We start from the raw sequence: 57,671 nt of genomic DNA on the forward strand, positions 1-57,671 counted from the left end.
CATCCGAAGATGACACGGAATCCACGCCCTTGGCGACCTGATCATCTTGATGCGCGTTGATGCGCGTTGCTAGCCACTTGGATGACGATGTTCGACACACTTGCTTTCGTTTCGCCCCCGGATGGCCCCATAATGACCGGGTGCCGACCGGCAAGGTCCCAGCCTCCGGAAACGAAGATCCCCTGAGCCGACGACAGTCGACTCTTCGATCAAGACTGGACAACAAGGATCATCGTGCCGGCCGCATCGCAGGCACCGCGCCATTCAGGATGAGAACCAAGAGCCTACACCATCCAATTGCCGAAACTCCGTTCGTTACCACACATACGAGCAGACATGGCAGTGCAAACATGACCTGAATGGCACCGTAACTTCTTCATCGGCGCCTAGAAGTCATAGGCCCCGTTTGACACGCACGGAGGTGCGACATGCAGATCCGAATCGGATACGAGTTAATCTTCGAGTGTCCTAAGCCGACACCCATGATCCTGACGCTAAACGTTCATTTCAGCCGCGTCTCAGACCTGATAATGACCGACCCCATCGTCACCAATCCCTCGGTTCCGATCACCGCATATCGTGACGGCTACGGAAACTGGTGCAGCCGTATCGTCGCACCGGCGGGCGAGATCCGGATCTTTACCGATGCCCTCGTCCGTGACAGCGGGCTCCCGGACTCCGTCGAACCAACCGCCATGCAGCACGCGGTCGAGGACCTACCGGCCGAGACACTGGTCTATTTGCTCGGAAGCCGCTATTGCGAGACCGATCGTCTCTCCGAGATCGCCTGGCAGCGCTTTGCGAATACGCCTACCGGATGGCCGCGGGTCCAGGCGATCTGTGACTTCGTCCACAACCATGTCTATTTCGGCTATCCCTATGCGCGCTCGACCAAGACGGCGCTCGAGACCTACAACGAAAGAAACGGTGTCTGTCGCGATTATGCCCACCTCGCGATTGCCCTTTGCCGTTGCATGAATATCCCGGCGCGCTATTGCACGGGCTATCTCGGCGATATCGGCGTTCCGGCCTCTCCGGATCCGATGGACTTCTCCGCCTGGATCGAGGTCTATCTCAGCGGGCGCTGGCACACCTTCGATCCGCGCAACGCGATCCCACGTGTCGGGCGGGTGCTGATCGCACAGGGTCGAGATGCGGCAGATGTGGCGATCAGCAACACCTTCGGCCCGGCCATTCTCAAGAGCTTCAAGGTCTGGACCGATGAGGTTAGAGATCCCTATTCCTAGCAGCGTCCTAGCAGGGTTTGGAATAGGCTTCACCGATGCTTGAATGCCCCGAAACAAGATTCGCGCTGCTCGATCCCCGCGAGCCGCCGGCGTTCGAGATCGTCAACGAGCGGGCAGGCGGATGTGCTGTCATCGTTTGCGATCACGCCTCCCACCGGGTACCCCGGCGATTGGGCACACTGGGTCTCACGCCGGAGCAGATCGCTGATCATATCGGTTGGGATCCGGGCGCGGCGGAGGTTGCGCGCCGACTCTCGGTCCAGCTCGATGCCCCATTGGTCCTCAGCGGCTACTCACGCCTGGTTATCGATTGCAACCGGCCACTCGGCAGCGCCAGTTCAATCGCGGAGCAGAGCGACGGAATACCGATCCCAGGCAATCTTGGGTTGACCCCGGGCGAGCGCGCGCAGCGCGTCGAGGGGCTGTTTCACCCTTACCACAAGGCGATCGACCGGCTACTCAGCGAACGTTCACACGAGCGCCGCCTGCTGCTCAGCCTCCATAGCTTTACGCCAGTCCTAAACGGTCGGGAACGACCCTGGCCCATCGGCGTGTCACACTGGCGCGACCGCCGCTTCGCGACGCTGTTGCGCGAGGCGCTGTCCGGCGGTCTGGATGGCCCCATCGGTGATAATGCGCCCTACCCTATCGAAGACGACATCGACTACACGGTCCCGATTCACGCCGATCGACACCGGCTACCCGCCGTCATGATCGAAATTCGCAATGATGGACTTCGGACGGCGGAGGATATCGCCGCTTGGGCGGGGCTTTTGGCCGAGGCCTGTCGGCGGATCGAAACCGAGGCGACCAAGCTAGGCCGGTCGACAGGAGAGACCCGGCCAACTCGCACACCTTCGACCAAGTTCATTAGCCCTGGAAACCTTGATCGGGACCAATAACGCGCCGATGTTATAATTTGAGAGCGCCGAGGAATAGAAGCCGATTCCTCGGTCCGCGACGGCCTCGTCCTCGCTCCTGCTGATCCATCAGGAACCCGGCGTGGTTCATGATGCTCGGAATGCTTAGACGACAATCTTCAATGAGGTCATCCGATGAAAACGCTTTTCCTACTGATCATGATTTCGACGATCGGTTTATTGATCGGCTGCCATACGATCGAAGGGGCAGGCAAGGACATCGAACGGGGCGGCCAGGCCGTGAGCGAAACGGCCCGGGATGTCAAAGAACAGATGTAATCCTGAGCAATTGAAGGCCCTCGGCCACCGAAGAAGGTACCTGGCCAAACCATTAGCCACGCACCAGGAAGTGAGATGCGCCTCGGGGCGAGCGCTGTTGACCTGCCCTATCCGCTCCAAGGGGGCTCCTACATCGTGAACAAAACCCCCTAGAATAGCCCAGGTGGCCGCGGGTTGGAATTCACCCGCGGCCACCTGGTCAGTCGGCGCCATGCGCCATCCAAATCAACGCTTGATCGGGCTGATTTTCGTGCCTTCGATGCTCAGGCTGGCCATGAGCCCCTTTTGATCGAAAATAAAGGCGTATGCATCGTCTTTTAATGTCGACGATGACAGGTTCTTGGCCACGCCTTCATTCACCACCACCACCGTCGGGCCGACACCGATCTCCCATCCATGCGACTCGTCCAAATAACGCACGGCATCGTCGTTCATCAGAAAGACGACGTAGCTATACGACTGGGCGCCCGCCTGCCAGCCCCAGGATCCGGAAACCGAATTGTAATAGTCGACGACTGTGTCGCCCTTCATCAGGACACCTTCGCCATAGCTCCCGCCAAAGACAAGACCTGCCTTGATCGTATTCGGGAATACCAGAATCGCCGTGGCCGCCTCACCAACCGTCGCGGCGGTGGGATTGGTCTCATAGAGGAGCTGCAGGGCTTGAGCAGCGTCCCGATCCAACTCCTCGGCCGTGGCGGCCAAGGCTGGACTGCCCATTAACGTCAGCGGAAACAGGACCGCCACAACGAGAAGGACACTCCGCATCCTGTATAAAATCGCGCTCATATTCACCTCTTTTCGGTCGTTCCGAAATGCGCTGTTGAAAGCCACCTCTGCATGACATCCAGGGTTGTCGTGCGAGCCTGTGTCATCCGAAACCGCCGGATCTGTCCTGATGACGACCAACAGGCTACACGGGGCCTCATCCATGCTCCGTTCGCTAGCGCACATACCGACGGGCATCGCGACCACCCACACGCTCATGGGAACCGATCCTTCAAGCACGATCGGGTCGGGGTGACGGGATTGCGCCCCTGACCCCTCCCACACCACCGGACATGCGGTTTTCCGCATCCAGCGGTTGAGCCCAGCACGTAGGGCGGGAAAGCGCGGCGCATCCCAACGCCCACTGAAGCACGGGGGCCGAGCGCAGGTAGCGAAGCAGGCAAGGAACCGCTACTGTCGGACGAGAAGGCCGTTTATACTTCGCGAGATGCATACGCTGGAAAATGTAGTGGCCCTTGTTCATAGGCATGGGCAAGGCCCACTGAAATCGTGGGACATCGGCACCATTATTCCCTCAGTATCAGGGGCGTACCTCGGGTGCTCGGCAGGCGACTCGCCCGGCGGCCTGAATTATGAACAATCCCAATACCGTGTCCGACTGATTCTGGCGGGGCCTGCGTGAGGAAATGGGTGCCATGTTCGTTGCGATGAGCCAGTTTCGTGTGATGGCAGGCCAGGAAGGAATGGTTCGTGAGGCCTTCCGACAACGGCCGAGGCTGGTGGACGCTCACCCGGGCTTCATTCGCCTTGAAGTGCTCACTCCCGATGAACGGACGAACGAGTTCTGGTTGATTACCTTCTGGCGTGACCAGGGCAGCTTCGAGCGCTGGCACGCCGGCCATCTACGTGCATCACATGCGTGGATGCCGAAAGGACTGAAACTTGAACCCGGCAGCCGCAGCCTGACATACATGGAACTGGTCGCCGAGTGAGGGTTGCGAATTGAGTGCACTGCCCTCCGGAACCGAGCGCGCGATCGAAGGCCTGCGCGCCGAAGCCCTGGAACACGGCACGCGGTACATCTACGACCGGATTGGCGAGCGGTTGGCGCCGTGGGGGGAGGCGGGGCGAGCACGTTGCCGCGCCGATCTGAACTGGCACCTGGACTTTCTCTTGGGCGCTGTCGCGGCGGGCCATCCGGGCCCGTTCGTGGATTACCTTTCCTGGCTGGTCGAGCTGATGCGGAACTACGAGGTTCCCGGTGATTCCGTCGATGGCCTGGCCTCGCTGCTTCAGGAACGATTGACCGGCGAGCAGTGGGCGGAAGTGGCCCCGATCCTCGCCGCGGGAACACAGGCGCTGATCAGGCGAGCCATGGCATCGGCGAGTTCAGCGGGCGATGTCTTGCGGACACCCTCTGCTGACAGCGGTGTCGGTCACGCGATGCGTCAGCAACTGGTAGCGGCGCTTGTCGCTGGAGACTCGGTTCGAGCCGCCGGGATCGTATCCGAAGTCACGCGCGAATCTGGTTACATTCGGATGGGGGAAAGGCTGGTGCAGCCGGTGATGAGCGCCATCGGCGAGATGTGGCAACGGCGCGAGATCAGTGTTGCCCAGGAGCATCTGGCCAGCGCAATCATCCACCAGCTACTGGTCCGGGAGTTCGTGAGCGCGCCGTTTGCGGATCCGGTTCCTCGTTCCGTGCTGCTCGCCTGTGTGGCCAACAACCATCACCAACTGGGGTTGCGTATCCTCGCGGATGCCTTCGAGCTCAAGGGCTGGTCCGTGCAGTTTCTTGGCGCGGATACGCCAACGGCGGATCTGCTGCGGCAGGTGGAGAACACTCGTCCCGATCTCGTGGCCTTGTCGCTATCGCTCGGACGACAAATTCCCGTGCTGAAGGACGTTGTTGCCCGAATTCGCGAACGACTGGGTCCGGAATCCCCGCGCATCATTGCCGGAGGACCGGGGCTTGCCGGTCTCGGTTTCTTGTGTTCGCGGTTGGGTCTGGACGGTTGCTATCCCAATATCACCTCGGTTCCGGAAATCTGGCCGTGAGGACCCCTAGACTCGCGGGCGCGATTACACCGCGCGCACAGTTCCTGCGCTTCTTCAAGGACTCCACCAGTACGATACTGGCCGTGTTCAAGGCCGACGGTACGCTGGCCGAGGCAAACCGTGGGTTTCTGAGCTTGTTGGAAAGCATGCCTTCGAACACGGATCCAGCGGTCTTGTTCGTGAATCCGCAAATGGCGGAGCTGAACCGTATGGGCGAGGACGGCCGAACCGGTCTGGTGTATCGGGGCCTGATGACCCTGGGCAATGTGGACCGTTACACAGACACCTGGCTGGGAACGGTGCATCGAGTGGACCGCCAGTTGCTGTTGGCATGTGAGCAGGATATCGCGGCGGACCGGAATCTTCGGCAGGAGTTGTTCCGCCTCACCGAGGAGTACGCGGCGAAGGAGCGCCTGCTCGCAAAGACCCATCGAGAGTTGGAACGGCGCACCGCCGAGGTGGAACGTCTGACCTTCACGGATTCCCTGACCGACCTCCCCAATCGCCGGGCCTTCGACCACGAACTGGAACGGGAAATCGCGCGCTCGGCGCGATACCGTGAGGCCCTGTCATTGCTGATCGTCGATCTGGACCACTTCAAGCAGGTCAACGACCGTTTCGGACATGCTGTCGGTGATGATGTGCTCAGGGCGGTCGCGACATCGCTGCGCGCCGAGGCACGCCAGATCGACACGGTGGCACGCTGGGGCGGCGAGGAATTCGCCGTGCTGGTGCCGGCCACCGAAACGGATTCCGCCAGGCTACTCGCCGAACGCATGCGCGACCGGATCAGGAGAACGCCGATGCCCGAGAGCATTGCACCGATTACGGCCAGCGTGGGAGTCGCCGGATGGCTTGGTCCAGAAGAGGGCTCCGCAGGGCTGTTCAAACGGGCGGATGAGGCGCTCTACAAGGCCAAGCACGACGGCCGTAACCGCGTTTCGGTTGCCGAGGAGGAACCGTAACGGCAGGTCGGGCATCGGGCCATGAAGGGAGAGCCCGGCCCGACATGCGTCGCATCGATCCTTGACCGCACCCTTGCCTCATACGGTAATGCGGCAACGGACAGCGTGCTGACAATGGTTGACTAAAGCACGCAACCTATCAAGAATTGCGATGACGGGAGCGAAAGCCGCGACCGGTTCTCGATCGTTAAAGGCGCACATCCGTAAGGAGTTACCGGGCCGACTCCATGCTGTGCGACCAACCCGGCCGGCCCCGCGGTTCGGGCGGTTCGCCCGCCGCCAACACTCCGCCGCACGGTGCGGCTACGACCACCACCTGAGGATATCCCTGCCATGGCGCTTGACCAATCCGTCCGTTACGCCGACCTGAGCCTTCGTGAAGAGGATCTGATCGCCGGCGGCAATCACATCCTGTGCGCCTATAAGATGGCCCCGCAGAGCGGCTACGGCTACCTGGAGTCCGCCGCTCACTTTGCCGCCGAGTCCTCCACCGGCACCAATGTCGAGATCTCGACCACCGACGACTTCACGAAGAACTTCGACGCGCTGGTCTACCACATCGACGAAGCGACCGAGGAGATGCGGATCGCTTATCCGATCGATCTGTTCGATCGGAACATGATCGACGGCCGCATGATGTTGGTGTCCTTCCTGACCCTGACGATCGGCAACAATCAGGGCATGGGCGACATCAAGCACGCGAAGATGTACGACTTCTTCATGCCGCCACGCGCCATTCAGTTGTTCGATGGGCCGTCCAAGGACATCACCGACATGTGGCGGATCCTCGGTCGCCCGATGCAGGACGGCGGCTACATCGCCGGCACCATCATAAAGCCCAAGCTCGGCCTGCGCCCGGAGCCCTTTGCCGCGGCGGCCTATCAGTTCTGGCTCGGTGGCGACTTCATCAAGAACGACGAACCCCAGGGCAACCAGGTGTTCTGCCCGGCCAGGAAGGTCTATCCGCTGGTCTATGACGCGATGAAGCGGGCCATGGACGAGACCGGCGAGGCCAAGCTGTTCTCGGCCAACATCACCGCCGACGATCACTTCGAGATGTGCGCGCGGGCCGATTTCATCCTGGAGACCTTCGGGCCGGACGCCGATAAGGTCGCCTTCCTGGTCGATGGCTATGTCGGCGGCCCGGGCATGGTGACGACCGCCCGCCGGCAGTATCCAGGCCAGTACCTGCACTATCACCGTGCCGGTCACGGCGCCGTGACCTCGCCGAGTGCCAAGCGTGGCTACAGCGCCTATGTGCTCGCCAAGATGGCGCGGCTGCAGGGCGCCTCCGGCATCCATGTCGGCACCATGGGCTACGGCAAGATGGAGGGGGGCAAGGAGGATCGCGCCATCGCCTATGTCATCGAGCGCGACAGCTTCACCGGCCCGGCTTACCACCAGGAGTGGTTCGGTATGAAGCCGACCACGCCGATCATCTCCGGCGGCATGAACGCGCTGCGCCTGCCTGGCTTCTTCGAAAACCTCGGCCATGGCAACGTGATCAATACCGCCGGTGGCGGCTCGTATGGCCATATCGACAGCCCGGCGGCCGGTGCCAAGTCGCTGCGTCAGGCTTACGAGTGCTGGAAGGCCGGTGCCGACCCGATCGAGTGGGCCAAGGAGCATCCGGAGTTTGCCCGCGCCTTTGCCTCCTTCCCGCAGGATGCCGACCAGATCTATCCGGGCTGGCGCGACAAGCTCGGCGCCGCGGCGCACCGATGAGCGATACCGCTCAGTACCTCATCCGACAAGAACCCTTCTATCAGCCGCTGCATGAGGAGGTGGCGCTGTATCAGGCGGCCTGGGACGAGCGCCTGCCGGTGATGATCAAGGGGCCGACGGGCTGCGGTAAGTCCCGCTTCGTCGAATACATGGCTTGGCGGCTCGGCCGGCCCCTGATCACCGTCGCCTGCAACGAGGACATGACCGCGTCCGACCTGGTCGGTCGCTATCTGCTCGATGCCGGTGGCACCCGCTGGCTCGACGGGCCGCTCACCACCGCGGCCCGCATCGGCGCGATCTGTTATCTCGACGAGATCGTCGAGGCACGCCAGGACACCACCGTGGTGATCCATCCGCTCACCGACCATCGCCGCGTCCTGCCGCTCGACAAGAAGGGCGAGTTGCTGGAGGCGCACGCGGATTTTCAACTGGTGATCTCGTACAACCCAGGGTATCAGTCCCTGATGAAGGACCTCAAACAGTCCACCAAGCAGCGCTTCACGGCGCTGCACTTCGACTATGCGGATGCCGATACCGAGGCCGGCATCATCGCCACCGAGACCGGCACTGACCCGGCGTTGGCCCAGCGGCTGGTGCAAATGGCCGGGGCCGCGCGCAACCTCAAGGGGCATGGCCTCGACGAGGGCATCTCCACGCGCCTGCTGGTCTACGCCGCACGGCTGCTCAAGCGCGGGGTGGCACCGCGCGCGGCCTGTCGGATGGCGCTGGTCGATCCGATCACCGATGACAAGGACATCCGCTCGACGCTGTACCACGCCATCGACGCCCTGTTCGAGGTCCAGTCCGACGCCCGGCCCGTCGCCCGCTCCGGCGACCCGTCCAGCGTCCCAAGCCAGGCCGGCTGATCCGCCATGCCAGGTTTCGATCTCCGCCGGGCCGGCTATCGCGCTCGGCTCGGCTGCAACTTCACCGAGATCGAGCCGGTCTTCGATGACTGCCTGCGCGAGGCCGAGACGCGGCTGTCCGAGCAGGGCATGGCCGATTATCTGGACGGCGCCTCGCTGGTCTGCATGATCGGCCGCGGCGTCGAGCCGGTGCTGATCTATCTCGAGGAGATGCCCCGGATCGCGGAGCGCCTCGGCGAGGAGGCGCTGGATCTGGTGTCGCGGAGCGTCTGGCGCCTGTCGCGCACCCCCAACGGCGGTGCCATCCCGGCCTTCATGCAGAGCATCGTCGGCGTCACCGCCCGACTCGGCAGTTACACGCTGTTCGAGCACTACATCGACCTGCTGATGGGGTTCGCGCGCCGCACCAGCTCATCGATCCATGGCAACCAGTCCGCCACCATCCCGAGCCCCGGTCTGCGGTTGCTACTCGAGCGCATGCCGCTCTTGCTCGCGGAGCTGTCGTTAGCCGGTCTACAGAACTGGATCGACTATGGCCTGCAACACTATCTGGACCACCCGGAGCGCCAGCAGGACTACTTCAGCCTGCAGTCGGCGGACAGCCGGGCGATCTTCCAGCGCGAGCGCAACGGGACCCTGTTTGCCGATCAAGAGCGCCGGCTCACGCTGTATCTGCGGGCATTGTGGCGGGACGGCGCCCAGTTCGTGCCCTATTCGCTGGCCTTCGACCTGCTGCGCAAGCCGATGCCCTACTACGACGCCCTCGGCATCCGGCTGCCCGATGTCTACGAGGCACGGGCCGGGGTCTCGGGGCTCGACCGCTACCGCGCGCTGCTCGCCCATATCGCCGCCCACCGGCGCTGGAGCGTGCCGATGATCGCGGACAACTACAGCCCGTTCCAGCGCGTGGCCATCGAGACCTTCGAGGACAGCCGCGTCGAATACCTCGCGCTACAGCAGTATGCCGGCCTGCGCCCGCTGTGGCTCGCACTGCACCCGCGGCCGGTAGAGGACGCCTGCGACCCGGAACAGGCCTCCTGCATCCGCCATCGCCTGGCGATGTTCTCCTACGCCGTGCTCGCACGCGAGCATGAGTATCGCGATCCGGCGTTGCGAGACTTCGTTGCGCGATTCTTTGCGCTGATGGCACAGCCGGGGCATTCGACGGCGGACGTGGCGGCGTTGGCCGTGGCCTATATCGCCCGCACCCGGCGCCAGTCCGATCTCTCAGCGAATGTCTATTTTGCTGACACCGAGATCGACTACCGCGACGATAACCGCCACCTGTGGCGCTATATCGAGGCCGGCGACGAGGAGGAGAGCTTCGAGGCACCGCGCCGGCAAGTCGAGGAAGCCGAACCCGACCGGCTGCCGCCGCGCCATTATCCGGAGTGGGACTACCAGGGCCGGCTCTACCGGCCCGACTGGGTAAGCCTCTACGAAAGCCTACACCCGCCAGGGGACGCGGGCCACATCGACCGGCTGCTGGCCCACCACGCCGGCCTAGCCAAACGGCTGAAGCAACTGCTCGACCTGCTGAAGCCCCAGCACCTGGTGCGGGAGCGCTATCAGGAGGACGGCAGTGAGCTGGACCTCGACATCGCCATCCGCGCGCTGACGGATCTGCGCGCCGGCCGCCAGCCGGATCCGCGCATCAACATGAGCTATCGCACCGATGGCCGCGACATCGCCGTGTCGCTGCTGATCGACCTGTCGGAGTCCGTCAATCTGACCCCCGAGGGCAGCACCCAGAGCATCCTGGAACTGAGCCAGGTCGCCGTTGCCCTGCTCGGCTGGGCCATCGATACCCTGGGTGATGAGTTCGCCATCGGCGGCTTCTCGTCGAATACCCGCCACGAGGTGCGCTATCAGCACATCAAGGGCTTCTCCGAGGCCTGGGGTGACCCGGTGAAGGCACGGCTCGCGGCCATGCAGGCCGGTTGGTCCACCCGCATGGGCGCGGCGATGCGCCACGCCGGCCGTGCGCTGGCCCGGCGCAAGGCCGAGAAGCGGCTGCTGCTGGTCCTCACCGACGGCGAGCCCGCCGATATCGACGAGACCGACCCCAAGCGCCTGATCGAAGACGCCCGCAAGGCCGTGCAGGAACTCGACGGGGACGGCGTCTACAGCTATTGCATCAACCTCGACCCCTGCGCCGATGAGTATGTCGGCGACATTTTCGGCCGGCGCTACACGGTCATCGACTGCGTCGAGCGCCTGCCCGAACGCCTGCCGCAGCTGTTCATGACGCTGACGCGCTAGCGCCGGCCCGTCGCGTGCCGTTCTGCTTGATCCGGAGGAAGGACAGCGGCCCCGCGACCAGGGCTTCGCGCACCCGCACCGAATAACTCTTTATGCTCGCCGCGCGCGTTCCGCGAGCAGCTCCTCTTTACGCGACGCCATTTGGGCGCCAAGCTCCTTCATGTCCAGCTTCGAATCTCTCGCCCTGGGAAACATCTCGTTCTGCTCTTCCTTGACATGATGTTTCACATACTCGGACAGCACCTTGATCTTCGCATCGAAGTTCTCCCCATCCGGTTCCGCGCCTTCCACTGCCGCGATCAAATCTTTGAGCGTGGCGTGCACGACGATAGCCTCCGGCACCAGTCCCTTGTCCTTGAGGGCCTCCTTCATCGCCGGATAGAAGATTTCCTCCTCGACCTGCGCATGAATCGTAAGCTCAGCGCAGATCTGGGATACGAGGCTCTTTTTCCTGGACTTGATGTTGGTTTTCTCGTACTCGTCAAAAAGCTCGTTCACGATTTTGTGATCAGCACGTAATAAGGCCGTTGCCCCCTGAGCTTTGGGCGAACTCGACGATTTCGCAGCTTTCTTCTCATCCCCAGAAGCTGCCTGGTTCTTGCCCGCATTCTTCTGGCTTGCTCCTTCTCGCTCCATTGCCCCATTACCCCCGACTTTGCCAGCCACCTGCTTTACCTTGCCTTTGGTTTCTTCGGTGCGGCCTTTGACCTTTTCTTTGCGCATAACTGTCTCCAGGGACTGTGGTGGCTCGTGACCTGAGCATGGATTGATATATTCCATGTCACAGCGCCCACCCTACAGCCAAGGACAAGCCCGCTCGGTGCGACGGCACACATAGGCTTTGCTTTTCTTGTGGAGCGCAACCCTCCCTGGCGAACACCAGCAGCGGCCCGCGGAGCCGCATTCTGGGGCTTTCCTGTTGCGCGGCGGCTCCCCTGCGCGATCTTGGTGAAGCACGACGAGTGTCGGCTTCCCCGAACCGCCAGGCAACGCCAACCGAAAACAAGCGCCCTCGCCCACCCGACGGCCGGCAAACGGCAGGCCTTACGGGTTAAGGCATGCCGAATGACCGGGTCGGTGGGCGGGGCGGGAGCTTACTTACTCATAGGGGGGCATCCTTGCTCACAAGGGGACCTCCTTGTTGGAGCTGAAGTCGAAGAGCGTGTAGGACGGGCAGAATCGGAAGTAGGCGGTGCCAATCAGCACCGCGCCAATCAGCGCGGCCAAGGCCACCCAACTACTGCCGAGAAAGGCCACAAGGATCAGGAGGCCGCCGACAATCAAACGGATCATGCGATCGATGTTGCCAACGTTGTGCTTGCTATAATCAAAGTTCATGGTCAGTGCTCCAGTGGTTTGAGGATTGAGGGATTGATCGACCTGCGAGCCGCTTTACATCTCCTTCTTGACGTCCCTGGCCGTTTCGCTCACGGCGCTGCCGCCGCTTTGGATATCCTTCCCGGCGCCCTCGATGGTATTGCAGCCGGACAATCCGCCGATCGCGATCAAAAAAATCAGTGCTATAAGCTTATTCATCACCATCACCTGTTGTTTGTTGGTGCCATCCATTGCCGTAGCGCCACAGTCGGCAGGTCCTGCTGTCATCGGCTCCCGAGCGACCGCTGCCCAGCAGGTCGACGACGACCGGTGTGGTCGCGTTCGGCGCGCGTTGAATCGAGGGCAGTGATTTCAACTGGGCTCGACGCCGAGCCTACATGACCTCTGTCTGCCACCGATTACTCTCGGTGATGTGCAATCTATGCCAAACGGGCCGCCTCGTCAGTGCGCTAGCGAACTTATGCGCAATCCATCAAGACCCGCCAGGGCTTCTACAGAATGCAATGTGCGTTACGGCCAAAGCTATGAATGCCGATCAAGGCATGGCCGGGATCAGGCGGAAATCGCTGTCGAGCGCCCAAACGGCTCGCTGCGCTTCGCCCCCGTCCAGGGGCCACCGCGATGGCTGGCTGACATCCGGACGCTCTGTGCGGTACCGCACCGACGCGACATCCGGCCGTGCATACCGTGGGAAGCGAACCACCAGGTTGACGCAGTCCAGCACTGGACCCGTCCATACAGAGGAGATGTCCCATGCACCAGATCATCTATATCGTCGGCGCCGTCGTGATCATCCTGTTCATCCTTGGGTTCCTCGGGCTTCGGTAAGGTCGGCCATCGCGCACCGCGGTATGTCGAGCAGGAGTTTGAGGAGCCCCTCGAGTGCGGTCGCCGCGAACAGGGATTTTGGTCGAGCTTCTACCCGCCGAACTAAACCTCTGTAACCGCGGTGACCGTTGCTTGCTGGCCGCCGACCTGCACGCGCCCGTGGTCCAGGGCAAAACGCGAATGGCGAAACCGAATTCATTCCGTTAATCAGGCGTACACTAACTCGCTTTGACCGGCAGTGGATGCCGTCGTTTCTCCCGTAGCCAAAGGAGCCAGCAAAGGAGCCAGAAGCATGAAACAGAAGCTCACCATCGCGCTTGCGACCATCGTCGTCATCGCACTCGTATTCGCCTACTTCCGGATTGGCCCCCGGTCCTGGGATGTCCAGATCACCGGTGTCACCGGCGACGGACGCGCGATTCAGTATCGGATCGAGACCCTGCGCTCTGGCACGACCGACTCGCTGGTTTTCCGTAACGAGGACGCCGGCTTCTGGCCACCGTATTTCAAATTCGATTCGGCCGATGTGCAGTCGGACGCCAGCCGCGTCGCCCGCCATTGTCCGGAGGAGGCGGTCAAGGTGCACGGTTACAGCATGCGCATCCCGTTGCTGAACATGTTCCCCAATGTCCGTTTCATCGATGCCCCGGAGAGATGTCTCACGGCCTCATCGCCGGCGTCGTCCGAAGAGCACGCTGTCCCCATGTCCCCCGACCGACGGTAATGGCGCGTCACTATTCAGGACCCCCTTGCCACCCATTGGTGACCTGGATGTTCGATCCGGGATGATCGAGTCGATGATGTCACCGAGTGCCTCGGTCTTGCATGACGGTCATCCGCTGCACGTGCAGCGCATGGTTGCTCTGGCCCGGTGAATGCGCTAGGCCTAGGGCGTCGGTAACCGCAAGCAGAAACAAGGTCGCGTGAACCGCCTCCCAGTCGTCCGCGTAAACCAGCGCCACGGTGTTGCCTTACCCGTGATTGCACGCGGCTGATGCGAGGCAGCCGCTTCATCGATCAAACAATACAGGTTCGCCCGGCTTCCCGGCCCGTAATGGCCGGCAGCACACTAACTCCACTGTGCCTCGCCGCACGGATTCTGCACCGTCCTAGTACGCAGGTTAATCGATGGCATCCTCGCATCGCTGCAATGACGTTCTAATGTGACCGGCTACGTGTGCCAGCGAACAGAACCGCGGCTCGGCCACATCGCATCATGCAGTCTCCCCTTCTCTGCTAAGGATACGCGACATGACAATGGCTGAATCCACCCTGGCGGGCCATTCCGCCAGATCGGGAATGCATAACCCGCTCCTCCCGAACACAGGTAACGAGGCGCGGGCCTCCGGCGTTTCCTGGGCCGCGGTCATCGCCGGCGCAGCCGTCGCTGCAGCGCTTGCGATCAGTCTTTTGCTTCTGGGCACGGGCCTCGGATTGTTGACCGTCTCGCCCTGGGCAGGAGAAGGCTTGTCGGCCGAGGGCATCGGCATTGCCACTATCGTCTGGCTCATACTCCTGCAGATTATCGCCGGTGGCATGGGCGGCTACCTTGCCGGCCGACTGCGGACCAAATGGACCGACGTGCATACCGACGAAGTGTTTTTCCGGGACACCGCTCACGGCTTCCTGGTCTGGGCGGTCAGCCTGGTGATCACGGCGGCATTTGTCGTTTGGACCTCCTCGGCGATCATCGGCGGCACAGCCCAGGCCGGCGCTACTGCTGCCGGGGCAGCGTTTACGACCGGCGGCGCTGCAATCACGGCAGGCGTTAATCAACAGTCCGAAGGAGACGCCAGCGGCCCCTTCGACTATTTCGCGGATACATTGTTTCGTCAAGACCGTGCCGAGGCGACTCGCGTTACCGCCGGACCTGGCGCGACCGACTGGGACTGGACGGCAATCCGCAGCGAGGCAGTACGTATTCTCGCCAACGGTTGGGAGGACATGCCGGATATGGACAGGACGTATCTGGCGCGAGTGATCTCGCAGCACACGGGCATCACTCAGTCCCAGGCAGAGAGCCGGATCAGCGAAGCACAAGCGCAGATCGCGGAACTGGAAATGAAGGCACGGCAGACAGCCGATACGGCCCGGGAACTGATGGCGACTTTTTCTCTGTGGATGTTCCTGGGACTGCTGATCGGGGCGTTCAGCGCCAGCTTTGCCGCCACCCTCGGCGGTCGGCAGCGCGACAACGTCCAAATTTGACACTTACAGCTTTCTGGCAGCCAGCGAGGTAAATAACGATGCGGTATATACTCCTTTGGGCTCTGGGTCTCCCAATTCCCATCATCATCCTGCTAGCCATCCTGCTTTAATTGCCGCGCAACCCCCCTTGGACAGGGGGGCTGACCTGGCTTCTCCAAAGCCCTAAAGCGAGGTCATGAGCAAAATAGGAAGGCGAGCGTAAGCTCTTGCTGGCCTGATTCCTCGCTGGACGATCCGCCGCCCCGGTTCTTGATCTCAGATAAACGGTGGATCGCCGTCGCGGGATAGATGGCGATGGGCAGCAATCGCGTCGAAAAATCCCGACACGATCTCAGCCAAATCGGCGCCATCCACAGGGCAAACGCATCCGTCATTGCTAATATGACCTTATTGTCGATGATGACTCGAACGCACCGTCAGCGAAGTTGATGCTGCTGTGGGAGTCCCCGAGGTCATATCTGTATCTGCGCAGCGCCGGCGATGCACGGCTGCTGGTCGGCGACGCGACGAATGATTCGGCATATGTTGGACAACGCACAGACTTCACCTCGAGCGTCAACTACCTTGGCAACCTCACACTGCGTCTACCTGAGTTCATCGGCAAGACGCAGAACCCAAACGGCACGATCATCTGGAGATCAGCTCATGAACAAGAATCAGGGCAAAGGTCATACGAGCGAGGGAAAGAGGAAAGAGTTTTCTGGCAAGGTTGCCGACAACGAAACCCCGAAGCACCAGGGTAAAGCCGACAAGCATGGCGGCAAGACTGGAGCCGTGTTAGGAGAAGTTAATGATGACCCCAAGAAGGCAACGAAGTCAACCAAGAAGGAGATGAAATGAACTTGTCAACGACGCAATCGAAGAGCTGGTACGACGCCACCGATGACATGCAGGCCGGAGCCCTTTTGCTGAGTGCCGCCACCATAACCGGCAACGAAGTATGTAACATGCAGGATGAAAAGCTCGGCAAGATTGAGGACGTTATGCTCGATATGACAGAGGGCGAGATACGTTATGCCGTTGTGTCTTCAGGCGGGTTCCTGGGCATGGGCGATCGCCTGTTCGCTGTTCCGTGGAAGGCATTGAAGCTCGACAAGGTGAACAAGCGTTTCATGCTCGACGTCGATGCCGAGCGCTTAAAGAATGCACCGGGCTTCGACAAGGATCATTGGCCGAATATGGCTGATACCACCTGGAACTCGGCCGTCGAGTCCTACTACGCAAGGCGATCGGATCACCTAGGAGGCTGAGTGCCGAAGGTCCGGATGGTACCGTCTATCCGGACCCCCGATGCCGGCAGGCCCATCTGTCATCGCGAACGAAAGTCGCGGTGGCCAATGCCAGCTTTCCCTCCAAAGCACCATCCTTGACAGCGGAATAACGATCCCTCATCAACCTGAAGGAGATTACAATGGCAAGTAATAGAATCTTGGCTCTTGTGTTGCTTGTTGTGGGTTTGATCCTGCTTTTCTTTGCGTATCAGGGATCCCAAAGCCTAGGCGATCAGGTGACGGAGGCCGTTACCGGCCGCTTCACCGACTCCACCATCTGGTTCCTGATCCTTGGCGCGGCCTCTGCGGTGGCCGGGCTTGGACTGCTGATGTTCGGCAAATCCGCGAGCCACTAGCGGGGAATTCGCAATACCCCCCCAGCAGTCTTCATTCGCGGACTGGAGCGCCGTACGTCCTCCCTCGCGTTCCTGACGCGTGGCGTGCAGCGCGATGATCTGTTCCTGATACTTCGCCTTGGCTTTTCGGGTCGTCAGCGCTTGGGCCGAGGCGGTCAACAAAGCGTTTCGCCGCGCGCTACCCGACATCATTGCCCAGTGATCTGTTTCTATCCCGTGCTGGGTCACGCGCGGCAAGGACGGCGGCGATCGGATAGCTGCGCCTAGGTCGACGGTCCAGTCACTGCTCCACCGCTTCAACTCGATCGCGCCCTATGTGCGACACCGTACAGAACACACTGGTTAATGCGGGTAGCTTCGCATTGCATACAGCGTTGTGGTCCACCGCCATCGGTTCCCCCAGTCGCCTGCTCTGCGCCTGGGGTCCGCGTGGCGCGGAGGCGGGCTACAACGAGGTATGCCCCGACTGGCAATTCCGCCAGTCGAACTCCGCACGGAGAGATCCCATGAGAAAACTGACTTCACTGGCCTTGGCTCTACTAGTTCCCGCCTTCGCGTTCGGGCTTGGCTCGGTCTCCGCGGCCGAGACCGACCGTTCGAGCAAGTCCGACACAGCATTCGAGACCTACCAGTCGGGTAAGCCGGCCGATGCATTCTATGCCGACGATGTGATCGGCTCCAACCTAAAGAGCCGGGTGGGCGACAAGGATATTGGCAGCATCAACGACCTGATCATGGATAAGGATGGACGCGTCGTAGCTGCGATCGTCGATGTGGGCGGGTTCCTGGGCATGGGTCAGAAGAGCGTGGCCCTCGACTGGCAATCTGTGGAAGCTACCGTGGATGAGGACGGCAACCACGTCTTTCACGTCAATGCCACCGAGGACACCTTGAAGAACACACCAGAGCACAAGCGCGACTGATCAATGGCATAGCCCAGGTTGCATTGTTCTCTAACTGAAGCCGCAGGGGCTTGTTGGCCCCTGAGGCTTTCGCGTTTTGGGGTATCGTAGGACTGGTTGAGATGATTTTGGCTGTACCATTATCGACCCCTTTTTTTGACGCTTTGGAAACATACGAAAGCCCGTTTTGCTCACCGTAAGAGTCAACAAGAATCCTCGCGACCGGATCGATTCGATGAGCGCGAACCCCCTTCCGCACATATTCCTCAGCGCGACCGCGGCGAATCCAGATGGCCCCGATTGACGGAGGCTTCAGAACTATGTTTGCCAGCGCACCGACTACATTTTTCGGACAAAGTAACGAAAATTTTAGTCGGTGATAGCGTCGTCTTTGCTTAGCTTTGACTTGTAGCCCCTTGCGATACTTGGTGCGAGCAAGCGGGCGACACCTCGCCCTGGCCGGTTTTTTCGGTAAAACTACTGAGTGGGCTTTCGGGTCGCCACAATAGGCGGATCCGTCACCGGCGGCTAGACTCGAATCATCGGAATACGGTTGGCGTTCGCGAGCGGGTAATCGTCGGCGCGGTATCGATCCCAGCCTTTGAAGGGATACGCCGACAGGCGACCGATATGGATCCTTACCGCGAAGGCACGCAGGACGATGCAACCCGGGTCAGGGCCGCAGTGGTTGCCTTCTTGATCGGCGATGAAGCCGCCTAGGCAACCAGCGCGTCAACAGGCGGCCTGTGTATTCACTGATCGGTCGTGTCGGCGATCGACTCGGTTGAGATTTGCCTGCCGGCTGACAGAATCAAGCATTCTTAGAACAACGGAAGTTGCCGAATTTTGCAGCGTTCTCCCTTCTCTCATCATGAGATGCTTCTCAGCCCGGCGCCCGCCGGGCTTTTTTTTGGACCGCACCTTCGTCCAATCGACCTCGATCAAGGTTGACCAGAAACGCCCTTGGAACAAGGTGGCGGGTGCGCGCTTCACATACTGACCACACCACTGGCCCAGCCGCCTCATGAATGCTAAAAGGCCCGTTTCTATGTCTGCTGTCTGCTGTCTGCTGCCAGGGAGCTGGACACGCAGCAGTCAGGAGACGAGCGCGTCTTGGCACCACATTGGGCCTGCATCGGGTTGATAACCCAACGCTCAACACTCCGCCCGCGCGCGGGTCGACCATAGCGAGGCTTCATGGCACGCAAGCTTATCGTCAAACGCAGTAAGAAGGCCGGTGCTGATCCGGGTACTCTGATACACATTGGCCGCCCCTCCGACCTGTCACCGACCATCCGTGTGATCCGCTACGACCGCGACGGCCTGTCGGATCAATGTATCGACGATCCCGCGCAATACGTTGCCGCCCCGTGCGCCGATCAGGTCACCTGGTGGCATGTCGACGGCGTGCATCGACCGGATCTGGTCGAGGCGCTTGGCCAGAAACTCCAACTGCATCCGCTCGTCATGGAGGACATCCTCAATACGGATCAGCGCCCCAAGGTCGAAGACTACGAAGGCTATCTGTACATCGTATTCCGGATGCTGCGATACGATCCCGACAGCCAGCAGACCGACTCGGAACAACTCAGCCTGGTGCTCAGCCAGCAGTTCGTTCTATCGATGCAGGAGTATCCGGGCAGCGTCTTCGACGGCGTGCGCAAGCGGTTGATCAACGTGCACAAGCAGCGCCTCATGCGGACCGACGCCCTCGTCTACGCACTGATCGACGCCGCGGTGGATCACTATTTCGTCGCACTGGAACAGATTGGTGACCAGATCGAGCACCTCGAAGACGAATTGCTCGCCCGACCAACCCCGGCGACCCTGAGCCGCATTCACCACTTCAAGCGCGAGATGCTGATGTTGCGCAAATCGGTTTGGCCGCTTCGGGAGGTGCTCGGCCGCCTGTGGCGTGACGAGAACCCGCTGATCTCAGCCGAAACCCGGTTGTTCCTGCGCGACGTCTTCGATCATAGCGTCCACATCATGGACACCATCGACACCCTTCGCGAACTGTTGGCCAGCATGCTCGACATCTATCAATCCAGCGTCAGCATTCACCTGAATGAAGTGATGAAGATGCTCACGCTGATCGCCACCCTGTTCATGCCGTTGACCTTTATCGCTGGCGTCTATGGCATGAACTTCGCGTTCATGCCCGAGCTGAGCTGGCCCTGGGCCTACCCCGCGGTGCTCGTGCTGATGCTGGCCATCGCGCTCGGACTGGTCGCCTTCTTCTGGAAAAGGCATTGGTTGTAGCGAACGACTTGCGCCACTGGCGCAAAAACCAGGCTGAAGAAGACGGCGCGGCCATGGAGGAGGCTGCGGCGGAGAGCCGTTACGCTGGTTACGACCGGGCCATGCAACGAGGCGCCGCCCTGCCGAGTCACGCCAGGGCGGCGCCGAACCTGGCCAATACCGAAGCCAGGTATCAAGCGTAACGGCGACTAGTTACGCTTGCTCCGTATTTCCACGGACCTGTCCCCCGGGTCGCCACAATATTCTATCCCAGGCTGACCTCCTATATTAAGCATCATAGTCCATCGTAGTCGGGAAAAGGGCTTCTCATCGAGCCCTTTTCGACCACACCACTCGGCCCGACGGAATTCCAAATCGATGATCTTGGAGGCGGCCATGTCCATCACGCCCAACCCTATCACCCACCCATCCTGCGTACACCATCCGGCTGCCCCGCATCGAGTGGGCGCCCGCTCGATTACCGTGGTTGAACCACGAACGAGAGGGTTACGGGCGCTCGCTCCGACACCGGGGCAGAACCATCTACTCGCCGTCTTGCCCGAATCCAGCCGGGGACGGATCTTCCCACTGCTCGAACTGGTCCCCCTGCCGCTAGGCCAGGCCCTGTACGAGTCAGGCGGCTCCCTCTCTCATGTGTATTTTCCGACCGACGCGATCGTGTCCCTGCTGTACGTGATGGAGGACGGCGCGTCCGCCGAGATCGCCGTGGTCGGCAACGAGGGGCTCGTCGGCATCGCCCTGTTCCTCGGCGGTGGGACCATGCCGAACCGGGCCGTGGTGCAGAGCGCCGGTCAGGCTTACCGGCTGAAGGGACACTTGTTCAAACAGGAGGTCGACCGCTCCGGGCCGCTGCAGCGTCTGTTGATGCGCTACACGCACGCCATGTTGACACAGATGGCGCAGACCGCCGTCTGTAATCGGCACCACACAGTGGACCAGCAACTCTGCCGCTGGCTGCTGCTCAGTCTCGACCGACTGCCCTCGGACGAGCTGAGCATGACCCAGGAACTGATCGCCAACATGCTTGGGGTGCGCCGCGAGGGCGTGACCGAGGCGGCTGGAGAATTACAACGCGCCGGATTGATCCACTACAGCCGGGGCCATATCAGGGTGCTGGATCGCCCGGGCCTGGAGGAACGGGTTTGCGAATGCTACGAGGTCGTCAAAAAGGAGTTCGATCGCCTTCTGCCCAACGTGATCGCCGAATGATCCGTACCGCTTCGCGGTCGCCAATCCCCGGCCATGATCCGCGTGTCGGCCAGATCACGGGCCGCGGCCCCATGCGGTGCCGCTAGAACCTTGACGATCCGGAGCGGAGACGGGATGCGACGCTTGCTCCGCCGCGGAGTCAGGCCATGTGTGCGGGTGGTATTGCTCGGATCCCTGTGCGGCGGAGTAATGCACTCGGTCATGGCGCAGGAGACGGTCGACAAGGGAGGCGCGCCGCAGAAACTGATCACGCCCACCAAGGAAGAGCTCTCGCCGGTCGCCGCGAAGGTTGACGTCACACCCGTCGCGCAAGACGAAGAGATCCGCAAGCGGCTCCAGACCGTGTTGCACACTACCGACTGGTTCACCGACCCGCAGGTCAGGGTCGAGGAAGGCGTCGTCTTTCTCAATGGTCAAGCGGAGTCCGATGAGCTGAAAAAATGGGCTGGTGATCTGGCACGCAATACTCAGGACGTCGTCGCCGTTGCCAACCGACTCGAGGTGCCGGAACCGTCGGTCTGGGATTTTCGCCAGGCGTCCAGCGGGATCGCCGCACTCTGGCGCGACGTCATCCGCGCGATGCCTTTTGTCCTTTTCGGACTGTTCATCCTGGCACTATCGGTGGGGACCGCGCTGTTGGCGACCCGAGGGGTCCGCGCCCTGCTCCGCAAAAGGATTCAGACGAAACTTCTGCAGAATGTGATCGCTCGCGCGGTGGGAGGTCTCGTCGTCCTATGTGGCGTCTATATGATTCTGAGGGTCTCGGGCCTGACTCAACTGGCGTTGACGCTGGTCGGAGGTACCGGCCTGATCGGGCTGATCCTTGGTATCGCATTCCGCGGCATCACCGAGAACTTCCTGTCCAGCATCTTCCTTAGCATACAGCGGCCTTTCGAGACGGGCGACCTGGTCGAGATCTCCGGCGTGACTGGGTATGTGCAGCAGCTCAACATGCGGACGACCATCTTGATGACCCTCGATGGCAACCTCGCGCAGATCCCAAACGCCGCCGTTTACCAGACGATCGTCAGCAATTTCACCACGAACGCCAACCGGCGCACAGACTTTGTTGTCGGCATCGGCTACGGCGATGCCATCAACGAGGCCCAGGAGATTGCACGCAAGGTTCTGGCGGACCACCCAGCCGTACTGAAAGATCCGGAGCCCTCGGTACTGGCGGACAGCCTCGGCAGCGCAACAGTCAACCTGCGCGTCTACTTCTGGCTGAACGGCCGCGAGCACAGCCTACAGAAGGTGCGGTCGTCGGTCATCCGGCTTGTGAAGCGCGCCTTTCAGAACCAAGGTGTTTCGATGCCCGACGAGGCCCGCGAGGTGGTCTTTCCTCAAGGCATCCCCATCACCTTGCGCGCCCAGAAACCAACGGACGCGCCGGGCAAGCGGCTCCCCGCCGAATCGCGGCACGCCGAGCTGGAAGTCGTGTCGACGAAAGCGGAGGCAGGTTTGTACAGCGAATCAATCGTCATCAAGGAGCAGGCACGGGAGGCAGGGCCCTTAAAGGAGGTGGAAAATCTCTTGCCGGTGGCGTCCGACACGGCCGCCTCGGAGAAGCGCACGGCGTGAACAAGCCACAGGGGTCAAGGGGGCGCCTCGCACCAGCCTGCGATGCGGTCGGGTCCAGGGATAGGGCCGGCGCAGAAGACGGCTACGTGTCAATACCGCGGATGACGCCACGACAAGGTCATGCGCACCAGTGCCGCGAGCGAATCGGCCTCCAGCTTGCGCATCAGGTTGGCGCGGTGGGTCTCGATCGTGCGCACCCCGACATTCAATGCGCGGGCGATCTGTTTGTTGGAGGAGCCTTGCACCATCAGATCGAGTACCTCCCGTTCCCGCTCGGTCAAGGTCTCGAGCAACGCGGCTGTCCGTTGCGAAGGACCGAACAACTTACGGTGATGCCGATCCAGCTCCAGGGCCTGGCGCGCCCGGTCGAGCAAATCCTGGTGATTGACCGGTTTCTCGATGAAATCCACCGCCCCGCATCGCATCGCGCGGGTCGCCGTCGGCACGGTGCCGTACCCGGTGACCATGATCACCGGCAGGAAGGCGTGACGCGCACGCAGCTCCTCTAGCAGGGCCAGGCCGTCCATCCCGGGCATACGCAGATCCAACACCAGGCAGCCGGCCTGATCCGGCTCGAGGTCCGCGAGGAAGGCGTAGGCGCTGTCATAGGCCGCCACCGGCACCTGAAGCGATTCGAACAGCCAGCACAGCGAGCGCCGGACATCGGGATCGTCGTCGACGATAAACACCTTGGCGGTCTCATCGATGGCCATCAGCCCCACCCCCCCCCTTCGTACACAGGCAGCGAGAAACCGACGACGGCCCCACCCCCGGGCCGCGGTATCGCCCACATCCGTCCACCGTGGGCGGCAACGATGGCGTGGCCAATGAAGAGCCCGAGCCCAGTGCCGCCGTCCTTGGTCGTGTAGAAGGGTTCGAACAGCCGTTCGATGCCGTCGGCGGGCAACCCGCCGCCACGATCGGCAACCTCGATCTGCACGTGCCCGGCCGCGGCAACACAGACCCGGACCCGCAAACGCCGGAGCCTGGCCGGGGTTCCGGCCATCGCCTCGATACCGTTAAGCAGCAGGTTGATCAGCACCTGTTCCAACTGGATCGGATCGCCGAAGACCGATGGTGAATCCGGATCGAGGCGACGGGTCAGCATCACGCCGCGTTCTTGGGCCTCGGCCCGGATCATCTCGAGGCCTGCGACAGCCACCTCATTCAGATCCAGTACGCGCAGTTCCTGTGGCTGCTGGGTCGCGAGGCCCCGCAGGTGTCTCAGGATACCGCTGGCCCGGTCGGCCAGCCCGATGATCTCACGCAAGGACTCGCGGGCCGTGGCCGTATCGTCGGGGGAGCGGTCCAGACGCTCGCAGGCACCCCCGGCAAAGGCGCTGATCGCCATCAGCGGCTGGTTCAGCTCATGGGCGACACCCGCGGCGAGCGCACTCACGAAATTGGTGCGACCGACTCGAGCCAGGGCATTGCGGTGCTCGAGAAGCCGCTGCTCCAGATCCTTGCTGGTCTGGATGTCCTCGACGACCAACATCAGATAGGGGGCACGGCCGGCGCGATCGAGCACTGGGCTGGTCGTCAGGCGGCACCACCGGGCCTCGCCACGGCCCGTCAGACATCGTACCTCGACAGCACGATCGGCGGTCCCGGCGAGGCGATACCCGGCCTGATGGAGGTGACGCGCCAAGGCTGCGGCATCGTGCGCATGGATCAGCTCGTGACAGGTCCGTTGCCGTAGCGCGGCTTCCGGGGATTCGAGGATCGCGCAGAGCCGTTGGTTGACACGCAGAAAACGGCCGCTTGGGTCCAGATGCGCGATCCCAACGGCGGCCTGCTCGAAGGCGGTTCGGTAGCGTTCTTCACTCTCGGCAAGGGCCTGACGCATCCCGAGGCCGTCCAGGATCTGGCCGAGACGATCGGCGATGGCGGCCAACAGGGCCTGCTCCTCATCGTCCCAGTTCCGGGCGCTGTAGGACCCATGCAGACCCAGGAGCCAGGGCCGGCCGGTCGCGGGTCGCACCGCGACGGCGATCAGCGGGAAGGCCGCGAGGGGCTCGCCGGCCGGCCAGCCCACCCGATCGCCCGAATGCGTCACGACCGGTCCGTCCCGCAGGGCCCGCTCCATCAGCACGGCCAGCGCCGGCGCGGATGCGATGAACGGGCCGGCCTTGGCCACCCCGGGTGACGCGAGACGACCTGTCTCGGCGTGGACCTCCAGCATCGTCGCCGCCGGATCGCAGGGCCAAAGGAGCCAGGCGCCATCCACGTCGAACAGCGCGCGGATCTCATCGAGGGTGCGCTCGAGCAGGGTCTCCGGTGCTGCGCCCGTCGCGGCCGGCGCCGAGATGCGCTCGAGCCCGCCGATCAGTCGCCGGCGGGTCCGTTCCTGGGCCGCCAGCGCGGTGAGGCGCTGGTGCTCCTGCTCGGCGGCCCGGCGCATTGTGATGTCGGTGACGATGGTGCGCACCAGGTCGCCCGGGCCGTCGCCCTCCGGAGTGCTCTCGAGCATCAGGATGCGCTCGCGGCCATCCTTGGCGCGCAGGCGCACCTCGTCGGTCCGGTGCCCCCGCGTGCCGAGCGTCGTCAGGATATGAGCCTGCAGCCGATGACGGTCCTCGCCGGGCAGCAGGCCACCGAACGGCCGGCCCACGAGCCGCTCGCGGTTGCCCCCGAGCAGGCTGGCGCCCGTCAGGTTGACGGCCTGGATCCGGGTGGCGCGATCCAGAACGAGATAGCCGACCGGCGCGAAATCATAGAGGTCCGCGTAGCGCTCGCGCGACGCCTCCAGCACCTCGTGGAGCTGCCGCAACTCCTGGTTCTGCTGTTCCAGCTCGATCTGGTGGACCTGGAGGTCATGGCAAAGCTGTGCCAGCCGGTCCTCCGGGCGGGCGCCTTCCGGTATCTGGGCCTCGACGGCCTCGACCCGTTGAAAGCCGGCGCCTGGATCATTCGCCATCGCCACCCCTGCGGTCCGTACGGACGTGTCCGTCATGGTCGTCCTCCTCATCTGGCCGGCTCGTCGTTCCGCGGATCCTCCTCATGATAAACGACACCCAGCGCCACTTATCCCTGCCCATGTCGTGTCTTGGATCACGGGTAACAACGCCTGTCGAAGCACTAGGCACCCACGCCACCCAGGGCGGCCGGTTTCGCGGCCGGGATCGGGTCCGAGATCGGCGGGGAATAGAGAAAGCCCTGCCCCAGGGAACAGCCCTGCTCCTTCAGAAAGCGCTCCTGGCCTTCGGTTTCGACACCCATGGCGATGACGCCAAGCCCCAGGCTCCGGCCCAACGCGAGAATCGCGCGGACAATGGCCCCGTCGACGTCGCTCACCGGCAGGTTGGCGATGAAGGAGCGGTCGATCTTCAACCAGGTGACCGGCAGGCGCCGGAGGTAACTCAGAGACGAAAAGCCAGTGCCGAAACCATCGATCGCGATCGCGACGCCCAGGTTCTGAAGTTGAGTCACGGCCGCCACGGACTCGCCCGGGTGGGCCATGATCGCCGTCTCCGTGACATCCAGGCTCAACTGGCGCGGATCCAGCTCCAGCGTGCGCAGCAGGGTGCCAAGCTCCGCGAGGAACCCGCGTCGTTCCAGTAACCGGCTCGAGACGTTGACGGTCATCAGGATCTCGTCGGCGAGCCCGTCGCCTTGCCAGCGCTTGCGTTGCACGCAGGCCGTACGCAAAACCCAGGCGTCGATCTCCTGGACCAGGCCGATTTCCTCGGCGAGCGGGATGAAGCGCTGCGGTGGCAGCAGCCCCAGGCGCGGATGCTGCCAGCGCACCAGCGCCTCGATCCCGACCAAACGCCGCGTGTCCAAGGCCAGTTGCGGCTGATAGTGCAGCAGGAACTCGCCGTTGGTCACCGCCTGGCGCAGGTCCTGTTCGAGGGCCACCCGTTTGCAGGCCAACTCGGTCATGGCCGCGGTATAGAAGCGGAAGCCGTCCCGTCCCGATTGCTTGGCCAGATACATCGCCGTGTCGGCCTTGGTCAGCAGTTCGTCGACGTCGTGGCCATCGTCCGGCGCCAGGCTGATGCCGACGCTGATCGTCAAGGGGATGGTCTGGCGTCCGTTCCGGTAGGGTTGGCCAAGCGTGTGGATCAGTTTTTCGGCGATGATCGCGGCATCCCGACTGGTGTCCAGGTTCGCGATCAGCAGCGTGAACTCGTCGCCACCGAACCGCGATACCGTATCCCCGTCACGCAAGTGGCCGGTCAGCCGGCCGCTCACCTGCTTGAGAATCTCGTCTCCGGCCGCGTGGCCATGGGTGTCGTTGATCTCCTTGAAGCGATCCAGATCGACGAAGAACACGGCGACCTTCCGACCGGTGCGCCGACTCTGAAGGATCGCCTGGCTGAGGCGGTCGTCGAACACCGGGCGGTTCGGCAGTCCGGTCAACGGATCCTGGTGGGCGAGACGTTCGAGCTGCCGCTCCCGCTCCCGAAGCTGATCGAGCAGCCGCCGCGGCTCGGTGATATCGAGCAGCGCGCACTGGTAACGGACACCCTCGTCGGCGCGGGCGAGGCCACAGTCCAGGCGCAGATGCAGCGCCTCGTCACCGGGCTGCAGGATCATGGCCACCTCGACCCATTGGTGCTGGCCGGTCGCCGCGACGCGCCGCAGCAGGTCTCGCAGCGCACGCCGCTGGCCCCCGGGCAGACGGCGCGCCAGCGAGGTGCCGAGGAGTTGCTCACGCGGCACCCCGAACAGGGTTGCGGCGGTCAGGTTGATCTCGGTGATGACCCCCAGTGCATCGAGCGTGCAATAGCCGACCGGGGCCCGATCATAGAGGTCGGCATAGCGATCGCGCGAGATCTCCAGGGCACGCTGAGTCTCCCGCAGGGCGACGTTCTGCTGCTCGAGCTCGAGTTGATGGGTCCGCAGATCCCGCAGGAGCCGCTGCAGGGTCGCGCGGTCTTCCGGAAGGTCCGGAGCCATCACGGCGGCCCTGGCCAGGTGCGCGCCATCCTGCGTACCTTCGCGGTGAGGATCCATATCGGTCTCCTATCGGCATATCCCTCCGAGGGGTGGGATCCATACCACGCCGTCCGTTACCGGTTGGCGAACGCCAACCGTATTCTGATGGTTCGAGTCTAGCCGCCAGCGCCCAATCTGCCTATCGGGGTGACCCGACAGCCATCTCAGTAATACTACGCAAAACCGAAACCTCATGAGGCTGCTTCCCGCATGGCGCGAGCGCTCGCGCATTGCCCCAGATCTGTAGGAGACCGCCATGCGCATCGCCATCGCTGGCAACATCCGCGCAATCGACGGCTTGTTGCCGTTGCGTCAGGCACCGAAAGAAGCCGAAGGTGCGGCAGCGTACAGACAGCGATTGCCAGTGAGACTAGAAATCGCCAGTGAGACTAGAAGAAGCCTATCGCATTGGGTGTTAGTGGGATGCTGACAGATGGGCGTTTCGCCCCTTGCGGAGACAAGAATCGTACAAATCCTGACCGGAGTTTGACCATGAAACGCATGAGCCTTCGCACGACATCGACCGCTGCCCTCGTTCTCGTCGGAACGGTCATGACCGTCAGCGCTTTCGCCCAACCGCCACAAGGCAGCTACGGTCCGGGCGATGGGATGGGCCCCGGCATGATGAATGGTTATGGCCCTGGGAACGACGAGGAGCCCGGTTTCGACCGGACCAGATAACCTGTTGAACCGCTTGAAGCGCAAGCCTTGGGAGCCGGCCTGGGCCAGAGCTACCAGAACACCCGTTCAGCCAATTGTGGTCTGATCATTCCCGGTACGCGGTAGCCTGATGGATCTGCGCTTCGAGACGCCTCTGCCCTCGATCTATCAGGTGCTGCGCGCGGGGTCGGAAGGCCGGATCCGCATCGAGGTGTTGGCGCAAAGGGATGCCCGGCATGTGCGCGGGATCAGCCACGCAGGGCTCGTCCGAGGCATGAGGGTGGCGGATGCCGGCGGGCCGCTGATGACGCCAGTGGGTCAAGGCATCGGCGGCCGCGAGGCGCTGGCCGGGTTCCAGTTGCAGCCTGACCCCAAGCCGAACCGGGCGGGTCGCGTGGACGAACTGCGGTCGATTCGGACCGAGCTTGATGAGGCAAATCCACAGACCTGCCACATTACAGGAGCATCTACCGCTTGATCACGAAACTCCGCTCTCGTTGGCTATCGATGCGATCGAGCTTTTGGCTCCTCCCCGCCCTCATGGTGGTCGGTTCTGTGACGCTGGCCATCATCCTGATCACCCTGGACAAGAGCACAAGCGTCGATCTACAACTGGCTATGCGCTGGCCGCTGCTCTTCGGCGCTAGCGCAGACGGCGCCCGCGGTCTGCTCACGACCGTCGCCACATCCATGATCACGGTGGCCGGGCTGGTGTTTTCGATCACTCTCGTGGCGCTGTCGCTGACATCCAGTCAGTACAGCTCGCGCGTCATTCGCAGCTTCATGAGCGACCGCGTCAACCAGTGGGTGCTGGGCGTCTTCGTCGGCATCTTCGCCTACTGCCTGGTGGTCCTGCGAACGATTCGAGGGGGCGACGAAGGAACCTTCGTCCCGACACTGGCGGTGCTGGTCGCCCTGATGCTCGCGTTCGTCGGCATCGCGGTGCTGATTCACTTCATTCATCACATCGCGACCAGCATCCAGGCGTCGCGCATTGTTGCGACGGCCGCGCAGGAGACGCTCGAGGCCGTGGATGATCTGTTTCCCGAGGCATGGGGAGACGATGACGACAGAGGCGCGGACAACACCTTGGCGAGCATGCATGCCAGACAGCCCTGGTTGGCCTTCCCGGCCCGCAAGACCGGCTACATCGAGACGCTCGATGCCGACGCGCTGCTGGAGGTCGCCCGAGACCTGGAGACCCTCCTGCGGATGGAGCATGGTGTCGGGGATTTCGTCGTTGTCGGCACGCCGCTGGTCTCACTGCTCGATCCGGGTGACCTAGACGACGCGACCACGGCCAAACTAAACGCGGTCTACGTCATCAGTCGCCAGCGCACGGTGGAGGAGGATGTCGCCTTCGGCATCCGCCAGCTCGTTGACGTCGCCATGAAGGCGCTGTCGCCTGGCATCAACGACACCACGACCGCGGTGATGTGCGTGAACCACTTGGCGGCGATCCTGACCCGATTGGCAACACGCCGGATCCCGTCGCCGTATTGGTGGGATCAGGGGGTGTTGCGCGTGATGGCCCGCGGCCCGAGCTTCGATAGCCTGCTGGGTGCTGCCTTCGACCAGATTCGACAGAACGCCGAAGGGAATGTCGCCGTTCTGTTGCGGCTGCTTGGCGCGCTGCAAACCGTCGCCGGTGTCACCCTCAGCCCCCACAGGCGGGACGTCCTGAGACAGAAAATCGATGAGATTGCGGAGACGGCCGAGCGCAGCATCAGGTCCCCACATGACCGCGATCTGCTGGCGAACCGGTTGGTGCGGGTGCGCGAAGCCCTGGTCGCGGGGCCACTGTCTTTCGTCCAGACCAAGTAGAACGCAATGGAATGAGGAGAACCGCATGCAGATTCAAATCAATACCGATCGTCATACCGAAGGGGTTGAGGACCTTGCCGTGTGGGCCCGTGGCGTCGTGGAACAGGCGCTGAGTCACGCCAGCGATCGCATCACGCGCGTGGAGGTCCACCTCAGCGATCAGAGCGGTGACAAGAGCGGCCACGACGACAAGCGATGCATGATGGAAGCCCGTCTCGAGGGCCGCCGGCCGATCGCCGTCACGCATCAGGCCGCGACCATGGACTTGGCCGTCAACGGCGCGGCGGAGAAGTTGGCCGGCGCCATCGAGAGCATCCTCGGGCGGCTGCGCGATCAGCGCCATCGCCAAGCCGACCCGCTCCTAGACGCGGCGCCGTCGCCGGACGAGCGATGAGCGACACCACCGCCAGGTGCGGCACACGATCCAGCGTGCCGGTGATCTCCAAGCCGTCGTCCGCACCATGAAGTCGCTGGCCGCCTCCAGCATCCTTACGGGACCAGCAAGCGGTGGGAGCCCTAGGCGACTCTGCCCGCACCGTGGATCTGGGTTTGAGCGTCTCCTTCCGGGGGAGCGGTGACCCTTTCATCAGGACAGGAGTTTAGCGACCATGTTGATCACATTTGAAACCAAGGCCTACGCCAACATCACGATGTTCGGCGATGTCGCCATCGAATTGCTCAAGCTGATGGGGCATAGCGGGACGACGCCCGGCGCCCTCATGGCCGACGATGTGCCGGCCGCACTGGCTCATCTGAAGGCGGCGGTCGAGGCGCAACCGGACGAGCACCTCGATCCAACCAACGGCCCGGAGAATGATGGCGCGGAAGGCCGGCACGTCAGCCTCGCCCAGCGAGCATTGCCCCTGATCGAGCTGCTCACGGCCGCTGCCGCGAAGCACGAAAACGTGATGTGGGACGGCTGATCGGGTGACAGAGGCCTGGCCTGAGCGAGGTGCAGCGCATCGGAGAAATCCATGCCCTGGCGATAGCCCTCGACCGCCTGGGCGACAGCGCCGGCTCGATCGACCACGAGGTTGTCGATTGTCAAAAGGTCATCGAGGAGGGATAGGATTTCGGGCACGGGGAGGTCGTAGACGCCTCGGAGCACCCATTCCAGCTCTGCGACCACCGTCACCGGCAGGAACAGGGCCTCACCCGAGGTCAGCAGGGCGCGAGCGGCCTGCTGTTGTGCTAGCGTTGCCTCGTCGGCGTCGAGTTCTTGGATGATGGCACGGGCGAGGATGTTGGTGTCTAAAGCGATCATGGGTCGTCTTGCCGTTGCGCCAGTCGCGCCGCACTGACGGCACCCTGGATCTCCTCGATGGCCACCGGTGTACCGCGATGCACGGCCCGGGCGAACAAGACAGAGGCCGGCTTCTTGGCTGTTGCGCTGACAGGCTCAATCACGATAGCGCTTCCGTCCTCTGCCAGGCGGACCTGGACCTGGGCACCGGGATAGATCGCGATCTGTTGGCACAACTCCGCGGGAAGTACGACTTGCCGCTTAGCCGAGAGGGTCATGGTCGCCATGGCGTTCTCCGAGAGTCTGCGCTGACGCCTGGAGTTTATCCCCGCGCGGCCATCTGTTCAACGCCGTTGAACGAACGGCAACGGCGTTGCGCGTGACGGCTTCTCCTTCAAGAGCACATTCACCTGCGCCGGGTTGGCCCTGTCCTGGGATTGCTTCATCACTTGGCCGACGAAGAAACCCGCCACTGCCCGTGCGCCAACGGGTCCGGTCGGTGCCGAAGCGCCTGCGCTGATATCTGGAGCGCGAGCCGCGGGCGATCAGCGGACCGCCTGCCTGGGACGATGTGCCGGCGCCGGTGCTGGACTGGGATCACCCCCGACAGCCCGAACCCGACTTCGAGTTTGATCAGCGCGTTTCCTGGTAGCCGCCGTCTCTCTATCGCAGGAAACGGTGCAGCCCCCCTCGCCTCCCGGCGGCACGCTGCGCCGCAGATGCGAGCCCCAGCACCCCGGAACGCGCGCGCCTGCACGGCGCCCGACACCCGTCAGCAGCCCCGCTGTTCGGCGTTGACCACACATCCCGCCCCCGCTATCCCCCCCGAGATCCTGAACCGGGTAGCCGCGATTAGCGAGGCCATCGGGCGGCTGACCGTGCTCACCGATCCGGCGAGATCCTTGCGGCTGCGACGCATCAACCGCATCCGCACCATTCACGGTTCGCTGGCCATCGAGGGCAACTCCCTGACCGAGGCGCCATTCACCGCGATTCTGGAGGGCAAGCAGGTTATCGCCCCGCCCCGCGAGGTGCAGGAGGTGAACAACGCCCTGGCTGCCTACGACCGGCTAGAAACCTGGAAGCCCGGTGTGGAAAAGCACTTGCTGGAGGCGCACCGGATTCTGATGTCCGGCCTGATCGCCGAGGCAGGGCTTTATCGGCATGGCGGTGTGGAGGTGCTCCACATGGCCCCGCCCGCCCACCGGGTGCCGCATCTGATGAACGACCTGTTTGGCTGGCTGGCCGTCACCGACGCTCATCCGCTCATCGCCAGTTCGGTCTTTCACTACGAGTTCGAATTCAACCACCCCTTCGCCGATGGCAACGGCCGCATGGGGCGGCTGTGGCAAAGCCTGATCTTGGCCCGCTGGAATCCTCTGTTCGCCGACATCCCGTTGGAAAGCCTGATCTTCGAGCACCAAGCCGAGTACTATCGGGCTATTCAGGACAGCACCCAAACGACCGATTCCGCCCCGTTCATCGCCTTCATGCTGCGGATGATCCTGGATACGGTGACCAGTTCGACCCCGGAAGTTACACAGGAAGTCACCCCGGCAGTGCAACTGCTCTCAGTTCTTGCTGGAGAGATGACCCGGCAACAGATCAAAGAGGCGCTCGGGCTGAAAGACGATGAACATTTCCGAAAGGCCTATTTGCTCCCAGCTCTGGATGCCGGTCTGATTGAGATGACCATCACCGACAAGCCACGCAGCAGCAAACAGAAATACCGCCTGACCGACAAGGGGGCCTTGCTCATAATTCCGGCCACCGCTGTCAGGCCGCGACCGGCATGAGGTAGGCGGGTTTAGGCGGGCGCGTTCGGCGTCGTCGCGGTCGCGGCGGCAGGGGCACGCGCAGGAGGAGCCGCTCGAACAGGCGGGGTGTATTCGCCCGAAGAGGCGCTCGGCGGCCGTCCTGCCATCGGCACGGCGGATGTGAAAATTGTGTACGGCGGTGAGCGCGGCGAGCTTGCGGTCGCTCAGGCGATGGCGTCCGTGATGATGCAGCGACAGTTGGCCGTTGCGTCCTTCTACACAGAAGCTGCTGCGCTGGAACAGATCGGCGCAGGCGCTGGCGACCTCCTCGACCTGTGCGTTCACCAACCGACGCGACGGCGAGTGATGGCGAGGACGGCCGGCACATGAGCCTCGCGCATCGGGCACTGCCTCTGATCGAGTTGCTCACCGCGGCTGCCGCGGAGCACGAAAACGTCATGTGGGACGTCTGATCGTCATGCCGCGATGAGCCCGGCGGCGCCGCAGCCCTATGTTCCGCAACGCACAGACCGGCGGGTCGGAAAAGGTGTCTGCTCGCAACTCCCGGAAGCGCAAATTCCGGCGTCCGCTCGCCGCCGCATCGGGCCGCTGCATGGGCAGGCGGCATAACCCCGGGCGGCATCCTTTACGCACCGCCCATTCAGGAATCAGCCCATGACCACGTCAACCCAAACCCTTGACCCCGAACGCCTGCGCAAACTCGACGCTTGGTGGCGCGCGGCGAACTATCTCTCGGTCGGACAGATCTATCTCTACGACAATCCGCTGCTGAAAGAGCCGCTGGCGCCATCGCACATCAAGCCGCGCCTGCTCGGCCACTGGGGCACGACACCGGGCCTGAGCTTTGTCTACGCACATCTCAACCGCGTCATCAAGGACAACGATCTCAGCATGATCTATGTCGCCGGGCCGGGGCATGGCGGACCAGCGATGGTAGCGAACGCTTACCTGGAAGGCACCTACAGCGAGGTCTATCCGAACATCGCCCGGGATGAGGACGGGATGCGGCGGCTGTTCAAGCAGTTCTCCTTTCCCGGCGGCATCCCCAGTCATGTCGCGCCCGAAACGCCGGGGTCGATCAACGAGGGCGGCGAGCTGGGCTATGCGCTGTCGCATGCCTTCGGCGCGGCCTTCGACAATCCCGAGCTGATCGTCGCCTGCGTGGTCGGCGATGGCGAGGCGGAGACCGGCCCGCTCGCCACGAGCTGGCACTCGAACAAGTTCCTCAACCCCATCCACGACGGCGCCGTGCTGCCCATCCTGCACCTGAACGGCTACAAGATCGCCGGCCCCACGGTGCTCGCACGCATCCCGCGCGATGAGCTGGAGGCGCTGTTCAACGGCTATGGCTACGCGCCCTTTTTCGTCGAGGGCGATGATCCCGCGGCGATGCACCAGCTCATGGCTGCCACGCTCGATACGGTGGTCGCCGAGATCCAGCGCATCCAGAACGACGCCCGCGCCTTCGGCTTCGACACCCGACCGCGCTGGCCCATGATCATCCTGCGCTCACCCAAGGGCTGGACCGGGCCGGAGAGCGTGGACGGCAAGGCGACCGAAGGCAGCTTTCGCTCCCATCAGGTACCGATGGCCGACATGACGCAGCCGGGACATCTGGAGATCCTGGCAGACTGGCTGGGGAGCTATCGCCCGGAGGATCTGTTCGACGCCGACGGCCGACTCAACGCGGACATCGCGGCCCTGGCACCACAAGGCGAGCGGCGCATGAGCGCCAATCCGCACGCCAACGGCGGCCTGCTGCTGCGCGATCTGCGGATGCCGGACTTCCGGGACCACGCGGTGGACGTGCCCCGGCCGGGCGGCGTCGACGCCGAGGCGACCCGCGTACAGGGCCGCTTCATCCGCGACGTCATCCAGCTCAATCCGCAGACCTTTCGCGTCTTCAGCCCGGATGAGGCGTCATCCAACCGCTGGGACGCGGTGTTCGAGGTAACGGATCGCTGTTCCGTCGCGCAAGTGATCCCGGGTGACGAGCATGTCGGACCCGATGGCCGGGTGATGGAGATGTTGAGCGAGCATCAGTGCGAGGGCTGGCTCGAAGGCTACCTGCTGACCGGCCGTCACGGCTTCTTCTCCTGCTACGAGGCCTTCATCCATATCATCGATTCCATGTTCAACCAGCACGCCAAGTGGCTCAAGGTGTGCAACGACATCCCCTGGCGGCGGCCGATTGCGTCGCTCAACTATCTGCTCTCATCCCATGTTTGGCGTCAGGATCACAACGGCTTCAGCCATCAGGATCCCGGCTTCATCGACCATGTCATCAACAAGAAGGCCGAGGTCATCCGGGTCTATCTGCCGCCGGATGCCAACACCCTGCTCTCGGTGACGGATCACTGCCTGCGCAGCCGCAACTACGTCAATGTCATCGTGGCCGGAAAACAGTCCTCACCCCAATGGCTCGACATGGACGCCGCGATCAAGCACTGCACTGCCGGCATCGGCATCTGGCCCTGGGCCAGCAACGACCAGGGCGGCGAACCGGAGGTCGTCATGGCTTGCGCCGGCGACGTACCAACACTCGAAACCCTGGCCGCGGTTGCCCTGCTGCGCGCGCATGTTCCAGACCTGAAGATCCGGGTCATCAACGTGGTCGACCTGATGAAGCTCCAGCCGCCGAGCGAACACCCGCACGGCCTGAGCGACCCGGATTTCGACCTGCTCTTCACCACCGACAAGCCGATCATTTTCGCCTATCACGGCTATCCCTGGCTGATCCACCGGCTCACCTATCGCCGCACCAACCATGACAACCTGCATGTACGCGGCTACAAGGAAGAAGGCACCACCTCGACGCCCTTCGACACGGTGGTCAAGAACGATCTGGACCGCTTCGACCTGGTCGCCGACGTTATCGATCGGGTGCCGCGACTCGGTCACCGGGCCGCCTACGCCAAGCAGGCCATTCGCGACAAACTCATCGAGCACAAGCACTATATCGCCGAACATGGCCAGGATCTGCCGGAGATTCGGGATTGGAAATGGCTGTAACGTGAAAGGCCGACCGGACGATGGCCACCTGGGCAGTGTCCGCGCCCTGCCCGGCCGGCCGGTCGCGCCGATCCGGCTCCTACGATTGCCCTGGCTGCGCAGGCGACCGGCAATCGCCTCGGCAATCGATAAAGCGATACCCAACGCCTGGTTCCGTCCGCACATAGCGCGGCTCACCGGAGTCATCCCTCAGCTTCTGGCGGATTCGGCCGACGAAATTTCGCAGATAGTGCGTATCGTCGACATGCGTCGGTCCCCATATCTCACGCAGCAGCTGTGTCTGCGTGATGACCTGGTCGGGACTCGAAACCAGCATCTTGAGAATGGCAAACTCCTTACGTGTGAGGTGAACCTGTTCGCCCGTCACGGACACCAGTCGTTTGACGAGGTCGATATGGAGATAGCCGTCATCGTAGATCCCGGCATCGGGCATCGTAGTCGCCCTGGGCCGCAATAGATTGCGCACGCGCGCCAGGAATTCCTGAATGCCGAACGGCTTGGTCACATAGTCGTTGGCGCCGGCGTCCAGAACGGCGACCTTCTCGCTCTCCGAGGCCCTGACCGACAGGATCATGACCGGCACCGTCGACCAGTGGCGCAGTTCCGTCAGCACGGATTTGCCGTCGGCATCGGGTAGGCCCAGGTCGAGCACGATCAAATCCGGCGTGCGGGTCGCCGCCAGTTCGATGCCCTCGTCGGCGGTTTCCGCCTCGATGACCTGGTAGCCCTGGCTCTTGAGGCTGATGCGCAGGAATCGCCGGATCTGTTCCTCGTCGTCGATGATGAGGATGCGAACCGATGTGATGCCTTCCGTCACGCGCTCTCCTCGTTGTCGTCGTCGAGAGGGTCGATCAGCGGCAGGTGGATGGCGATGGTGGTCCCACGGCCGCCCGGACCAGGAAGCGCCTCGATGCGCCCGCCATGAGCGCCGATCATGCCACTGCAGATGGCCAGCCCCAACCCGCTGCCATCACGCGTGGCCGCAATCCGCACCTCGCCTCCATTCGGCGAGAATTTCGCGGCGTTTTCGATGACATTGACCAGGGCCTGCTCGATCAGTGCCGGATGCACATAGACCAACGGCAGGCCCGGCTCGATGTGTCTGATCAGCCGACAGTCGTGCAGTAACTCGCGGGTACGGCGCAGCGCCGAATTGAGGATGTCGTCGATGCCGATCCAGTCCCGCTCCAGTTTCAAGGTGCCGTGCCCGAGCCGTGTCATATCGAGCAGATTCTGGATGTAGCGGTTGAGCCGCTCGCCTTCACTGATCACGGAGTCGAGAAGCTCGCGTCTGTCGTCGGTGGAGAGGGCATCGTCCAGGGCACGCAAGCTGCTCGCCGCGCCGATCATCGACGCCAGCGGGGTACGCAAGTCGTGGGACACTGACGATAGGAGTGCCGAACGCAAGCGCTCCGTTTCTTCCGCGACCTTGGCCTGCTCCAAGGTGTTGGCGAGGCGGGTACGAGCCATGGCCATCGTGACCTGCGTGATCAGTGCGTCGATGGCGGCAAGCTGTTCACTCTGAAAGCCCGGGTTTGGTCGGTATACGCCAAGCACACCAAAGCACTCCTGCTCGATCGCCAGCGGCAGAAATCGCCAATCGATCGCCGCGAGTGTCTCGGTTTGAAAGCCGCTGGGTTGCCGATGATCGAAGGCCCATTGCGCGGCCGACTGGGCTTTGGCATTCAGGTCCACCTCGCCTTGCGAGGAGGCCGCCTGCTCCAGTGTACCGCTATCGCCCGGTGTCAGCAGGACGACCGGGACGCGCAGGTGCTCGGCGATGGCCGTGGTGGCCTCGCGATGGACCGTCGGGAGATCGACCGCAGCCGCCAGGCGGCGGCTCAGCGACAGCAGCCGTTGCGTCTGCTCGTTGGTGCCGCGCAAGGCGAGCACCTGGTGGCGCAGCCGGCCGGCCAACCGGCCGCCGATCAGGCCCATGATCAGAAAGAAACCGACCGTCACCAGCTCATGCGTACGGTGCATGGCGAAGGTGAACCGCGGCTCGGTGAAGAAGAAGTTGTAGGCGACAGCACTAAGCACAGCGGCGACCAGGGCCGGGTGCATGGCCGTGCGTACCGCGACCAGCAGCACGGCGGTCAGGAAGACCAGCGACAGACTGGCCAAGGGGACCAAGGGTTCGATGGCCGCGGCCACACCGGTCGCCGCCGCTACGACGGCAAGCGTCAAGACGTAGTCACGAATCGGTTCGAGTCGCAAAAACCAGCGCTGACGCCGCCGCACACGGGCGACCCGTGAGGGAACGAAGGTTATCTCGAACGCTTCGGCCTTGCGCAACAGTCGTTGACTCAAGGTCCGGCCGAACAGACCCGCCAAGGGCCGGTGCCGGCTGCGACCCACCACCAGCGTGGTGGCGTTTCGCTCGCGGGCGAAGGCCACCAATTCGTCCACGGAATCGTGGCCACGCAGGGTCACGGTTTCGCCCCCCAGGCGCGCGGCCAGCTCGAAGGCCCGCTCGACGCCCGCCTGCTGCTCTCGGCCGGTGTTACCATGGTCGACGAACACCACGCTCCATGGCGCACGGCGGCGCTCGGCGAGGCGCCTGCCCAGTCGCACCAGTTCCTCACCGTTACCGACCCCATCGATGGCGACGACAATGCGCGCCCGCACCGGCCAGGGTCCAGTGATCCCCTGGCTGCGCATGACCTCACGCACATCGCGGTCGAGGCGCTCGGCCACGGTCTGCAAGGCCAGTTCGCGCAGCGCCGCCAGATTCGTCGGACTGAAGAAGCCATCGAGGGCCGCGCGGGCCTGCTCGGGCACATAGACCTTGCCCTGCTTCAGCCGCTCGATCAGCTCGCGTGGCGTCAGATCCACCAGCACCAGGTCCCGCGCCTCGCTGAGCAGTGTGTCCGGTACCGTCTCCCGCATCCGCACGCCGGTGATGCGTGCGACCACGTCGTTCAGACTCTCCAGGTGCTGGATGTTGAGCGTGGTCCAGACGTCAATGCCGTGTTCCAGCAGCTCCTCGATATCCTGATAACGGCGTGGGTGGCGGGTCCCCGGAATGTTGCGATGGGCCAGTTCGTCGATGAGCACCACGGCCGGCGCACATTTGAGAATGGCATCCAGGTCTAGCTCGCGGAACTGGGCGCCGCGATAGGCCATCTGCATCAACGGAATGGACTCCAGCCCCTCGCACAGCGCCTCGGTTTCCTGCCGGCCGTGGCTCTCGATGATCCCGATGACGATATCGGCACCCTCGCGCCGCGACTCGCGCGCCGCCTCCAGCATCTTGTAGGTCTTGCCAACGCCGGGGAAGGCGCCCAGGAAGATCTTGAGCGCCCCTTGCCGCTCGCGCTCGATGGCCGACAGCAGGGCCTGGGGGTCGGGCCGATCGTCCGCTATCTCGTTCATTGCGTTGCGCCGGCCTCTGAACCGATGTCGTCGAGTGCCAGGTTCAACTGGAGCACATTGACGCGCGGCTGCCCCAGTACGCCAAGCACCGGCCGTTCCACCCGCGCCGCCACCAGGGCCGCGACCGCTGCGCGCGGCAGCCCGCGTGCGGCGGCGACACGGTCGATCTGGAGCTCGGCCGCTGCCGGGCTGATGTGCGGGTCGATGCCCGACCCGGACGCGGCGATAAGGTCGACAGGGATGGCCGCCGCTTCCACGGCGTTGGCCGCGGAGATGGCGATTGAGCTGGCCACGGCCCGTTCGCGCAGCGCCGGATTGCTCGGTGCGAGGTTGGCGCCGGAGACGCCAAAGGGATCGTAGTCCGCGGCTGAGGGACGACCGTGGAAGTAACCCGGTGCGTTGAACGGCTGGCCGACCAGTGCCGAGCCGATCACCTTGCCGTCGCGTTCGATGAGGCTGCCGGTAGACTGGTGCGGGAACAGGACGCCACCGATCGCCACGGTGAGCAGCGGGTAGAGGACACCGCAGAGCAGCATCAGCACCAGGGCGCCGCGCAGCCCTTGGACCCAGCGTCCGACTGGGGTCGCGGAGAATGTCGGGGCAACGGATTGGGCGTGATTCATAACCATCTCCTACATCACCAAGCCAAGACCAAGATCGATGAGCTTGATCGCCGGGAACGGCAGCAACAACCCGCCAAGCCCGTAGATCAGGAGGTTGCGGCGCAGCAGCGCGTCGGCACTGATCGGGCGGATGCGCACCCCACGCAGCGCGAACGGGATCAGCGCCGGGATCACCAGGGCATTGAAGATCACCGCCGCCAGCACGGCCGTGGCCGGGCTGTTGAGCTGCATGATGTCGAGGGCCTGCATGGCCGGCACGCTGGCAATGAAGATGGCCGGCAGGATGGCGAAGTATTTGGCCACGTCGTTGGCCAGCGAGAAGGTGGTCAACGCGCCGCGGGTGACCAGCAACTGTTTGCCGATCTCCACTACCTCCAGCAGCTTGGTCGGATCGGAATCGAGATCGACCATGTTGCCGGCCTCCTTGGCGGCCTGGGTGCCGGAGTTCATGGCGAGCCCCAGATCGGCCTGGGCCAGCGCCGGCGCGTCGTTGGTGCCGTCACCCATCATGGCCACCAGCCGTCCCTGCGCCTGTTCGCGGCGGATGTAGTCCAGCTTGTCCTCCGGCGTGGCCTCGGCGATGTAATCGGCCACACCCGCCTCGGCGGCGATGGCGGCGGCGGTCAGCGGGTTATCGCCGGTGATCAGCACCGTGCGCACCCCCATGGCGTGCAGGCGCTGGAAGCGTTCCTTGATGCCGGTCTTGATGATGTCGGACAAGGGCACGACGCCGAGCACCCGATTATCCTCCGCGACCACCAGCGGTGTCGCGCCGCCACGCGCCACACGTTCCACCAGCGCGGTGGTCTCGTCGGGATAGGCGCCACCGTTCTCGGTGACGAAGCGGCGGATGGCATCCGGCACGCCCTTGCGGATACGCCGACCGTCGGGCTGGTCGATTCCGGAGAGGCGGGTCCTGGCGGAAAACGCCAGGACGCGCGCCTCGGGGTCGGCCGCGACCGTCGCGCTGCGGTCTCGCGCCAGCGCGACAATGGACTTGCCCTCCGGCGTGGGATCGGCCAGCGAGGCGAGCATCGCCGCATCCCGCAGCCGCTCCGGGGCGATGTTGGCTAGCGGCAGAAAGTCGCTGGCCTGGCGGTCGCCGTGGGTGATGGTGCCGGTCTTGTCCAGCAGCAGGGTGTCGATGTTGCCGGCCACCTCCACCGCCTTGCCCGATTTTGCGACCAGGTTGGCGCGCATGGCCCGATCCATGCCGGCGATGCCGATGGCCGGCAGCAGCCCGCCGATGGTGGTAGGGATGAGGCAGACCAGCAGTGCCACCAGCACCGGCACCGAGACCTCGCCGCCGACAAAGGCGGCGAAGGGCACCAGCGTCGCCACCACGATGAGGAACACCATGGTCAGCGCGGACAGCAGCACGGTGAGCGCGATTTCGTTGGGTGTCTTCTGCCGCTTGGCGCTCTCCACCAGCGCGATCATGCGATCCAGCAGCGACTGACCCGACTCCACCGTCACCTCGACCAGGATGCTGTCGGTCAGCAGCTTGGTGCCGGCGCTAACGCCGCTGTTGTCGGTACCGGCCTCGCGCAGCACCGGCGCCGATTCGCCGGTGACCGCCGACTCGTTGATGCTGGCGGCCCCTTCGATGATCTCGCCATCTGCGGGAATCAGCTCGCCCGCCAGCACCCGTACCCGGTCGCCGCGACGCAGGGTCGTGGCGGGCACTTGCTCTTCAGCCTCTCCCCGCACGCGACGGGCCACGAGCTGCTCTCGGGTGGAGCGCAGGCTCTCGGCCTGTGCCCGGCCCCGCGCCTCCGCCAGGGCCTCGGCGGCGTTGGCAAAGAGCAGGGTGAACAGCAGAACGAGGCTGATCGCCAGATCGAAGCCCCAGGGACGACCGGCCAGCAGCGCGTCGCCCGTCAGCCACAGGGTCACCAGGGTGCCGACCCCGACCACGAACATCACCGGATTGCGCGCCAGCCAGCGCGGGTCGAGCCGCCGCAGCGACTCACCCGCCAAGCGGGCCAGGGTCTCGGCGGTGAGCAACGTCGATGGTTTGCGTTGTTGTTTCATGATGTGTTCTCCAAGGCATCAGTTCGCCAACGACAGAAACTCGGCGAACGGGCCGAGGGCCAGGACCGGGAAGAAGCTAAGCAGCGCAAACATCAGGATCACCCCCAGGGTCAGCACGGCGAAGGTGGGCGTCTCCACGGCCAGGCTGCCCGAGGTGGTGGGCGCGACGCGCTTGCCCGCCAGGTGGGCGGCCAACGCCAGCGGTGCCAGGATGGGAATAAACCGCCCGAGGATCAGCGCCACGGCGCAACTGAGGTTCCACCAGGGCGTATCGTCGCCCAACCCCTCGAAGCCGGACCCGTTGTTGGCGAAGGCCGAGGTGTACTCATAGAGCACCTGGCTCAGGCCATGGAACCCTGGATTGGAGGTCTGCGCCAGGCCCGGAATCGCCACCGCCGTAGCGGTCAGTCCGAGGATCAAGAGCGGCTGGCTCAAGAGCGCGATGCAAATCAGCTTGATCTCCTTGGCCTCCAGCGCGCGGCCATAGACCTCCGGTGAGCGACCCACCATCAGGCTGCCGAGAAACACCGCGAGCAGCAGGAACAGCAGGAAGTTGATCAGCCCCACGCCGACGCCGCCGAAGGTGGCGTTGATGAACATATCCATTAGCGTCGAGGCGCCGCCCAGCGGATTGAAGGAGTCATGCATGCCGTTCACCGAGCCGTTGGAGGTCTGGGTGGTGAAGCTGCCCCAGAGCGCCGTGGCCGTCGCGCCAAAGCGCACCTCCTTGCCCTCCAGATTCGGGCCCTCGGCGGCGAAGCCGGCAAAGGCGGCGTTGGGTTGGTTCTCCGACCAGATATTGATGCCCGTCAGGACCACCGACATCGACAGCATCACGCCCATCACCAGGATCGCCAGTCGCCGCCGGCCGGTCAGATACCCGGCCATGAACACCAGGGCCATCGGGATCAGCACGATGGCCACGGTCTCGACGACATTGGACACCGGCGTCGGGTTCTCCAGCGGGACGGAGCTGTTCGGCCCGTACCAGCCGCCGCCGTTGGTGCCCACCTGCTTGATCGCGACCATGGGCGCCACCGGGCCGACCGGGATACGCTGCTCGGCAAGCTCCGCGCTAGGATCGAGCGGGGTGGCGGTCTGAGCGCCCTCGAGGGTATTGGGCACCCCCTGCCAGGCAAGCAGTAGCGCGGTGATGAACGCCACTGGCAGCATCACTCTGACAATGGCTCGGACCAGATCGGCATGAAAGTTGCCGACCGAAACACCGCCATCCGCAGTCGTCGCGGTCCCCTCGCGCCGCGCGAAGGCCGTGCGCAGGATGGCGACCAGCGCCGCGATGCCCGCAGCCGGCGTAATCACCTGCAGGCTGACGATGGCGACCAGATGCGCAAAATACGAAAGCTGCGCCTGACCCGAGTAGTGCTGCTGGTTGGTATTGGTGATGAAGGACGCCGTGGTATGCAGCGCCAGATCCCAACTCATGCCCTCGATGCCATCCGGGTTTAGTGGCAACCGCCCCTGCTGCATCAGGATCACCAGAACGATGAGACCCAAGATGACGTGTAGCTTGAGCAGCGCCTTGCCGTAGTCTTTCCAACTCATCGGGGCAAGGGGTTGAACGCCGATGGCGCGATGGATCACCCACTCGACAGGGCCAAACACCCGATCAAGCGCGGTCGGTGTTGGCGAATAGATCGCCGCCAGGTAGCGTCCCAACGGCCAGGCCAACGCCAAGGCGACCCCGTAGATAAGAAGGACTTCATTCATATCTGATCCTCCCATTCGACAAACAGGAAACAGATGCCGAACAGGGCCAGCAGGATGAGTGCGCCGAGGATACCCATGGTCAGAACCGCTCGGGCCGTAACAGGGCGACCGACAGATAGACGAGCAACGCCAGCACGATGAGGAGCAGGATGTAGTACACGATCACCTCGCAATACGTCGTTGAGCAAGGCGGCAAAGGTTAACGAGCGCCGACGTAACGGTTCTAGGCACCAGCCAGGGGAGTGCGTAACAAACGCGCAAAAATTCACGGGGGGTGCCGGGGGTTCCGGCACCTTCGCAACCAGCCTAGCGGGGCGCCCCAACGCCGGCGAGCGGCATCTTCTGCGTAGCGTCAGCGACCCTCGTGAAACCTGGCGGAATGACTCGTCAGAGGGCTTAAGAAGCGCAGCAACGCCGCCAGTGCATCGCCGGCATCGCCGCCGAAGCGGTCCAGCAGACTGGCCGGCGCCTGCGACCAATCCACCGGCGGCACAAAACGGCCCTGCGCGCCGCACCACAGCGAGGTCTGCGACAATTGCTCTCGCCACCAGGTCCGCCAGCGCCGCAGCGTCCGCATCGGGATCGCCCCGGAGTGTCGCCGTGCTCGTGATACATTTTGGGACGTCCAAGTCGCCAAAACGACTGCGCTCGGCGACAGCCTTGGTGCCCGGATTCGCCCTGCGGTCGCCGCCGTGCCCGACTCCCCGTTGGTCCGCCGGGCACGACAGTGCCCACAAATGGCTTGACGGCGTGTCGGATGCGCTCTGCATATTGCCTGCGCGGCTTCGGGACTACGCCCCTTCGCCACTGCGGCAATACGCTCGCACCTACGCCTATCCGGGACTACGCGCCCTCGCTTCGCTCTCCATGGCGCGCAGCGAGTGTCGCGGCCAAGGCCGCGGCTTTTGGGTGATGTCCGCTATGGCGCAACGAGGCCACCACGACGATCACGCCGAGATAGACTCGCCGGCCCAGTGTTAATGGCCACTTAAACTGACCCACTACTGGCCAACAATTTTGACCCACCCCCTGGTGGCCGTCAGGCCGTTGAAACCCTACTCTCCTGGCCCTTTGCCGGTCGGGGGAAGTCTTGAAGGAGTGGGTCGTGATACACAAGATCAAAGCCATGTACGACGACGGGCGTGGGAGCTCGATCCGGGAGATCGCCCGGGCCTTGCAGATGTCGCGCAACACCGTCCGCAAGTATGTCGCGCTGGATGAGGCAAGCATCGAGGCTGGGCTCAGTGACCGCAGTCGGCACAAGAGCTTGGACGAGCACCGGCGCTACATCGTCCATCTGCTGGGGACCTTCCTCAAGCTGAGCGCGGTCAAGGTCAAGCGCAAGCTGGAGGAGAAGGTCGGTCCGCTGGCGGTGTCCAGCCGCTCGCTGCGGCGCTACATCAGTACGCTACGGGAGGAGGTTGTCCAGGCGCAGCCGCGTCATTACGAGCCGGTGCTGGACCAGGTCCCCGGCGTGCAGTGCCAGGTGGACCCCGGGGAGTTGCGCGAAGTGCTCATCGGCGGTGTCGCCACCACCGTCTACTTCGTGGTCTTCGTCCTGTCGTTCTCGCGCCTGATGTACGTTGGGACGTCGCCTCGGCCGATCGACACCGAGACGTTCATCTGGTTGCACGATGCGGCGTTCCGCTTCTTCGGCGGTTGCCCGGAGGAATGCGTCTACGACCAGACCCGTCTGGTGGTCTTAGACGAGCGTTACCGGGAGCTGGAGCTCAATCAGCGCTTCGCCCAATACGCCACTGGCGCCGGTTTTCGCATCCGCGCCTGCGCGGGCTACGATCCCGAGAGCAAGGGCAAGGTGGAGGCCGGGGTGAAGTACGTGAAGTACGATGGCCTCTATGGCGAGCAGTTCGAGGACTGGGGCGCGATGGAGGAGCACCTGCACCGCTGGCTGGAGGAGGTGGCCAACGCCCGCCTCCACGGCACCACCAGGCGGGTTCCGCGAGCGCACTACGTGGCCGAGGAGCAGGCCAGGATGCGCCCCTATCTGACACCCGCGTATCTGGCGCCGAGCGGCGTTGCGGGCGAGCCGCGCAAAGTTGACAAGACGGGGCTCATCTCGTTCCGGAGCAACAAGTACTCGGTGCCGATGGCCTACCAGTCGGGCCGGATCAGTGCCCTGGCCAGCCCCGACGGCCAGCTCCACCTCTATGCCCTGCCCGGCGGAGAACACATCGCCAGTCACGCGCTGAGTCAAGGCAAGGGAGAGATCATCAAGAACGCCGACCACTACCGTGACAAGGCCCGGGCGGTGGCCGACCTCGCGGCGGACATCGAGCAGGCCCTCGGCGAGGCGCTGGGGCGGCGTCTGTGCAGCCCATCGATGCTGCGGCGGAAATCCGCCGGCTCGATCGCGACGAACACCCGGCTTTGCGGGGTCAGCTGCAACATCACCGTGCCTCCAGGAAGCGCTCCAGCACGCAGTGCGGGTCCATCCCCGCACCGGGCTCGATGCGCAGGCGCAGCCCGTCGGGGCGGATCAGCTCCAAACACCCCGCCAGGCGCGCCCGCCGCAGCGCCGGCGTCATCTGCTCCGGAACCAGCTCAACGAACGTCGCCTGGACATCCGCCGCTCGCCGCCGCCGGCCGCGGCCGAAGAGACCGCGACGCCGGTTGAGATCCCGGCCGCTGAGGCGCAGCCGGCGCGCGACGGACGACACCCCATCGCGCTCCACCAGCGCGATCGCCTCCGACCAGAGCCGATCAGGGATCCGCTCCCCGCGACGCTTCTGCCGCCGCCAGTCTTCGAAATGCGCCGCCACCTCGTCTAACGTCAAGGTCGGGCTCAGCCGCGCGTCGGTGTCACTGCTCATCGGGCCTCCGGTGTCTGTTCGCCACCGGCAACATCCTATTCACCACGCTGTCAACCGGTCACGCACGCTTGCCGGAACTACACGACTTGATGGCGCACAGGGTTCCGTGCGCCAGCGAACGGATGCCCGCTCTCCGCGATGGTAGCTTCCCCGCGAACACCAGGTTCCTCGAGGAGGCACAGCGCCATGGCCCGAGCACGCACGACCCTTTCGCCCCGTACCGCGGTTCTCCTGAGCGGCTCCCTGATCCTTGGACTCGCGGGCCCGGCGCTCGCCCAGTTCACGAACTGGACATCCCCCGCGGTGGGCATGCAGGTCGCCCAGGCTTCCAGCACCGTACAGGACATTCAACGCGAGCTGAATCGACTGGGCTACAACGCGGGACCCGTCGATGGATCCATGGGGCCCCGCACGCGCGCGGCAATCCAGGCCTACCAGCGGGACCACGACTTGCGGGTGGACGGCCAACCCAACTCGAGCCTGCTGTCTCATGTTCGCGACACGGCCAGAAGCGGAAGGTCAGAACCGATTCGTTCTGGACCCGAACCGTCGTCACGACAGATCGCGGATACTCAGGACGCGCTCCGCACTCTCGGATACGACGTCGGGCGCCCATCCAGCCGGCTCACCGACGAGACCCGGGCCGCCATCCGAAGCTACGAGTCCGACCACGGCCTGCTGGCATCCGGTCAGCCCAGTGCCGAACTGCTCGAACACATGCGCCGAAACATCCAAACCACACCGGAGGCACCTACCGCAGTCGATGCCAACACGATCGCCGGAATCCAGGGCGAGCTGCGCCTGCGCGGCTACCAGATTCCCCGCGTCACGGGCCAGATGGACACCCAGTCCCGTCAGGCCATCCGCGACTATCAGCAGGGACAGGGCGTGGCCGTAACCGGCGAACCCAGTGCGGCTCTGCTGGCCGATCTCCGCGCCGTGCGCACCGAGCCGGCCCCTGCCGCCGGTTTGACCCGCGAGCAACGGGCGGCGGCACAGCGGGCACTGAGCGCGCGTGGCTACGAAGCCGGTCCGCCGGATGGCGTACTGGGTCCACGCAGCCGTGACGCGATACGGACGTTTCAGGCCGACAACGACATCACGCCGAGTGGCGAACTCACGTCTCGCACGATGGCACTTCTCGGCCTCGGCAGGACAGATGCCGTAGCTGAGCCGCCAGCGATCAAGACCAAACCTTACCGTGTAAGGGCCCGGGACGACTTCTCGGACGGCGACCACACCCGGAATCCGGCCTGGCGCATCGCCTCCGGCCGCTTCGAGGTGCGCGGCGGGGGGCTGAATTCGACAATGGTCCCGCCTTCGGAACGCACCGAGGCCATGGGCCGGCAGATCCTCGGCAACCTGCTGCAGCAGCAGCTCGGGTTCACGCTTCCGGGGCAGGAGACGGCAGCGGCGGCCTACCTGCCGACCCGACTCGGTCCAGAGTTCCGGATCACCGCTCTGGTCTCCGGCTCCGCGGAGGCGCACAGTCACATCGATTTGGGCCCCTACCGGGGCAACAGGCTGAACCAGGGTTACCGCCTCAACTACCGCACCAGCCAGTCGCGGCCGCTGCAGCTCATCGTCGTGAATGAAAGCGGTATCTCGGTCATTGCCAGCGCGAGGCTCCCGCTCGACGGCGGCGCACCGCACCGGTTGGTCTGGACGCGTGATGCCGAAGGGCGGATGACGGTCACACACAAGGATGCGATCCTCATCGATGTGGTCGACAGGACCGAAAACGAGACCTTCGATGGCTTTTCGCTGATCAATGCCGGTGGTGATTGGACCCTGCACGAGGTGATCCTCGAGGATCGCGGCTGACCCACAGCCGGGGAACTCCACGCAGCCCTTCCAATCGTGAAGGGCTGCAACGCCTTCGTTCCCGCGCTCTGAGGGATACTACTTCGGAGGAGGAAATGGCCCGCGTGAGCGGGGCATCCGTCTATGGGGCGACAGACCGGCGTGGGATCAGTACTTGTACAACATGCCGTTGCCGATCCGAACGCGGTCCCCGACCCGGAAGTCGGTAGCGTTGGAATGCGCCAGGGCCTGATAGGCACCGTCATTCATACGCACGGAAATCCGGTAGGCATCCGCTGACGATCCCCGCTGCCGCTTCTCGATCTCGTGACCCAGATAGGCGCCACCCGCGGTGCCGGCAATTGTCGCGGCGGTGGTCGCCCCTCCGGAACCGATCTGACTACCCACGATCCCACCGGCTACCGCACCGGCCACGGCACCCACTCCGATTCCCGATCCCCCGATGCCACCCGGCTCCTGCTGGATATGCTCGACGGAGTTCACGACGCCATAACCGGCATACAGGTTCCGATTGTCAGTCTGTGTCTGGCCGCTGGACGTGCCGCCATCTGCACCTCCGAAGGGCGAGCCGTTCGTCGTTGCACAACCGCCAAGCACCAGGGCCGCCACCATTGCGACCGTTGACCCGGTGGCCCTTGTTACTCTTACTCTTGTTGCTTTCATGTATGTCTCCTTGAGACTCGTTTGAGAAGGCCGCGCACCAACGGAACCGGCACCGCAGTCGTCGCGACGTGCAGGCTCACCGAGTTGCCGATGCGCATCTCGATACCGCCCAGTTAAACCTACCTTCACTCCGCGCGGGCTTGGGTCTGCACATCGCACTGGATTGCCGAGCGTTGGAGTCATCGTCCTCCTTGCGGCGAATTGCTTCTGTACGCTGACGCTCTTTAGAGGATGCTATCCTCATCTTTGATTTTCGTCCCCTGTAAGGCCATTTGTGGAACACAACATGGATTCTTTGAGACCCTGAAGAATTGCCTTTCCAGCTAAGAAGGCCAGCAAAAATAACTTGAATACTTGCGATGGTCGTACCCATCGTTTTGGTGAGGCGGACCCTGACACCTGCATCTCCTAAACGCCGCAGTGCCTGGGCAAGACCTCTATCCAACCCTCATGACGCGGCTCCCCGCATGGCGCGAGCGCTTGCGCATGACCCCTGATCCTTTGGAGCCTGCCATGCGCATCGCCATCGCTGGCAACATCCGCGCAATCGACAGCTTGTTGCGGTCGCGCCAGATACCGAAAGGAGCCGAACGTGCGGCAGCGTACAGACAGCCATCGCTAGCGAGAGTACAAAAGGGCTATCGCATTGGGTTAGTGGGACGCTGGCAGATGAGCGTGTCGCCCGTTGCGAAGACAAGAATCGTACAAATCCTGACCGGAGTTTGACCATGAAACGCACGAGCCTTCGCACGACGTCGACCGCTGCCCTCGTTCTCGTCGGAACGGTCATGACGGTCAGCGCTTTCGCCCAACCGCCACAAGGCGGCTACGGTCCGGGCTATGGGATGGGCCCCGGCATGATGGGTGGCCCCGGCCCCGGATACGGACAAGGTCCTGGCTACGGTCCGGGCTATGGGATGGGCCCCGGCATGATGGGTGGCCCCGGATACGGACAAGGTCCTGGCTACGGTCCGGGCTATGGCATGGGCCCCGGCATGATGGGCGGCCCCGGCCCCGGATATGGACAAGGTCCCGGCTACGGTCCGGGCTATGGCATGGGCCCCGGCATGATGGGCGGCCCCGGCCCCGGATACGGACAAGGTCCCGGCTACGGTCCGGGCTATGGCATGGGCCCCGGCATGATGGGCGGCCCCGGCCCCGGATACGGATACGGACAAGGTCCCGGCTACGGTCCGGGCGATGGCATGGGCCCCGGCATGATGGGTGGCCCCGGTCCTGGGAACGACGAGGAGCCCGGCCTCAACCGGACCAGATAACCTGTTGAGCCGCTTGAAGCGCAAGCCTTGGGAGCCGGCCCGGGCCAGAACTACCAGAACACCGGTTCAGCCCATTGCGGTCTGATCATTCCCGGTACGCGGTAGCCTGATGGATCTGCGCTTCGAGACGCCTCTGCCCTCGATCTATCAGGTGCTGCGCGCGGGGTCGGAAGGCCGGATCCGCCTCGAGGTGTTGGCGCAATGGGATGCCTATCATGTGCGTCGGATCAGTCTGACACCCACGCAGGGACTCCCGCCCGGCATGCCAGTGGAGGACAGCGGCGGGCCTCTGATGGCCCCGGTGGGCACAGGCATCCTTGGGCGCATGTTCGACGTGTTCGGCCACGCCCTCGACCGCCAGCCGGTTCCCGCGGATGTTCAATGACGCTCGTTGCACGCGCCGCCGCCGCTCGCGCGGCGGTCCACCCAAAAGGATATCCCCGAGCGTGCGCTCTACCTCATAACTTCGACCACCGGTTGAGCTCCCCGCCGATGACCCGGTGTAAGGCGCTGGCCTCGCGCGGCATTGGCGCCGATACCCTACCATGACAGTGAGCCTTGGCCCGAATCACGGGCAAGGCCGTCCTTGTAGTCCTTGATCGCCTTGTAGTGCTTGATCGCCTTGTAGTCCCTGAGGTCTAATCCTTGCAGCCCCCTCCATGAACCCAGGAGCAACCCTCCATGCCCACCGGTTTCATTCCCACCCACGGCGGCTACAAGAATCTGCGCTCCTATCAAAAGGCCGAAATCGTCTACGACGCCACAGTCCATTTCTGTCAGAGATTCCTCGAAAAACGCGACCGCACCTATGACCAGATGGTTCAGGCCGCCCGATCCGGCAAGCAGAATATCATCGAGGGCAGCATGGCATCCGGTACGTCGAAGGAAATGGAAATCAAACTGACCAATGTCGCCCGCGCCAGCCTGGAGGAACTGCTGGCCGACTATCGCGACTTTCTGCGCGTGCGCGCCATCGCGGAGTGGCCAAAGGAGCACCCTTACGCGCTGCGGCTGCGAGAGCTGAACCGCATTCCTGGGGCCACTTACGAGACCTTTCGCAAGGGCGTCGAGCATCCCGATCCGGCCATCTGCGCCAACGTGATCATCGGATTGATTCGGGTGACGAGCCTGCTCTTGGATCGCCAGATTCAGGCACTGGAGAAGGCGTTTGTTCAGGAAGGTGGGATGCGTGAACGCATGACCAGGGCGCGGCTTGATGAGCGTGACAGACAGCGTAGCAGGGCGCGGTGATTCTTGATGACTTTAAGGACCACAAAAAGGCTCCAAGGAAAGTTGTCTTTGTTGTCCTTGAAGTCCTTGTGGTCTTTAAGAGAACTAAGGACTTCAAGGACTGCAAGGACAACAAGGACAATTGAGTTCTACGGTCCTTGCAGTCCTTGCAGTCCTTGCAGTCCTTGCAGTCTCGAAGAATCCCAACCCACAAGCATTCCAGGCCCTCATCGACCAGACCTTTGCCGCCATCGGCGTGGCATCATTCGTGGCGCAGCCATTGAGAAATCAGCCCATGACCACGGCAACCCAAACCCTTGACCCGGAACGCCTGCGCAAGCTCGACGCTTGGTGACGCGCGGCGAATTTTCTCTCGGTCGGACAGATTTATTTCTACGACAATCCGCTGCTGAAAGAGCCGCTTGCGCTGTTGCACATGCATGCGGCTCTGCGGGACGAGGTTGAGCTTCGGCAGAAGCGCTGAGCCGCTGGTCACCCGGTATTCGTGGTTCGGCGCGAACCGCGACGCCCCCCAACGACCTTGACAGGAGGGGCGTACGATGGATAGATGACCGGACATCCGTCAGAGGAGCCTGACCATGGCGCGTGAGCAGAGACCAGCGAATCCCGACCCGGGGACCACCGTCATGGCCGCCGACTCGCAGGGTGCGGCGCCGCCGCCCGCGGGCGCCGACACCAAGGACCCCGGACGACAGGGGCCGAGCGATGCGACGACGGAACCCGACCGGACCCGCGCGGAGATCGGCCCGGCTTCGTTCCCGATCGTCGGCATCGGTGCCTCGGCCGGGGGGCTGGATGCCTTCCGGCGTCTGCTGAAGCGGCTGCCCGTCGACGCCGGAATGGCCTACGTGTTGATCCAGCATCTGGCGCCGGACCATGACAGCCTGCTTGCGGCCCTGCTCGCGGAGGCCACGGCGATGCCAGTGATCGAGGCGCGCGACGGTCAGCCCATCGAGCCCGACCATGTCTATGTGATCCCGCCGAACCGCACCCTCGGGGTCCACCATCGGCGCCTCGTGCTGCTCGAACGCGAGCTCGAATCCGGCCGGCATCTGCCGGTGGACTATTTCCTGAAGACCCTCGCCGAAGACCTCGGCCGCCAGGCGATCGGCGTCATCCTCTCCGGCACCGCGTCGGATGGCACCCTGGGTCTCAAGGCGATCAAGGCCGCCGGCGGGCTCACCTTCGCCCAGGACACAAAGAGCGCCGAATACTATGGCATGCCGGGCAGCGCCATCGCCGCCGGGTGGGTCGATTTCGTGTTGTCCCCGGCGGAGATCGCCAAGGAACTGGCTCGGATCGCCGCCCATCCCTATCTACGGCACCCGCCGCCCGAGGTATCCGGGGGTGTGACCGAGATCGAGGATGATCTCGCAAAGGTCTTCCTGCTGCTGCGCTCACGGACCGGCAACGACTTCAGCCTCTATAAGCGCCCCGCGATCCTGCGACGCATCCGGCGCCGGATGGCCGTGCACAAGCTGGAGCGGCTGGCCGACTATATCCACTACCTACAGACGCAGCCGGCCGAAATCGACCGGTTGTTCGAGGATCTGCTGATCTCCGTCACTGCCTTCTTTCGCGAGCCCGAAGCATTCGACACGCTGCGCGAGCAGGTCTTTCCGCACCTGTTCGACGAGCGGCGCGCGCGGCGGCGCGTGCGGGTCTGGGTACCGGGCTGCGCGACCGGCGAGGAGGCCTACTCGCTGGCGATCGCGATGCAGGAGTTCCTAGGCGACCGGGTCGCGGGGATCGGCATCCAGATTTTTGCCTCCGATATCGATGACAAGGCCATCGCCAAGGCACGGGCCGGGCTATTCGACGCTTCGATCGCCGGTCAGGTCTCGCCGGAGCGACTGCGACGCTTCTTCGTCAAGTCCGCCGGCGGCTATCGGATCACCAAGTCGATCCGCGACCTGTGCGTCTTCGCGGTCCAAAACCTGATCAAGGATCCGCCCTTCTCCAAACTGGATCTGATCTCCTGCCGCAATCTCCTGATCTATTTCGATAGCCCGCTGCAGAAACGGGCCTTGCAGATTTTCCATTACGCACTGGAGCCAAATGCCTTCCTGCTGCTCGGTTCCTCCGAATCGATCGGCGCCCAAGCCGACCTGTTCGCGTTGCTAGACAAGCAGCGCCGGATCTATGTCAAGAAGTCATATGTCCCACGGGTCGATTACAGTTTCATGACGAAGATCCACCAACGACCCGACGAGGGCGCCACCGCCAGCCTGGAGTCGACAGCCGATACCGCGCGGCGGCAGCCCGATCTAGCCCGGACCGCCGACCGCCTGCTATTGGCCCATTACGCACCGCCCGGGGTCATCGTTTCGCGCGATCTGGAGATCCTGTACTTCCACGGCGAGACCGGCCCCTACATGGATCCGGCCCCGGGAGCCGCGACCCTGAACCTGATCAAGCTCGCGCACAAGGACCTCGCCGTCGAGTTGCGCACCAGTCTCCACAAGGCGCTGCGCAACGGGCAGGAGATACACCGTCTTGGTTTACGCTACCGACGCGATGGGGCGCCGGCCGAGATCAACCTCCGGGTCCTGCCGATGATGACAGGCGACGAGATCGATCACCTGATGGTGTTGTTCGAAGAGGTCGGTCGGGTCGCGGACGCGGACCCCGCGACGGACGCCGATGCGCGGACCGGCGATGACAGGCCGCGCGTGGCCGACCTCGAACGCGAGCTGGCAGTGACCCGCGAACAGCTTCAGGCCATCATCGCCGAGCTGGAGGGTACCAACGAGGAGCGGCAAGCGGCCAACGAAGAAATCCAGTCGGCGAACGAGGAGTTGCAGAGCGCCAACGAGGAGCTCGAGACGGCCAAGGAAGAGCTGCAATCGACGAATGAGGAACTGGCGACCGTCAACGACGAGCTGGAGAGCCGCAACCGGGATCTGGCCGAGGCCAACAGCCATCTCAACAACCTGCTGGCCAGCGTCAACCTGCCAATCCTGATTCTTGGGCAGGACATGAGGATACGCCAGTTCACGCCGCAGGCCGGGAAACTGCTCAACCTGATCGGCGGGGACTATGGCCGCCCAATTGGCAACATAAATGCCAATATTCGGATCCCGGAGCTGGAGGCACGGGTCACAGCCGTGATCGAGGAGATGCAGTCCCAGGTACTGGAGTTGCAGGACAACGCCGGTCGCTGGTACTCGGTGCGCCTGCGTCCCTACAAGACGCTCGACAATCGCATCGATGGCGTGGTGATCGCCTTCATCGATGTCGATGACCTCAAGGAGACAGAGCGCCTGCGCCAGACCCTGGCCCTCGAACGAAGGCTGGCTACCCTGGTGCGGGACGCCAACGACGCCATCATGGTCCAGGGGTTCGACGGGCGCATCCTGGCCTGGAACCCGGCCGCCGAACGCCTGTTCGGTTACAGCGAGTCCAAGGCCATCGAGATCGGTATCGAGCCCATGGTCCCGGCCGCCGCCTGGCCCGCCTACCGCGCCCTGCTGGAACGTCTGGCGCGCGGCGAAGCCATCGAGCCACAGAGGCTGGAGCGGCGCCACGCCGATGGGCGGACCCTGCGCGTCCTGTTGACCGCCACGACCCTACTCGACCAACACGGCCGACCCTATGCCGCCGCCACCACCGAACGGGTCCTTGGCGGAAAGGATGGCTGATGAGTCGCTTGGCTTGGGAAGGGTCGAAATGCGGCGTCACATCAACCGACAACCGATCGCGACGCCCGAGGCGACCACGCCGCCGCCCGGCCTAGCACCCAGAGTCAGGCCAGGACCGGCGATCAGGATGGCTCGCCACATCCGGGACCGCCCCGATGGAAGACCAGACTCGGCTGACCGCAAGGAGCCGGCAATCGGACCCGGGTCAGGCAGGCATGAGGGACCTCGAGCATCAGCAGACGGTTGGCCGGCATACCGAGCACGGCCCCGAGCAGAATCCGGATGATGCCACCATGGGTAATCACCAGGAGGCGAGTGAACGCCAGGTCCTGAAGCCGCCGCCAGGCATCCAGCGCACGGACCTCGAGGGCCGAGAAGGGCTCGGCGCCTGGCGGCGTGTAAGCGACCGGATCGGACCAGAATCGGGTGAGGTCGGCCAGCGGGATCTCCGCGGCGGTGCGCCCCTCCCACTCGCCGAAATCGCGCTCGCCCAACTCGGGCCAGACCTCCAGCGGCCGATCGAGCCGATAGGCCAAGTGCTCGGCGAAGGCGGCGCAGCGACGTGCCGGGGAGGTCACGAGCCGATCCCAGGTCCGGCCCGCGACCGCCGCCTGCATCTGAGCGACCCCGGTCTCGGTCAATCGATCGTCGAGCGCGCCGCGAAATCGCGCCCCACCCAGTGTCTCGCCGTGACGGAGCAGATCGATGAAGCGATCCTCGGCACGCGCCGCCAGGTTCGGCGCGCGCGCGCCGAGGGTGGAAGAGGTCTCAGCGAACACGATCGATCCCGAAAAGTGGCCATGGTAACAGGACCGCGGGTCGGGCGAGGGCGGTGAACGCTTTTCTTGCTGCCGGTCAATGCCATCGATCGGATCCATAGGGAAAATGAAAAGTCTTTTTGCCCATGAGGATCGCGATGAACCAAGCTACGAGGCTTTTGTTGAGCGGCGACGAGGCGGTCGCGCTGGCGGCGCTGACGGCCGGCGTGCGGCTCGGAACCGGTTACCCAGGCACCCCATCGACGGAGATCCTGGAATACCTGGACCAGATCGGCGGTCGCGCCCAATGGGCGCCGAATGAGAAGGTCGCCCTCGAGGTGGGTCTGGGCTCCGCCTTCGCCGGCGCCAGAACGCTGGTCACGATGAAACACGTCGGCCTCAATGTCGCGGCCGATGTGCTGTTCACGGCCGCCTACACCGATGTCCCCGGCGGACTCGTCATCGTCTCCGCCGACGACCCCGGCATGGCCTCCAGCCAGAACGAACAGGACAACCGCCATTACGCGCGGGCCGCCGGCGTCCCGATGCTCGAACCCGCCGATTCGCAAGAAGCCTACGACATGACGCTGGCCGCCTTCGATCTCGCCGAACGCTGGCAGATCCCGGTGTTGCTGCGTTTGACGACCCGCATCTGCCACTCCAAGACCGTCGTCGCGACCCGCTCGCCCGCCCCGCCGCCGGCCGAACCGCATTTCGTCCGCGACATCCCGGCCCGCGTCATGATCCCGGCCTATGCCAAGCCGGCACATCGGCGCTTGCGCGACAAGCTCACGGCGATCGCGGCCTGGAACGAGGAGCAGGGTCCCAACCGCGTCTACCCGGGCGACAGGTCGCTCGGCATCATCGCCTCGGGCGTGTCCGTCGCCCATGCGCGGGAGGCCGCGCCGCAGGCTAGCTTGCTGGCGCTAGGGCTCACCTACCCGCTCCCGTTGCAGCGGATCGCCGCGTTCGCGGCCAGCGTCGAACGGTGCCTGGTCATCGAGGAAGGTGACCCGGTCCTCGTCAACGAACTGCGTGCGGCCGGGATCGCCGTCGAGGGCAAAGCCGAGATGTACCGCTTCGGCGAGCTGACGGTTCCGCGCGTGCGACGCGTCCTGGCCGGCGACGAGAGCCCGGAACCGGTACCGCCACGCGGCAAACCGCCGGAACTCTGCCCTGGCTGTTCGCACCGCCCGGTCTTC

49 protein-coding genes and 4 pseudogenes (1 of these 53 running past the window's edge) are annotated in these 57,671 nt (G+C 63.8%); 32 read left to right on the forward strand and 21 right to left on the reverse strand.

Features of this window, described 5'->3' with window-relative positions; all coding sequences use genetic code 11:
- The first annotated feature begins 530 nt into the window (after positions 1–530).
- The 3 genes from ABC977_RS10765 to ABC977_RS10775 all read left to right on the forward strand — a co-directional run bounded on the left by ABC977_RS10765 (position 531) and on the right by ABC977_RS10775 (position 2,446).
- Positions 531–1,247, forward strand: a complete 717-nt coding sequence (locus ABC977_RS10765; protein ID WP_369667268.1) for a transglutaminase-like domain-containing protein — start codon at positions 531–533, stop codon at positions 1,245–1,247.
- Positions 1,248–1,282: 35 nt separating this feature from the next.
- Positions 1,283–2,149, forward strand: coding sequence for an N-formylglutamate amidohydrolase (locus tag ABC977_RS10770; RefSeq protein ID WP_369667269.1), 867 nt, complete (start codon positions 1,283–1,285; stop codon positions 2,147–2,149).
- Positions 2,150–2,302: 153 nt separating this feature from the next.
- Positions 2,303–2,446 (forward strand): entericidin A/B family lipoprotein, encoded by a 144-nt coding sequence (locus tag ABC977_RS10775; RefSeq protein WP_369667270.1) that lies wholly within the window; start codon positions 2,303–2,305, stop codon positions 2,444–2,446.
- A gap of 225 nt (positions 2,447–2,671) precedes the next feature.
- On the opposite strand, the gene ABC977_RS10780 is transcribed toward ABC977_RS10775, so the two are convergent.
- A complete protein-coding gene (locus tag ABC977_RS10780; protein ID WP_369667271.1) occupies positions 2,672–3,433 on the reverse strand; it encodes a lipid-binding SYLF domain-containing protein in 762 nt (253 codons plus the stop codon).
- A 437-nt stretch (positions 3,434–3,870) separates the two neighbouring features.
- On the opposite strand from ABC977_RS10780, the gene ABC977_RS10785 reads away from it, so the two are divergent.
- The 6 genes from ABC977_RS10785 to ABC977_RS10810 all read left to right on the forward strand — a co-directional run bounded on the left by ABC977_RS10785 (position 3,871) and on the right by ABC977_RS10810 (position 11,051).
- Positions 3,871–4,167 carry an antibiotic biosynthesis monooxygenase family protein gene (locus ABC977_RS10785; RefSeq protein ID WP_369667272.1) on the forward strand — a complete coding sequence of 99 codons (297 nt, stop codon included), beginning with the start codon at positions 3,871–3,873 and terminating at the stop codon, positions 4,165–4,167.
- Positions 4,168–4,177: 10 nt separating this feature from the next.
- Complete coding sequence (locus ABC977_RS10790) at positions 4,178–5,233, forward strand: cobalamin B12-binding domain-containing protein (RefSeq protein WP_369667273.1); 1,056 nt, start codon at positions 4,178–4,180, stop codon at positions 5,231–5,233.
- Positions 5,230–6,198, forward strand: a complete 969-nt coding sequence (locus ABC977_RS10795) for a GGDEF domain-containing protein (RefSeq protein WP_369667274.1) — start codon at positions 5,230–5,232, stop codon at positions 6,196–6,198. Before ABC977_RS10790 ends, ABC977_RS10795 begins: the two co-directional genes overlap by 4 nt.
- A gap of 333 nt (positions 6,199–6,531) precedes the next feature.
- Positions 6,532–7,923, forward strand: a complete 1,392-nt coding sequence (locus tag ABC977_RS10800; RefSeq protein WP_369667275.1) for a ribulose-bisphosphate carboxylase — start codon at positions 6,532–6,534, stop codon at positions 7,921–7,923.
- Positions 7,920–8,789, forward strand: coding sequence for a CbbQ/NirQ/NorQ/GpvN family protein (locus ABC977_RS10805; protein ID WP_369667276.1), 870 nt, complete (start codon positions 7,920–7,922; stop codon positions 8,787–8,789). Before ABC977_RS10800 ends, ABC977_RS10805 begins: the two co-directional genes overlap by 4 nt.
- 6 nt (positions 8,790–8,795) lie before the next feature.
- A complete protein-coding gene (locus tag ABC977_RS10810) occupies positions 8,796–11,051 on the forward strand; it encodes a nitric oxide reductase activation protein NorD (RefSeq protein ID WP_369667277.1) in 2,256 nt (751 codons plus the stop codon).
- Between the two features lie 90 nt (positions 11,052–11,141).
- On the opposite strand, the gene ABC977_RS10815 is transcribed toward ABC977_RS10810, so the two are convergent.
- From ABC977_RS10815 to ABC977_RS10825, 3 genes are all read right to left on the reverse strand, one after another.
- Positions 11,142–11,774 carry a hemerythrin domain-containing protein gene (locus ABC977_RS10815; RefSeq protein ID WP_369667278.1) on the reverse strand — a complete coding sequence of 211 codons (633 nt, stop codon included), beginning with the start codon at positions 11,772–11,774 and terminating at the stop codon, positions 11,142–11,144.
- 399 nt (positions 11,775–12,173) lie between these two features.
- The gene (locus ABC977_RS10820) at positions 12,174–12,389 is read right to left on the reverse strand and encodes a YgaP family membrane protein (RefSeq protein WP_369667279.1); all 216 of its coding nucleotides are present in this window, start codon (positions 12,387–12,389) and stop codon (positions 12,174–12,176) included.
- Between the two features lie 54 nt (positions 12,390–12,443).
- Complete coding sequence (locus tag ABC977_RS10825; RefSeq protein WP_439849183.1) at positions 12,444–12,620, reverse strand: entericidin A/B family lipoprotein; 177 nt, start codon at positions 12,618–12,620, stop codon at positions 12,444–12,446.
- A gap of 889 nt (positions 12,621–13,509) precedes the next feature.
- Here ABC977_RS10825 and ABC977_RS10830 point away from each other — a divergent pair.
- From ABC977_RS10830 to ABC977_RS10870, 9 genes are all read left to right on the forward strand, one after another.
- Entirely contained in the window at positions 13,510–13,941 is a 432-nt protein-coding gene (locus tag ABC977_RS10830) for a DUF1523 family protein (RefSeq protein ID WP_369667280.1), read from the forward strand.
- A gap of 527 nt (positions 13,942–14,468) precedes the next feature.
- Positions 14,469–15,425: a hypothetical protein gene (locus ABC977_RS10835; RefSeq protein WP_369667281.1), complete on the forward strand. Its 957-nt coding sequence runs from the start codon at positions 14,469–14,471 to the stop codon at positions 15,423–15,425.
- A 645-nt stretch (positions 15,426–16,070) separates the two neighbouring features.
- A complete protein-coding gene (locus ABC977_RS10840) occupies positions 16,071–16,265 on the forward strand; it encodes a hypothetical protein (protein WP_369667282.1) in 195 nt (64 codons plus the stop codon).
- Positions 16,262–16,675, forward strand: coding sequence for a PRC-barrel domain-containing protein (locus tag ABC977_RS10845; protein ID WP_369667283.1), 414 nt, complete (start codon positions 16,262–16,264; stop codon positions 16,673–16,675). Before ABC977_RS10840 ends, ABC977_RS10845 begins: the two co-directional genes overlap by 4 nt.
- A 161-nt stretch (positions 16,676–16,836) precedes the next feature.
- Positions 16,837–17,052, forward strand: a complete 216-nt coding sequence (locus ABC977_RS10850; protein ID WP_369667284.1) for a DUF3185 family protein — start codon at positions 16,837–16,839, stop codon at positions 17,050–17,052.
- Between the two features lie 506 nt (positions 17,053–17,558).
- On the forward strand, positions 17,559–17,975 hold the full coding sequence (locus tag ABC977_RS10855) for a PRC-barrel domain-containing protein (protein WP_369667285.1): 417 nt from the start codon (positions 17,559–17,561) through the stop codon (positions 17,973–17,975).
- 1,176 nt (positions 17,976–19,151) lie between these two features.
- Positions 19,152–20,216 carry a magnesium/cobalt transporter CorA gene (gene corA, locus ABC977_RS10860; protein WP_369667286.1) on the forward strand — a complete coding sequence of 355 codons (1,065 nt, stop codon included), beginning with the start codon at positions 19,152–19,154 and terminating at the stop codon, positions 20,214–20,216.
- A 375-nt stretch (positions 20,217–20,591) separates the two neighbouring features.
- Complete coding sequence (locus ABC977_RS10865; RefSeq protein ID WP_369667287.1) at positions 20,592–21,425, forward strand: Crp/Fnr family transcriptional regulator; 834 nt, start codon at positions 20,592–20,594, stop codon at positions 21,423–21,425.
- 201 nt (positions 21,426–21,626) lie between these two features.
- Positions 21,627–23,006 carry a mechanosensitive ion channel domain-containing protein gene (locus ABC977_RS10870; protein ID WP_369667288.1) on the forward strand — a complete coding sequence of 460 codons (1,380 nt, stop codon included), beginning with the start codon at positions 21,627–21,629 and terminating at the stop codon, positions 23,004–23,006.
- 89 nt (positions 23,007–23,095) lie between these two features.
- Here ABC977_RS10870 and ABC977_RS10875 read toward each other — a convergent pair whose 3' ends face one another.
- The 3 genes from ABC977_RS10875 to ABC977_RS10885 all read right to left on the reverse strand — a co-directional run bounded on the left by ABC977_RS10875 (position 23,096) and on the right by ABC977_RS10885 (position 27,965).
- Positions 23,096–23,719, reverse strand: coding sequence for a response regulator transcription factor (locus ABC977_RS10875; RefSeq protein ID WP_369667289.1), 624 nt, complete (start codon positions 23,717–23,719; stop codon positions 23,096–23,098).
- Positions 23,719–25,959, reverse strand: a complete 2,241-nt coding sequence (locus ABC977_RS10880) for a PAS domain S-box protein (RefSeq protein WP_369667290.1) — start codon at positions 25,957–25,959, stop codon at positions 23,719–23,721. Before ABC977_RS10880 ends, ABC977_RS10875 begins: the two co-directional genes overlap by 1 nt.
- A 125-nt stretch (positions 25,960–26,084) precedes the next feature.
- The gene (locus ABC977_RS10885) at positions 26,085–27,965 is read right to left on the reverse strand and encodes a putative bifunctional diguanylate cyclase/phosphodiesterase (protein WP_369667291.1); all 1,881 of its coding nucleotides are present in this window, start codon (positions 27,963–27,965) and stop codon (positions 26,085–26,087) included.
- 772 nt (positions 27,966–28,737) lie between these two features.
- Here ABC977_RS10885 and ABC977_RS10890 point away from each other — a divergent pair.
- The 4 genes from ABC977_RS10890 to ABC977_RS10905 all read left to right on the forward strand — a co-directional run bounded on the left by ABC977_RS10890 (position 28,738) and on the right by ABC977_RS10905 (position 31,354).
- On the forward strand, positions 28,738–29,085 hold the full coding sequence (locus tag ABC977_RS10890) for a hypothetical protein (protein WP_369667292.1): 348 nt from the start codon (positions 28,738–28,740) through the stop codon (positions 29,083–29,085).
- Between the two features lie 29 nt (positions 29,086–29,114).
- Positions 29,115–30,431 carry a DUF2254 domain-containing protein gene (locus ABC977_RS10895; protein ID WP_369667293.1) on the forward strand — a complete coding sequence of 439 codons (1,317 nt, stop codon included), beginning with the start codon at positions 29,115–29,117 and terminating at the stop codon, positions 30,429–30,431.
- A 25-nt stretch (positions 30,432–30,456) separates the two neighbouring features.
- Entirely contained in the window at positions 30,457–30,825 is a 369-nt protein-coding gene (locus ABC977_RS10900) for an HPF/RaiA family ribosome-associated protein (RefSeq protein ID WP_369667294.1), read from the forward strand.
- Positions 30,826–31,039: 214 nt separating this feature from the next.
- Positions 31,040–31,354, forward strand: a complete 315-nt coding sequence (locus tag ABC977_RS10905; protein ID WP_369667295.1) for a DUF1840 domain-containing protein — start codon at positions 31,040–31,042, stop codon at positions 31,352–31,354.
- A 26-nt stretch (positions 31,355–31,380) separates the two neighbouring features.
- On the opposite strand, the pseudogene ABC977_RS10910 reads toward ABC977_RS10905, so the two are convergent.
- The 3 genes and pseudogenes from ABC977_RS10910 to ABC977_RS10920 all read right to left on the reverse strand — a co-directional run.
- Positions 31,381–31,695: pseudogene (locus ABC977_RS10910) on the reverse strand (type II toxin-antitoxin system VapC family toxin); the annotation flags it as partial.
- On the reverse strand, positions 31,692–31,961 hold the full coding sequence (locus ABC977_RS10915; protein WP_369667296.1) for an AbrB/MazE/SpoVT family DNA-binding domain-containing protein: 270 nt from the start codon (positions 31,959–31,961) through the stop codon (positions 31,692–31,694). The gene ABC977_RS10915 and the pseudogene ABC977_RS10910, both read right to left, overlap by 4 nt.
- Before the next feature lie 57 nt (positions 31,962–32,018).
- A pseudogene (locus ABC977_RS10920) lies at positions 32,019–32,144 on the reverse strand (hypothetical protein); the annotation flags it as partial.
- Between the two features lie 324 nt (positions 32,145–32,468).
- Here ABC977_RS10920 and ABC977_RS10925 point away from each other — a divergent pair.
- Positions 32,469–33,470 carry a Fic family protein gene (locus ABC977_RS10925; RefSeq protein WP_369667297.1) on the forward strand — a complete coding sequence of 334 codons (1,002 nt, stop codon included), beginning with the start codon at positions 32,469–32,471 and terminating at the stop codon, positions 33,468–33,470.
- Between the two features lie 141 nt (positions 33,471–33,611).
- Here the strand turns inward: ABC977_RS10925 and ABC977_RS10930 are convergent.
- Positions 33,612–33,839 (reverse strand): annotated as a pseudogene (locus tag ABC977_RS10930) (DUF6399 domain-containing protein); the annotation flags it as partial.
- Here ABC977_RS10930 and ABC977_RS10935 point away from each other — a divergent pair.
- A pseudogene (locus ABC977_RS10935) lies at positions 33,812–33,904 on the forward strand (DUF1840 family protein); the annotation flags it as partial. The pseudogenes ABC977_RS10930 and ABC977_RS10935 sit on opposite strands and share 28 nt — an antisense overlap.
- 202 nt (positions 33,905–34,106) lie before the next feature.
- A complete protein-coding gene (locus tag ABC977_RS10940; RefSeq protein WP_369667298.1) occupies positions 34,107–36,464 on the forward strand; it encodes a phosphoketolase family protein in 2,358 nt (785 codons plus the stop codon).
- A 79-nt stretch (positions 36,465–36,543) separates the two neighbouring features.
- Here ABC977_RS10940 and ABC977_RS10945 read toward each other — a convergent pair whose 3' ends face one another.
- The 7 genes from ABC977_RS10945 to ABC977_RS10975 all read right to left on the reverse strand — a co-directional run bounded on the left by ABC977_RS10945 (position 36,544) and on the right by ABC977_RS10975 (position 44,801).
- Entirely contained in the window at positions 36,544–37,281 is a 738-nt protein-coding gene (locus tag ABC977_RS10945; protein ID WP_369667299.1) for a response regulator, read from the reverse strand.
- A complete protein-coding gene (locus ABC977_RS10950; protein ID WP_369667300.1) occupies positions 37,278–39,839 on the reverse strand; it encodes a DUF4118 domain-containing protein in 2,562 nt (853 codons plus the stop codon). Before ABC977_RS10950 ends, ABC977_RS10945 begins: the two co-directional genes overlap by 4 nt.
- Positions 39,836–40,462, reverse strand: coding sequence for a potassium-transporting ATPase subunit KdpC (kdpC, locus tag ABC977_RS10955; protein ID WP_369667301.1), 627 nt, complete (start codon positions 40,460–40,462; stop codon positions 39,836–39,838). Before kdpC ends, ABC977_RS10950 begins: the two co-directional genes overlap by 4 nt.
- 9 nt (positions 40,463–40,471) lie before the next feature.
- Positions 40,472–42,496 carry a potassium-transporting ATPase subunit KdpB gene (kdpB, locus tag ABC977_RS10960; RefSeq protein ID WP_369667302.1) on the reverse strand — a complete coding sequence of 675 codons (2,025 nt, stop codon included), beginning with the start codon at positions 42,494–42,496 and terminating at the stop codon, positions 40,472–40,474.
- Between the two features lie 18 nt (positions 42,497–42,514).
- Entirely contained in the window at positions 42,515–44,224 is a 1,710-nt protein-coding gene (gene kdpA / locus ABC977_RS10965) for a potassium-transporting ATPase subunit KdpA (protein ID WP_369667303.1), read from the reverse strand.
- A gap of 79 nt (positions 44,225–44,303) precedes the next feature.
- Positions 44,304–44,420 carry a K(+)-transporting ATPase subunit F gene (kdpF, locus tag ABC977_RS10970; RefSeq protein WP_369667304.1) on the reverse strand — a complete coding sequence of 39 codons (117 nt, stop codon included), beginning with the start codon at positions 44,418–44,420 and terminating at the stop codon, positions 44,304–44,306.
- A gap of 156 nt (positions 44,421–44,576) precedes the next feature.
- Positions 44,577–44,801, reverse strand: a complete 225-nt coding sequence (locus tag ABC977_RS10975) for a hypothetical protein (RefSeq protein ID WP_369667305.1) — start codon at positions 44,799–44,801, stop codon at positions 44,577–44,579.
- A gap of 528 nt (positions 44,802–45,329) precedes the next feature.
- Here ABC977_RS10975 and istA point away from each other — a divergent pair.
- Both istA and ABC977_RS10985 read left to right on the forward strand, forming a co-directional pair.
- Positions 45,330–46,859 carry an IS21 family transposase gene (istA, locus tag ABC977_RS10980; RefSeq protein WP_369667306.1) on the forward strand — a complete coding sequence of 510 codons (1,530 nt, stop codon included), beginning with the start codon at positions 45,330–45,332 and terminating at the stop codon, positions 46,857–46,859.
- Between the two features lie 382 nt (positions 46,860–47,241).
- On the forward strand, positions 47,242–48,879 hold the full coding sequence (locus tag ABC977_RS10985) for a peptidoglycan-binding domain-containing protein (RefSeq protein WP_369667307.1): 1,638 nt from the start codon (positions 47,242–47,244) through the stop codon (positions 48,877–48,879).
- A gap of 147 nt (positions 48,880–49,026) precedes the next feature.
- Here the strand turns inward: ABC977_RS10985 and ABC977_RS10990 are convergent, their stop codons facing one another.
- Positions 49,027–49,542, reverse strand: a complete 516-nt coding sequence (locus ABC977_RS10990) for a glycine zipper 2TM domain-containing protein (protein ID WP_369667308.1) — start codon at positions 49,540–49,542, stop codon at positions 49,027–49,029.
- Positions 49,543–50,270: 728 nt separating this feature from the next.
- Between ABC977_RS10990 and ABC977_RS10995 the strand changes: the two genes are divergently transcribed.
- From ABC977_RS10995 to ABC977_RS11005, 3 genes are all read left to right on the forward strand, one after another.
- Positions 50,271–50,819 carry a hypothetical protein gene (locus ABC977_RS10995; RefSeq protein ID WP_369667309.1) on the forward strand — a complete coding sequence of 183 codons (549 nt, stop codon included), beginning with the start codon at positions 50,271–50,273 and terminating at the stop codon, positions 50,817–50,819.
- Positions 50,820–50,928: 109 nt separating this feature from the next.
- Entirely contained in the window at positions 50,929–51,204 is a 276-nt protein-coding gene (locus tag ABC977_RS11000) for a hypothetical protein (RefSeq protein WP_369667310.1), read from the forward strand.
- A 296-nt stretch (positions 51,205–51,500) separates the two neighbouring features.
- A complete protein-coding gene (locus ABC977_RS11005) occupies positions 51,501–52,070 on the forward strand; it encodes a four helix bundle suffix domain-containing protein (RefSeq protein WP_369667311.1) in 570 nt (189 codons plus the stop codon).
- Between the two features lie 241 nt (positions 52,071–52,311).
- Here the strand turns inward: ABC977_RS11005 and ABC977_RS11010 are convergent, their stop codons facing one another.
- Positions 52,312–52,545, reverse strand: a complete 234-nt coding sequence (locus ABC977_RS11010; protein ID WP_369667312.1) for a hypothetical protein — start codon at positions 52,543–52,545, stop codon at positions 52,312–52,314.
- Positions 52,546–52,648: 103 nt separating this feature from the next.
- On the opposite strand from ABC977_RS11010, the gene ABC977_RS11015 reads away from it, so the two are divergent.
- Positions 52,649–55,711 (forward strand): chemotaxis protein CheB, encoded by a 3,063-nt coding sequence (locus tag ABC977_RS11015; RefSeq protein ID WP_369667313.1) that lies wholly within the window; start codon positions 52,649–52,651, stop codon positions 55,709–55,711.
- Between the two features lie 122 nt (positions 55,712–55,833).
- Here ABC977_RS11015 and ABC977_RS11020 read toward each other — a convergent pair whose 3' ends face one another.
- On the reverse strand, positions 55,834–56,490 hold the full coding sequence (locus ABC977_RS11020; protein WP_369667314.1) for a histidine phosphatase family protein: 657 nt from the start codon (positions 56,488–56,490) through the stop codon (positions 55,834–55,836).
- 137 nt (positions 56,491–56,627) lie between these two features.
- Between ABC977_RS11020 and ABC977_RS11025 the strand changes: the two genes are divergently transcribed.
- Positions 56,628–57,671: the 5' portion of a thiamine pyrophosphate-dependent enzyme gene (locus tag ABC977_RS11025; RefSeq protein ID WP_369667315.1), read on the forward strand. It continues 585 nt past the right edge of the window; the window shows 1,044 of its 1,629 coding nt (coding positions 1–1,044); the start codon lies at positions 56,628–56,630; its stop codon lies beyond the right edge, outside the window.

The organism is Thioalkalicoccus limnaeus (assembly GCF_041197575.1).
GTDB classification, from domain to species: Bacteria; Pseudomonadota; Gammaproteobacteria; order Chromatiales; family Chromatiaceae; genus Thioalkalicoccus; species Thioalkalicoccus limnaeus.

What these genes read in the sequence shown, in the direction of transcription:
- ABC977_RS10885 (WP_369667291.1), bottom strand. Translation starts at nt 27,965, where the DNA reads ATGGATCCTCACCGCGAAGGTACGCAGGATGGCGCGCACCTGGCCAGG.
- ABC977_RS10950 (WP_369667300.1), bottom strand. Translation starts at nt 39,839, where the DNA reads ATGAACGAGATAGCGGACGATCGGCCCGACCCCCAGGCCCTGCTGTCG.
- ABC977_RS10875 (WP_369667289.1), bottom strand. Translation starts at nt 23,719, where the DNA reads ATGGCCATCGATGAGACCGCCAAGGTGTTTATCGTCGACGACGATCCC.
- ABC977_RS10785 (WP_369667272.1), top strand. Translation starts at nt 3,871, where the DNA reads ATGTTCGTTGCGATGAGCCAGTTTCGTGTGATGGCAGGCCAGGAAGGA.
- ABC977_RS10820 (WP_369667279.1), bottom strand. Translation starts at nt 12,389, where the DNA reads ATGAACTTTGATTATAGCAAGCACAACGTTGGCAACATCGATCGCATG.
- ABC977_RS10940 (WP_369667298.1), top strand. Translation starts at nt 34,107, where the DNA reads ATGACCACGTCAACCCAAACCCTTGACCCCGAACGCCTGCGCAAACTC.
- ABC977_RS10905 (WP_369667295.1), top strand. Translation starts at nt 31,040, where the DNA reads ATGTTGATCACATTTGAAACCAAGGCCTACGCCAACATCACGATGTTC.
- ABC977_RS10825 (WP_439849183.1), bottom strand. Translation starts at nt 12,620, where the DNA reads ATGGATGGCACCAACAAACAACAGGTGATGGTGATGAATAAGCTTATA.
- ABC977_RS10995 (WP_369667309.1), top strand. Translation starts at nt 50,271, where the DNA reads ATGAAACGCACGAGCCTTCGCACGACGTCGACCGCTGCCCTCGTTCTC.
- kdpC (WP_369667301.1), bottom strand. Translation starts at nt 40,462, where the DNA reads ATGAATCACGCCCAATCCGTTGCCCCGACATTCTCCGCGACCCCAGTC.
- ABC977_RS10915 (WP_369667296.1), bottom strand. Translation starts at nt 31,961, where the DNA reads ATGGCGACCATGACCCTCTCGGCTAAGCGGCAAGTCGTACTTCCCGCG.
- ABC977_RS10830 (WP_369667280.1), top strand. Translation starts at nt 13,510, where the DNA reads ATGAAACAGAAGCTCACCATCGCGCTTGCGACCATCGTCGTCATCGCA.
- ABC977_RS10890 (WP_369667292.1), top strand. Translation starts at nt 28,738, where the DNA reads ATGGATCTGCGCTTCGAGACGCCTCTGCCCTCGATCTATCAGGTGCTG.
- kdpB (WP_369667302.1), bottom strand. Translation starts at nt 42,496, where the DNA reads ATGAAACAACAACGCAAACCATCGACGTTGCTCACCGCCGAGACCCTG.
- ABC977_RS10835 (WP_369667281.1), top strand. Translation starts at nt 14,469, where the DNA reads ATGACAATGGCTGAATCCACCCTGGCGGGCCATTCCGCCAGATCGGGA.
- ABC977_RS10840 (WP_369667282.1), top strand. Translation starts at nt 16,071, where the DNA reads ATGAACAAGAATCAGGGCAAAGGTCATACGAGCGAGGGAAAGAGGAAA.
- ABC977_RS10815 (WP_369667278.1), bottom strand. Translation starts at nt 11,774, where the DNA reads ATGCGCAAAGAAAAGGTCAAAGGCCGCACCGAAGAAACCAAAGGCAAG.
- ABC977_RS10865 (WP_369667287.1), top strand. Translation starts at nt 20,592, where the DNA reads ATGTCCATCACGCCCAACCCTATCACCCACCCATCCTGCGTACACCAT.
- ABC977_RS11000 (WP_369667310.1), top strand. Translation starts at nt 50,929, where the DNA reads ATGGATCTGCGCTTCGAGACGCCTCTGCCCTCGATCTATCAGGTGCTG.
- ABC977_RS10990 (WP_369667308.1), bottom strand. Translation starts at nt 49,542, where the DNA reads ATGAAAGCAACAAGAGTAAGAGTAACAAGGGCCACCGGGTCAACGGTC.
- ABC977_RS11015 (WP_369667313.1), top strand. Translation starts at nt 52,649, where the DNA reads ATGGCGCGTGAGCAGAGACCAGCGAATCCCGACCCGGGGACCACCGTC.
- ABC977_RS10810 (WP_369667277.1), top strand. Translation starts at nt 8,796, where the DNA reads ATGCCAGGTTTCGATCTCCGCCGGGCCGGCTATCGCGCTCGGCTCGGC.
- ABC977_RS10775 (WP_369667270.1), top strand. Translation starts at nt 2,303, where the DNA reads ATGAAAACGCTTTTCCTACTGATCATGATTTCGACGATCGGTTTATTG.
- ABC977_RS10900 (WP_369667294.1), top strand. Translation starts at nt 30,457, where the DNA reads ATGCAGATTCAAATCAATACCGATCGTCATACCGAAGGGGTTGAGGAC.
- ABC977_RS10870 (WP_369667288.1), top strand. Translation starts at nt 21,627, where the DNA reads ATGGCGCAGGAGACGGTCGACAAGGGAGGCGCGCCGCAGAAACTGATC.
- ABC977_RS11005 (WP_369667311.1), top strand. Translation starts at nt 51,501, where the DNA reads ATGCCCACCGGTTTCATTCCCACCCACGGCGGCTACAAGAATCTGCGC.
- ABC977_RS10880 (WP_369667290.1), bottom strand. Translation starts at nt 25,959, where the DNA reads ATGACGGACACGTCCGTACGGACCGCAGGGGTGGCGATGGCGAATGAT.
- ABC977_RS10895 (WP_369667293.1), top strand. Translation starts at nt 29,115, where the DNA reads ATGCGATCGAGCTTTTGGCTCCTCCCCGCCCTCATGGTGGTCGGTTCT.
- ABC977_RS10765 (WP_369667268.1), top strand. Translation starts at nt 531, where the DNA reads ATGACCGACCCCATCGTCACCAATCCCTCGGTTCCGATCACCGCATAT.
- ABC977_RS10845 (WP_369667283.1), top strand. Translation starts at nt 16,262, where the DNA reads ATGAACTTGTCAACGACGCAATCGAAGAGCTGGTACGACGCCACCGAT.
- ABC977_RS10850 (WP_369667284.1), top strand. Translation starts at nt 16,837, where the DNA reads ATGGCAAGTAATAGAATCTTGGCTCTTGTGTTGCTTGTTGTGGGTTTG.
- ABC977_RS10855 (WP_369667285.1), top strand. Translation starts at nt 17,559, where the DNA reads ATGAGAAAACTGACTTCACTGGCCTTGGCTCTACTAGTTCCCGCCTTC.
- ABC977_RS10975 (WP_369667305.1), bottom strand. Translation starts at nt 44,801, where the DNA reads ATGCGGACGCTGCGGCGCTGGCGGACCTGGTGGCGAGAGCAATTGTCG.
- ABC977_RS10985 (WP_369667307.1), top strand. Translation starts at nt 47,242, where the DNA reads ATGGCCCGAGCACGCACGACCCTTTCGCCCCGTACCGCGGTTCTCCTG.
- ABC977_RS10770 (WP_369667269.1), top strand. Translation starts at nt 1,283, where the DNA reads ATGCTTGAATGCCCCGAAACAAGATTCGCGCTGCTCGATCCCCGCGAG.
- ABC977_RS10780 (WP_369667271.1), bottom strand. Translation starts at nt 3,433, where the DNA reads ATGAGCGTGTGGGTGGTCGCGATGCCCGTCGGTATGTGCGCTAGCGAA.
- corA (WP_369667286.1), top strand. Translation starts at nt 19,152, where the DNA reads ATGGCACGCAAGCTTATCGTCAAACGCAGTAAGAAGGCCGGTGCTGAT.
- ABC977_RS10805 (WP_369667276.1), top strand. Translation starts at nt 7,920, where the DNA reads ATGAGCGATACCGCTCAGTACCTCATCCGACAAGAACCCTTCTATCAG.
- kdpA (WP_369667303.1), bottom strand. Translation starts at nt 44,224, where the DNA reads ATGAATGAAGTCCTTCTTATCTACGGGGTCGCCTTGGCGTTGGCCTGG.
- ABC977_RS10800 (WP_369667275.1), top strand. Translation starts at nt 6,532, where the DNA reads ATGGCGCTTGACCAATCCGTCCGTTACGCCGACCTGAGCCTTCGTGAA.